A 57,671-nucleotide genomic window follows, 5' to 3' on the forward strand; every position below is an offset into this window, starting at 1 on the left:
CTTCAGCTTTAGGAGCTTCGTCATGATCGTCGCCTTTAAATTTAAGGTTTTCGTATCCAGGAGCATCAAATTTAATTAATGTATCTCCAACTACTGCAACCGTACCTTCTTCTACAAGTACTTCAAGTACTTTACCTTTAACAGGAGAAGGAATTTCTACTACTGCTTTATCATTTTGTACTTCAAGAAGTACGTCGTCTTCGTTTACTTCGTCGCCTGGTTTAATAAACCATTTTACGATTTCACCTTCGTGGATACCTTCACCGATATCTGGTAGTTTAAATTCAAATGCCACGGAATTCAGCCCCCTGATTCATTTCTTTATTATGGAATATGGCAAAAGAAATCAGCATGTGCTGATTTCTTTTGCACATGAATAAGTAAAAATTAGAAGTTCATTACTTTGTTAACAGCTTCAACAATATCTTTGTGGTTTGGTAACCATACGCTCTCAGCTTGAGAGAATGGGAATACTGTATCAGCAGCTGCAACACGTACAACTGGAGCTTCTAAGTTTAAGATTGCACGGTCGTTAATTTCCGCTACAACGTTAGCTGCAATACCAGCTTGTTTTTGAGCTTCTTGAACTACAACTACGCGGCCTGTTTTTTCAACAGAAGCGATGATTGTTTCGATATCTAATGGTTGAACTGTACGTAAGTCAACAACCTCTAAAGAGATACCTTCTTTTTCAAGTTCTTCAGCAGCTTTTAATGCAGCGTGAACCATAGCCCCGTAAGCGATAACAGATACATCTGTACCTTCACGTTTGATATCAGCTTTGCCTAAATCAATTGTGTATTCGCCTTCTGGTACATCTTGACGGAATGAACGGTACAATTTCATATGCTCTAAGTAGATAACTGGATCGTTGTCACGAATCGCAGAGATTAAAAGACCTTTTGCATCGTATGGAGTAGATGGAATAACAACTTTTAGACCAGGTTGTTGAGCCACTAAACCTTCTAAGCTATCAGCATGTAGTTCAGGAGTATGAACACCACCACCGAATGGAGAACGAACTGTTACTGGAGCAGTCCAACGTCCACCAGAACGGTAACGCATACGAGCTAATTGACCAGAAATTGAATCCATTACTTCATAAACGAAACCGAAGAATTGGATTTCTGGAACTGGACGGAATCCTTCAAGTGCAAGTCCAACTGCAAGTCCACCAATACCAGACTCTGCAAGTGGAGTATCCATTACACGGTCTTCACCGAATTCAGCTTGTAAACCTTCAGTAGCACGGAATACACCGCCGTTTACACCAACGTCTTCACCAAACACAAGTACGTTAGGGTCATTTTTCATTTCAACGCGTAAAGCATCAGTGATTGCTTGAATCATTGTCATTTGAGCCATGGCTTACTTCGACTCCTTTTCTTTGTAAATTTCATATTGTTCAGCTAAGTTGTAAGGCATTTTTTCGTACATGATTTCCATTAAATCAGTAACTTTTTGTTTTGGAGCTTGGTCAGCCTTAGCAATTGCTTGTTTAATATCTTCTTTTGCTTCTTCGATTACTTTCTCTTCAACTTCTTGAGACCATAGGCCTTTGTTTTCTAAGAATGCACGGAAGCGTACGATTGGATCTTTTTGTTCCCATTCGTTCTCGATATCTTTTGTACGGTAACGAGTTGGGTCATCACCAGCCATTGTATGTGGACCGTAACGGAATGTTAAAGTCTCGATTAAAGTAGGACCTTCGCCATTTACTGCACGCTCACGAGCGAAAGCAGTTGCTGCGTATACAGCTAATGGATCCATACCGTCTACTTGGATTCCGTAAATACCTGCTGCTACTGCTTTTTGTGCTACAGTTTTAGCCGCAGATTGCTTTTCTACTGGAGTAGAGATTGCATAACGGTTGTTTTGTACAACGAAGATTGCTGGAGCTTTGAATGCACCCGCAAAGTTCATACCTTCGTAGAAGTCACCTTGTGAAGCACCACCGTCACCAGTGTAAGTAATTGCAACAGATTTTTTACCACGTAATTTCATACCTAACGCAACACCAGCAGTTTGGATGATTTGCGCACCGATGATGATTTGTGGAGCAAGTGCATTTACGTTCTCAGGCATTTGGTTACCCATGAAATGTCCACGAGAGAATAAGAATGCTTGGTATAATGGTAAACCGTGCCATACTAATTGTGGCACATCACGATATCCTGGTAAGATGAAATCTTCTGCTTCAAGTGCGAAATGACTTGCTAATTGAGAAGCCTCTTGTCCAGCTGTTGGTGCGTAGAAACCTAAACGTCCTTGACGGTTTAAAGAAATAGAACGTTGATCTAGTACGCGAGTATACACCATACGGCGCATTAATTCTTTTAATTGATCATCAGATAATTCAGGCATAGCTGCTTCATTCACAACTTCGCCTTTTTCATTTAAAATTTGTAATGTTTCAAATTGAGCTGCGATAGCTTTCATTTGCTCATCAACATTAAATAGGGTCTTTTTTGTTTTAGTACCCATTCCGTTCACCTCTTCCTCTCTTGAACCATATTCTGAAACGCTTTCACTATCTATTCGCTAGATGGAAACCGCAACAATGTAAACCAACAAATTTATTTGTCGGTTGAGAATAATTTTGTGTACCTAACAATCTGTACTAATGTTTTTTCAGAAACATATTAATACAATCTTGATCACGTTTTTTAGTTTACAACTATTCTAATTACGATGTCAATTACTTTGAATACGTTTTTTTATAAATAATCTGCAGGTTTCTCCTACACAAACGTGTTTTTATTTTTCACATCTGTATTAGTAAGCATTAACCTACTGTTATATTATTCCCTTTTTAACTTGTTTTTTCTCTTAGAATAATATGTAAACGATTTAATTCCCTTTAGTTTTTCTCTCTTCTTAGCAAAAATATACAAACTCTTCTTCCTTTTATAGGTAATTACCCATACATTTCTACTCTTCCCTCCATACATTATAGTAACCGCAGTATTAGCGGGAAATGATAAAGGAGGTCATCTCATGTACGGATATTCATATTGCTATCCAACTTGTTCATATCCTTCCTACGGTTATGGCGGTTCTTGTGGTGGGTCTGGACGCGGCTTCGCCTTAATCGTTGTGTTGTTTATTCTTTTAATTATCGTTGGTGCTGCTTGCATTCGCTAATGTAAAATGAAACAACTATGGAAAGAAAGAGACGGCTCTGCCGTCTCTTTCTTTTTATTCCTACATAACCGATCTATCCTCCCCTTACTTGCCGATGACTTTTTCCATCTCCTTTGGTAGACTAAAGGGGAAAGGAGAGATTACATATGCTTACAATGAAAGATGTAATTCGCGAAGGAGATCCTATTTTGCGAAACGTTGCAGAAGAGGTAGTACTACCAGCAAGCGAAGAAGATACAAATACTCTTAAAGAAATGATTGAATTTGTAATAAATAGCCAAGATCCTGAAATGGCTGAAAAATATAGTTTACGCCCTGGAATCGGATTAGCGGCTCCGCAAATCGGTATTTCAAAGAAAATGATTGCGGTTCATGTAACAGATACGGACGGTACGTTATATAGTCATGCATTATTCAATCCAAAAATCATTAGCCATTCTGTTGAACGTACATATTTACAAAGTGGTGAAGGCTGTCTATCAGTAGACCGTGAAGTACCTGGTTATGTTCCTCGTTATACAAGAATTACAGTGAAAGCAACTTCTATCAACGGCGAAGAAGTAAAATTACGTTTAAAAGGGTTACCAGCAATTGTATTTCAACATGAAATTGACCATTTAAATGGTGTTATGTTCTATGACCACATTAATAAAGAAAATCCATTTGCCGCTCCTGACGATTCAAAACCTCTGGAGCGATAGTAAAAAAGGCGGAAGATACTCTTCCGCCTTTTTACTATATGAAATAGATTCCATATTCACTTATAGCAATCCAGCCCATTTTAAACCGTGATATATACCGTCTTCGCTAACATCCTTTGTCACATGATTTGCAAGTTTTTTCAAGTCTTCATGACCATTCCCCATCACAATACCTGTCCCAACCGCTTCAATCATTTCTAAATCATTTAAACCATCCCCAAATGCATACACTTGTTCACGGTTAAATCCTAATTTTTCAATGAATTTCTCAATCCCTTTTGCCTTAGAACCACCATTTGGAATAATATCCATTGAATACGCATGCCAGCGAATAAAATGAAAGTCTGGGTACTGATTTATAAACTTTTCTTCTTCATTTACTTCACAGAAAAGAAGTGTTTGATAAATATTACGCTTCTCATAAAAATCAGGTTCATATGCCGGATGCTCAAAATGTAAACTTCCAAACCCTTCTTTCACATAATCATGATATTCCACTGATGCTCTCATTTCTTGATGATCAAGATATACGAGCGGATATCCTTCTTGTTTTGCAAACTGAGTAAACTTATGTAGAGCAGCTGGATGTAATGGGTTATTAAATACTACCTCATCTTCAAATACAACGTACTGTCCATTAAAGCTAACATAATTGTGGATATTCAGTTCCTTACGAATATCTTCAAACATAAATGGTGCACGTCCTGTCGCAATTGCTACATGCACGCCTTTTTCTTGTAACTGTCTTACTGCATCTCGTGTAGATTGCGGAATCTTCTTATCATGATCTAATAATGTTCCATCAATATCAAAAAAGACAATTTTATCATTCATTTGTCAAAATCCTTTCTGTTACTCTATATTCCTATTTTGATTATCGCTTTTCAAATGCTAAAAAAAAGTATAACATATTAAACATCTGTGAAGAAAGCGTTCACTTTCTGACCTTATTTATGAAACCTGCATATATATATTAGTAAAAAATGTGGATACTTGTTCGTATGAATTTTCTTTTCTATTCTTTCTCATACTATATCTATAACTAACGGCTACTAATCGTTACTATAGAATAACTTTCTCTGTATGAGAAAAGACAAGATTCAACATTCACTTTTGTCCTCTTTCTTATATCAGAGACGGCGTTTTCACTAGTAATATGCATGTTTAAAATAAGGAAAGGAAGGAGTAATCATGCTGAAGAAGCTGAAGAAAAAGCTGAAGCGTTATTTAAAAGATCTAGTCCGTAAAAAGACGATCGCTTAAATTTTGCCCATTTCGGGCTTTTTCTTCATTCTCATTCGAAAAAACATGAAAATCGTGACTGTTTGCTTTATAATAAGTAACAGATAATGCAAAACATAGACAAGGAGAGGTTTTCCAAATGATTTTTAAAGTATTTTATCAAGAAAAAATGACTGAGGTTCCAGTACGTGAAAATACAAAAGTTTTATATTTAGAGGCTACGTCTGAGAAGGATGTTCGTACAAAATTAAATAAGTTCGCATATAATATCGAATTCGTTCAGTCTGTGACTGGCAATCATCTTGAATATGAAAAAGAAAACGCTGATTTAACATTAGCGGAAATCGTATAGTCATATGAAATTTCTAAAGAATGATCAAGCAGCCGTTTTTGCTTTAGGTGGACTTGGTGAAATCGGTAAAAATACATATGCTGTTCAATTTCAAGATGAAATTATTATAATTGACGCTGGAATTAAGTTTCCAGAAGACGAACTCCTCGGAATCGATTATGTAATACCAGATTACACTTATTTTGTGCGAAACGAAGATAAAATTAAAGGATTATTCATTACACATGGTCACGAAGATCATATCGGTGGAATTCCTTACTTATTACGTCAAGTGAACATTCCGATTTATGGCGGAAAATTAGCAATTGCACTAATCAAAAACAAATTAGAAGAGCACGGATTACTTCGTAAAGCAAAGCTTTATGAAATTCAAGAAGATGATGTTATTAAATTTAAAAAGACATCTGTTTCCTTCTTCCGTACAACTCACAGTATCCCAGATTCATACGGAGTTGTTGTGAAAACACCTCAAGGACAAGTGGTTCATACTGGAGATTTCAAATTTGACTTCACACCGGTTGGTGAACCAGCGGACTTAACAAAAATGGCTGAAATCGGAAAAGACGGTGTACTTTGTCTCTTATCTGACAGTACAAACAGTGAAGTTCCAAACTTTACAATGTCTGAGCGCCGTGTTGGTGATAGTATTCAAGATATTTTCCGCAAAGTAGAAGGTCGTATTATCTTCGCAACCTTTGCATCAAATATCCATCGCTTGCAACAAGTCGTTGAAGCGGCTGTTGAAAACAATCGTAAAGTGGCTGTATTTGGCCGAAGTATGGAAGCAGCGATTGAAATCGGACAAAACCTCGGTTATATTCGCTGTCCGAAAGATACATTTATAGATGCATCTCAATTAAATCGTCTACCGGCTAATAAAGTTGTTATTTTATGTACAGGTAGTCAAGGGGAGCCAATGGCAGCACTATCACGTATTGCTAATGGTACCCATCGTCAAATTCAAATTATTCCTGGCGACACAGTTGTTTTCTCTTCTTCACCAATCCCTGGTAATACAATTAGTGTAAGCCGTACAATTAATATGTTGTACCGTGCTGGTGCTGATGTAATCCACGGAAAACTGTCAAACATTCATACGAGTGGACACGGTGGACAAGAAGAACAAAAACTAATGCTTCGTCTAATTAAACCGAAGTATTTCATGCCAATTCATGGTGAATATCGTATGCAACGTATGCATATGAAATTAGCAAATGATTGTGGTATTCCAGAAGAAAACTGTTTCATTATGGATAATGGTGATGTTCTTGCCTTACGTTCAGATGAAGCAAGTGTAGCTGGTAAAATACCATCTGGATCTGTTTATATTGACGGAAATGGTATTGGAGATATCGGTAATATCGTATTACGCGATCGTCGTATCCTTTCTGAAGAAGGACTTGTTATTGTCGTTGTAAGCATTGATATGAAAGAATTTAAAGTTGCAGCAGGGCCTGATATTATCTCACGTGGTTTCGTTTATATGCGCGAAAGTAGTGATTTAATTAATGATGCTCAAACATTAATTACAACTCATTTAGAAAAAGTAATGGAACGTAAAACAACGCAATGGTCTGAAATTAAAAATGAAATTACAGATACATTAGCACCATTCCTATATGAGAAAACGAAACGTCGCCCAATGATTTTACCAATCATTATGGAGATATAAGAAAAAGGACAATACCTTTATGGTATTGTCCTTTTCTCTTATCTTAAAAAGTGCTTGAAACGATCTACTTCATCGTCATGACCAATTACAATTAATATATCTCCCGCTTGAATGTTTTCCGTAGCTCGAGGGGATACAATAACTTCTTTACCACGTTTAATCGCTACAATATTCAATCCAAACTTCGCACGAATATCTAATTCGATTAAAGAATGACCATCAATTTTTTTATTTGCAATAATCTCTACAATGCTATGCTCATCTGAAAGCTCAAGATAGTCTAACACATTACTTGATGCAATATTATTAGCAATCCTTTTTCCCATATCACGCTCTGGGTGCACAATGTGATCTGCTCCTATTTTACTTAATACTTTTTCATGGTAATCATTTTGAGCTTTTACAGTAATATTTTTTACACCTAACTCTTTCAGAATTAACGTTGTTAAAATACTTGAATTTAAATTGTCTCCAATCGCAACGACTACATGATCAAAATTACGAATACCAAGACTTTTTAATACCATCTCATCTGTTGAATCTGCAATTACAGCATGTGAAGCTATATTTGCAAACTCATTAATTTTATCCTCATCTGAGTCAATTGCCATTACTTCCATACCTAATTGAGCAAGTTCCCGGCAAATACTTCCACCAAAACGCCCAAGCCCAATGACAGCAAATTCTTTCTCTTTTTCACCCACAGAAATTCCTCCAATAACATTGAATACTATGTATTTTTATTGTAACATACTTTAGATTTGCTACAAAAACCTGTATATCATTCTTTATTTTTGTTTTTGCATATAAAAATACTGTTGTAAATAAAATGCGATACTGAAAATTAACATACCAAATACAAATATGTTTCCGAATGAACTAAACGTTTCAAAAACGAATAATAACGTTTCTTGTCCGAAGAAAGCAAATAATAGTTGTGTAAATGCGAATAGCAATGCCAATATGTAATGGTGTTGATGGAATAAGTAATGCGTTGCACCTAAAAAAGCGATAAAAGAAAGAATGAAAATCCACCAATTTTCTAAAAACAGTTGCCAATTCGCAAATTGATACCCATTTACTAATATCGCAATAATTGCTATAACCGCCATCGTTGGCACACTCCATAACAATGCACGCCCTCTAAAAAAATGCGTACCTTTTACATCTCCCTTTTCATTTGCAATGTATGTTAGCACGACAGTACTTATATACAAAACAGAGAGAATTGTTAAAACAATTATGAGCCAAAAATGCAACTGATAATATTCATGTTCTATATTCGTCACGATAGCAGCTAGCATACACGGTATTAGCATTCCCGTCCAACCATCTACTTTTCTCTCATTCCAAAATACCGTATTACCAATACGAATTCCTAATAGCATAAAAATAATGATACCTAGTACAAATAATGTAGTCTTATTTCCTACTAAGCTCGTTGAAAAAGCAATTAATCCAATAAATAAAAAAAGAACAAACCCATTCATAATTTCTAGTACAGGTGATAAATACCTTTTCACCCAGTTGTATGTCTCTTCATATTCATTATTATTCGCTAAACGGTAGGCATAAAAACTTATCCCAAAATAAACCGCCGCAATAATAACATATGTATATAAAACAAAACATAAAATCGCACTGCTAATCTGCACGTAATTCCCCACCCTTTTTTCTACGTTTCACCTTGATTTTACACACTTTCCACACGAATTGTAAACATATATAAGCTAGTTAACTAATCATCTTTCTCAATAAGCGATAATGAATAATGAGCAGCGGCTCAAAACCACTGCTCATTATTTTATCTATTTGTATGCCGATGTGTATCCAAAACAAATATAAAGTGAAACTTCAATCAGCCCTCACCAATCGGACTTTTATGGGCAGCCCGACCCCCACCTAACTTCTTTGCTTTCGCTGAATTTTGAGGTGGGGTCTTACTGCCCATTAAAGCGGGATAAAAGATGTTTTCACCTTGGAACTAACGAATACCCACTTTAAATTGTTACCAAGTTGGCGAGCAAATTTACTTTCTAGTTCCCTTCCACTTTACATATTGATCTAAAAATACGATAGCTTTCTCAATAGCCTCTTCATCTGGCTTTAATTTTGCATGATGTAAACCATATTCTGAATTTACCCCAAGCCAAAACATAAATCCAGGAATCTCTTGAAGCATATAACCAAAATCTTCACCTGTCATTGCCTCAGTACATGTAATTACTTTCATATCAGTTTGTTCACTTACAAATTGCATAAACTCTCTCGTTAATGCTTCATGGTTGTATACTTGGTGATACATCGCTCCGTAGTCAATAGCCGCTTCACATTGGAAGGAAGCTTCTATACCTGCAACAATTGCCTCAATCCTACTTTTAACACGACTCATTGATTCCACTGATAACGTTCGAATCGTTCCTTCTAACCGAGACTTTTCTGCTATGATATTTTGAACTGTACCGCCTGTTATTTTTCCGATTGTAATTACTGCACTATCAAGTGGGTTTACATTACGACTAATAACGGACTGAAGCTGTGTAACAAGGTGACTAGCTGCGACAATCATATCATTTGCAGTATGAGGATAAGCTGCATGTCCACCTTTCCCCTTTAAATCAACATATAACTCTGATGTATTTGCAAATAATAGCCCCTCTTTTGTAGCAATTGTTCCTACAGGGTATTCAGGTGCAATATGAAGGCCGAGAATAATATTTGGCTTCCACTCTTTTAACTCTTCACTCTCTAACATAGGAAGAGCCCCTCCAGGCCCTTCTTCAGCTGGTTGGAATAGAAATACAAGGTCATCATCTATTCTTTCTGTTACAGCTGCTGTTAGGAGGCCTAAACCGATTGTCGTATGTAAGTCATGTCCACATGCATGCATCATTCCTTCATGAACAGAAGCGAACTCATATCCAGTTTCCTCTGTAATTGGTAAACCGTCTATATCTGCGCGATAACCTATAACTTTTTCTGGATTTCTTCCCTTTACTTTAACAATGACACCTGTTCTCCATACTTTCACTTCCACATGTTCATTCGAAAGCGTTCCTATGTAATCTAAAATATACTGTTGTGTTTTCCACTCTTTAAATCCAATTTCCGGTATTTTGTGTAAGTCTCTACGAATTTGAACGAATTTGCTTACTACCATTTTTGCACCTCTATCTATAAAAAGCGTAAGAGCCTGTTTATGCTCTTACGCTTTTTTGTTTTTATTTCTCTGGGTTTAATTGACGAAGCTCTTGTTTAATTTCAGTTTTTGCTTTTGTCTTCTCATCAATCTCTTTAATTACACGTGCTGGAGTACCTGCTACAACTGTATATGGAGGTACATCTTCTGTTACAACAGCTCCTGCTGCTACAACTGCACCTTTACCTACTGTAACTCCCTCTAACACAACTACGTTAGCACCAATAACAACATCGTCTTCAACGATAACTGGTTTTGCTGAAGGTGGCTCAATAACACCTGCAAGTACTGCGCCTGCACCTACGTGACAGTTCTTACCAACAGTTGCACGTCCACCAAGTACCGCGTTCATGTCGATCATAGACCCTTCACCAATTACAGCACCGATATTAATTGTTGCATTCATCATAATAACAGCGTTGTCGCCGATTTCAACGTGGTCACGAATAATCGCACCTGGCTCAATACGAGCTTTAATACCTTTTAAATCAAGCATTGGAATTGCAGAATTACGACGGTCATTTTCAACAACGTAATCCACAATGTACTTGCTATTTTCATCTAGAATTGTCTTAATTTCAGACCATTCTCCAAATAATACACCAGACTTTTTATTTACAAATGCTTGTACCGTTTCAGGGAATGTTACTTCTTTTAAATCCCCTTTTATGTATACCTTTACAGGAGTTTTCTTTTCACTTTTTTGAATAAACGAAATAATTTCGTTAGCGTCCATCATTTTCATTCTTGTTGCCTCCTAAATCCATTTATAATGTTACTCTACCAAACGATAGAGCGAGTAGCAAGATAATAATCCTATTTTTCCATTTGAATTTCTTCTATAATTTCTAAAAATGCTTGTACTTGCTTCAATTGTCTAGCTGATTCACTCGTCAATAACCATGTTTCTCTCGTTAATTGGACAGGTGTTTTATACATATTTTCCTGTACTTCTTTTAAAACAGTAGAAGGTAAAAGAGCATAACCTATACCATTTAAAACGAGTTGTTTGCAAGTCTCAATTTGATCAACGACAATTGTTCTCTTAGGTGGATTAGAAAATAAACCATACCACCAATTTTGTATTTGTCCATAATAAGTCGAATCACTTTTAAATTGAATAAATGGTCTATTTGTTTCTTTTAACATCGAAATATCTTTTATTTCTTTATCCACTAAATAAAGTTCATCTTCAAATAATTGTTGCTTCTGGCCTTTATATTCTTGTGTTCCTCTCAATATAGCAACATGAACGTCTCCTTCATAAAATTGCTTTTGCACTTCACTACTCCAGCCAGTAAACAGCGATATTTTCACAGAAGGATATTTATGTACAAACTTCTTCAAAACAGGAGGAAGCCAATATTGACCAATAACTGATGCGACAGCTATTTTTAACGTCCCATGAGTTTCTGTTCTAAAAACAGCTAGCTCACTTTTAATATCCTCTTCCCTTTGTAGCATTTCTTTTGCGTAATTTGCGACTTTTTCCCCTTCAGGTGTAATTGTCAATCCTTTTTGCGAGCGAATAAAAAACTTCATTCCCCATTGTTTCTCCATAGATTGTAATCGTTGACTAAGCGCAGGTTGTGAAACAAATAAACGTTCCGCCGCTTTTCTCATATTTGATTCCTGTGCTAACACAACCATCATTTGAAAATCATCAATTTGCAACTTTCTCCCTCTTTCCTTAGCTTCCATACACCTTATCTCAATAAGCTTTTCATCCTTAATTTAACTACATACGCTTATATTTTTTATCTTTTTAAATATAATACATACACAACTGATATGCACGAAAAAAAAGTGACTTCTTCGGTTCTATGAAGTCACTTTTCTCACATTATCGATTATGTTGCCTTACTTTTTTATTCAACAATTTTAAAATGGCTCGACGTGTTAAAATCCCCTCAAAATACCCATCTTCATTGACAGCGCAAATAAATGGATGATCAATAGTCATTTCTAATGCTTTTGCAAATGAATCTTCTAACTTAAGAACCGGAATATCTTTCTTCATTACTTGCTCTACTTTCATTTCGTCAAGTCTTTCAAACTCAATGCGTTCTAGCCCTAACATACCGTCTAAAATCATAGCAGTACTAATTAACCCATGCAATTTGTACATCGGGTCCAAAACAGGTATCGCCGAATATCCAGATTTCACAAGTACGAGTAAAGCATGCTCTAAACCATTCCCTATTTGGACGTGTGCTACTTTTTCTGATGAAATCATTAAATCTTTTACAAAAATTTGTTGAAACTCGTCTTTTGGAATACTAATCATATTACATCCCCCATTTTCCCTTTTTCCTGCTTATAATTACCGGCTCTATTCACATTTTATGACAGCGTTTTCGCATTATTATTTTGTCCTTACATTCTTTCAGTAAAAACAAAATTACACAGCTATTTTAGCATATAACACAAAAAAAAGACTACCATTCCGGTAGCGCTTAATACCCTTTATTTTTTAATCTGTAAAATAACCTTGTGATTTTTTTATATTGCATCACGTCTGTCTTTTTTAAACCATTCTCGATATCTGTAAGTTCCACAGCTAAAATTTCACTCGCATAATTTTGCTGAAATAAAATATCTAATAACAAACTTTCCTCTTCTTCCGTTAAAACAAATTCCCTTTTCATATACCCCTCTCCTTATACTCGCATCGTTACCATTATTATATAAAATTTTCAGCCTATTTAATAGATGTAATATTCAGTTTTTAGTGGAAGAAATATATAAATTGTTTTTATTTCGTATATCGATTTGCATAACTAAACGCCGCATAAGCATCTGGCTTAATTTTTGCAGTTAATCCCATCGCTTGAATTTTCGCTGTCATATCTAGAATAAATTCTTTTGTTAAACCATCATTTCCAATATCTAAATGAATCTCCATTATAAAACCAGCCCCATCTTGAGCATATGGATGCAATAAATCCCATATTGTTTGTATATGATTTGGAGTAAATAGGCATGCAATTTCTTGACTAAACTGCGTCTCTAAATATATTTTCTCACGTAAAGTTGCTGGCTTATCTTTTACTGATTGATGGTGTAAACACCCCCAGGCTCCTTTTCCAACGCGATGAATATGAATTGCCGTAATAAACCTCGTATCCTTTTGATGTGCTTGTGAGTCTGTCCCAATGGATAAACGATATAAATTTCGCGGATCCTTTTCAATGAAATTACAAATACGGGTAAAGACCATATCAAAATTTAAATGTCTCTCTGAAACATTATAAAATTTATGTTCACCGGCCACATAGTCACGTCCTTTCAATTAGACAGACTTTTCGTATTCTCATTGTATGGGACAAAAACCAAAATTATAACTCCCTACCCTTTATTCGTTTCAATATTCCGAATTACATATTGGCAAACTTGGCACGTATAAATTACGTTTTGATTCGATTGAGCCGTTAGTACATGAATAATCTCAGCAGCATTGTGACAATTAGGACAAATCACAACTGGTAAACGTTCCATATAACACACCTCCTCACTATTTTCATCCCGCTATTTACAATTGGTGATGGATAATAAACAGTATAGGCCGAAGAAACCCTACTAATTACACTTTCACTTTATTACCATTGTAGGAAAAATGAAAAATCCTTATACATATATACTAAAAGTAATAGAACTAAAAAAGGTGTTGCCCTATGGCAACACCTTTTTTATATGTATCAAGAAATGATATCGTAAATCTCAATTGCAACCATGTCGATATTATCGAATTGATACACTTGAGGTTTTTCACCTTGTTGATACACTTCTAACTCATACATTTCACTTTTATCGAAAAATTTCACGCTACATTTGCGCTCACCGTTCACTTCAAAATAGCGTTGTGCTACTTCACCGCTTTCAGCTTGTTCTTGTAGACTAACAAGTCGAGTTAAAATTCCTTGGAGTAGAGACATGAAATCTCTCCTTTCTCTGATCTTCCTACCAATAGGTTTTACAGCTATACTCATTCTATCCGTCATAACAGAAAAAATGTTCCACACTCTAGGATAAAGGTTATTGGCCAGAAACTCAACTAAAAATTTGTCGAAATACGAAGGAAAAAACAGAAAGAACATCTTTTCCCTTCTTTATTGCGATTTTTATACTGGAAGAATATAATAAAAAACAGTAAAAAGGAGGAATTGCAATGAAAAAAATTGAGGTTTACACACAACCTGATTGTCCGCCATGTGTTATTGTGAAAGAATTTTTAAAGCATAATAACGTTGTATACGAAGAATTTGACGTAAAAAAAGACGCCGCTGCTCGCAATCGTCTTTTATATGACTATGATTCTTATTCAACTCCAACGGTTGTAATTGACGGAGAAGTCGTTGCTGGTTTTCAAATTGAAAAATTACAACAACTACTTAATATAGAATAGGAATAGGTAAAGACCTATTCCTATTCTTATCCCGCTATATTTTGGAAGTATACATCCGATTGTGGCGGGTTAATATTCAACGGGGTATGCCCCCTATTGATTAAAGTTTCACTTTATAATTGTTGTAACCTTTTTATTTCAGTTAAAAGTTCTTGGCTTTCATGATATCCGGCCAATTTCCATTTCCCTTGATCTCTTTGCAATGTTACAATTTGATATTGTCCACTTTTCGCCCGCTCATAAACATATAAAATTTTATGCTCTTCATCATATGACATTTTCGTTTCTGAATTAAAAGAAAATGGCGCTTCTTTTGCTGGAAGTAAATATTCACCACTTTGTTTATCACTTCTACTATTTTCATCTGTAAATACTTGAAGGAAATTCTCTGTAAAATATGGTGATAACGTTTCTATCATCTTATTCATCGGCAAATGCTTCCCACGAATTGAAAATTGGCTTTCATAGCCTTTTTGTATCGTTTCAAACACTTCTTTCCGATCGACTTTCACTTCCTCTTTTCCTAAAACAGTTGTAACACTATAACCAACTAGAAAGGCAACGCATACAAATAGAACTAACCATATTCCATATTTCCTCATTTTTTCACCTTCCTTTTAAGAAAACTTGTCTTTGTAGTATTCATTGTAACAATGATTATGCAAAGAAAGGGCTGGTTTCGTTCGTAAAATCTTTACAACGATAGACAGCATTTTCAGCACCATTTTCACTATTACCAATTTATGATAAAAACAAACAAAAAATGCACGAATCTCTTCGTGCATTAAAATAAAACATCTTCTTCATATAAATATTCATACGATAAATCTATAAATAAAAAGTTTTCATCATCAATCGGGAAAGAAAATGTTCGTACCATCTCACCGGTTTCAATATCAGCATATAAATCTGAAAGTCTTGCTTTATTCTCAAAACGCATTTTCATAATATTCTCTAGAAAATACGGGCGCCAACTCCAGTTCTTCATGTAATACTCAGGCATCACAATCCATTCCCCATCTTTTTTCATAACGTTTCCTGATTGTTGGAAACCATCTTCGTTACAAATAAATATACGAAAACTACATTGTGATACACTTTGGCTAAATTGTAATAACCAATCATTTATATCTTCATTCTTTTTCTGTTTCGCTAAAACATCGCCAATTCGATCGCGTAACATTTCTGTTAAATTATAAATCTTTTGTAGTTTTTTCTTCTCATGTTGAATAAATTGATGACACTCATTACCAAGTCGTTCTTTCAAAACGTTCGTTTCAATAAAATCAGGTAAGCATTCTTTCAAATAATTCCCTTGATAGTACCTACCACCGTTTTTCCATGCATATTGTAATTGATAAAAAGCATCTATTTCTTCATATAACAATGTCGCACCAATTCTTCTAGCAAGTAATGATAAAGAATATAAAATATCTTGATAAGATTGTAAAAGTGCAGTTTGCCTTAAATTTGTTAAATCTACTTTTAAAATATCAGGTGCTAACACGCTAATACGTTCTAAATTACTTGTACCTGTTCCGACTTTATTAATCGAAATTTGAATACCATATGTACGATAATACATAAGCAAATGATTAAATTGCTCTATATCTTCTTTACATTCATGTTCTGTAATCTCTAAAACAATGTTTTTCAAATTTAAACCTTGTTTTTCATACATCAATAAAAGTTGAAGCAAACTTTCATCATCATCGTTCATTAATACGTTAGCATTCCGATGTATAAATAATAATAGTTTTTGATCACTTTCTAAATAACGATTTAAAGCTTTTTCTACTATAATGTTATCCGCTTCTAGTTGAAACTCACTTGGAATAGAGTCATCATGAAAGAAAGAAGCTAAACTTTGTATGCCCTCTTCTGTTTGAATACGCCCTACTACTTCATATCCAATTACAGTATGTTCATCAGCACTAAAAATTGCTTGATAATAAGGAAGGACTTTATCCAAGTTACTCATTACATCTAATGCATCTATCAACGTGCTTCCCTCCCTTTACTTTTCAAAAATTATAACATGATATTTACGGAAAAATAATAAAAAATCCCTTCAGTTTTCCTGAAGGGATTAGAGGGGTAAAATGCTAAGGGGAATTAGCAATTCTACTATGAAGAAAAAAGAGGTCTTAAATATAACGTATATATGACCTCTTGTAAACACTTTTCTTTCATATGTCACAATTCCGTCACATTTTTCTTATCCCTTTTAAAATGGATATTGATGTAAATGTTGTCCTCCATCCATTGTCATACAAGTTCCATTTATGTACGCAGCTTCATCTGAACATAAATAATAAGCTAGACTTGCAATTTCTTCTGGCGTACCAAGTCTTCCAAGCGGAACACTTTGTATCGTACGCTTAGCCATTTCTTCTGAAATCCATAATTTATCAGCACCGCCCGTACGTTCAATTGGTCCTGGCGCAATAGCGTTAACTCGGATTCCATATTTACGTCCCCACTCAACAGCGAGTGTCTTCGTCATTGCTAATACTCCAGCCTTCGCTGCAGCCGAATGAATAACTCCCGGACCTGCATCCCACGCATATGTTGCTACCATGTTAATGATATTTCCTTTTATACCTTTTTCAATCCAATATTTTCCGACAGCCTGGCTACAGTAAAATGTACCGTTTAACACAATATTAATAACCGAATTCCAGCCGTTCACGGATAAATCTTCTGCTGGACAAATAAAGTTTCCAGCTGCATTATTGATTAAAATATCAATTCGTCCAAACTTCTCATCAATCTGTTCAATCATTTTCTGAATATCATCCGTATTTCTTACATCCATTTGTACCGGTAATATTTGTCCTGGAAATTGTTCAATTTCCAATTTTGTTTCCTCTAGTTTTTCCTTTGTACGTCCTGTAATAACAACTCGTGCCCCTTCTTTTGCAAAGCGAGTCGCCATTCCTTTTCCCATTCCGCTCGATCCACCTGTTATAATAACTACTTTTTCTTTCATATATATCCCCTCCCAAAAATGAATACACATTCATTTTATCATTTTATTTAATAGAAATCTTTATATTTTTAAACTTTTCTGATATATTAACGTAAAGAGGTTTCTTTTTATTCGTTTTTTCGTTATCTATACTACTTTTACATGATTTAAAATATATTAAAAAAACGAAAGGAGATTTGAGTAACCTGTAAATGTAACGAACACATATAATATAAACCAATTAGGTATACTCATATTTTTATGAAGAAAATTACGAGAAGAGATTTTCTAAAAACTGGAATGCGTACGTGTCTATATTCAATTATAACGACTAGCGTCGGATACTATTACGCTAAATATATTGAGCCTCATCTACTCTCTTTTACAGAGCATACATTGAAATCACAACTCATACCAAAAAGTTTTCATGGTATGAAGATTCTTCAATTTAGTGATTTACATCTCGGATACTATTTCTCTCTCCAACATTTATCTCAAATCGTTTCTAAAATTAATGCTGTAAAACCCGACATTGTTCTCTTTACTGGTGATCTCATTGATAATTATCAAACATATACTGACACTCCTTTCGTTGCATCCATCTTAAAAAATATACAAGCACCCTTCGGTAAATTTTCTATTTATGGTAACCATGATCACGGCGGATATGGAACGGAATACTACGAACACATCATGCGTGAATCTGGATTTGAACTATTACTAAACAGTGAAAAGAGAATCCGTCTACTGGATAATAGTGAAATTTCAATTTTCGGTCTTGATGATATACTATTAGGCAAACCAAAAATAAAGGAAACACTACAGCGCGCTCGGAAAAATATTTATAACATTGTTCTTGTTCACGAACCAGATATTGCACCGCAAATTGCTACATATCCAGTTAACTTACAACTTTCTGGTCATAGCCATGGCGGACAAGTACAAATTCCTTTTTTAGGCGCTATTATTACCCCAGCACTTGCTAAAAACTATGTAGAAGGTTTCTATACGATCCAAGATTTAGCTCTCTATGTCAATCGAGGCCTTGGCAGAACACGTGTCCCATTCCGATTTATGGCAAAACCTGAAATAACAATTTTTACGCTCCAGCATTCGTAATCATTCGCCTATTTTCTTACATATCCTTTCTTGTACGCGCTCATCCATGTTTCATTTACCATATGATAAAAGTGAGTCCAATAAAGGAGGTTTGTTCATGTATCCATATTATCAACCAATCCCAGTCCGTTCAGCACCTATTGGTCCAGTAGGCGACTCACGCTTCTTTCCGTTTTTTGGCGTCCCATTTCTAGCTGGTATTGCTGGTGGACTGCTTGGCGGAGCATTAGCTTTCGGTCCTAGACCGTATTACCCACCATATCCACCACCTTTCCCACCGCCGACACCTTATCCTTGTTATGGTGGACCTTGTCAACAACCATTCTATTATTAATGTACCACAACAATTCTACTAATGTTATTTCCTTTCTTAACCGATTGATGATCCATTAACATGCTTATAATAAAAAGTATTCTCTCTACGCATCCTTTATAATAAGTAGAGAACAAAGTAAAAAACCTCTTAAAAAAGAGGTTTTTTACTTTGTTCTCATTATTCAGCATCTGTATTTTGATACGCCATCTTAAATAACTTCACTTGGCTATCAATTTCTTCTGTACTACTATTAATAACATAGTAATAGTCACCAGATTTATTCTGTTCACGTGTTTTCACATTATCAGCTAAAGTAAGCTGTAAAATCGCCTTAATTCGTGCCTTCATTTCAATATCTAATATCGGGAAAGAGATTTCTACACGTTTCTCCATATTTCGTGTCATCCAGTCAGCTGAAGATAAATATATTTTCTCTTCTCCATTATGATGGAAATAATAAATACGGCTATGTTCTAAATATCTCCCGACAACACTAACTACCCGAATATTTTCACTTACATTTGGAATGCCAGGTCGTAGGCAGCATGTTCCTCGAACGATGAGTTCTACCTTTACTCCAGCTTGTGATGCTTCATATATTTTTTTAATAAGTGGTTTATCAGTTAATGAATTCATTTTAGCAATGATATATCCATTTCCATATTGCCTATGATAACGAATTTCTTCATCTATTAAATCCATAAATTGCTCTCTTATATCAAATGGTGCAACCGATAAATGATGAAAATGTGGCTTTGTTGTATAACCACTCAAATAATTAAAGAAATTTGTTGCATCGACCCCAAAGTCTTTCCGTGATGTAATATAGCCAAAATCAGTATATAGCTTTGCCGTTGCATCATTGTAATTTCCGGTTCCAAGATGTACGAACCTTTCAATTTTTCCGTTTTTTCTTCTTACAACTAGCGTAATTTTACTATGTGTTTTCAAATGACTTACACCGTAAATAACATGACAACCCGCCTGTTCTAATTCTTTAGCCCAATGCACATTATTTTCTTCATCAAACCTTGCCTTTAATTCAACCAACACAGTCACTTGTTTCCCTTTTTCAGCCGCTACCTTTAGCGCCTGAATAATTGGAGAATCACCACTTACTCGATATAATGTTTGTTTGATCGCAAGTACATTTGGGTCGTCTGCCGCATCACGAACAAAATCAACTACTGGCTGAAACGATTCAAAAGGATGATGTAATAAAATATCATGTTCGATCGCCTTTTCAAATACATCTTCCTCATCACCTAAGTCTTGAGGAGGTTGCGGAATAAGAGCCGGATATACAAGATGTTCATATAAAGGCGCTAGTTTTTTATATAAAGAAAATAGACATGTTAAATCTAACGGTCCATCCATTATATACACATCTTCATCTTTTACTTCCAACACCTCATATAATAACGCTAATACTCTTTCATCAATGTGTTCTTTGCCAACTTCTAAACGTACAGCAGCTCCCCACTTACGCTTTTTTAATTCTTTTTCAATTACTTTTAATAAATCTCTCGCACCTTCTTCATGAATCGTTAAATCCGCATTGCGTGTAATACGGAAACGAGTAACAGATGATACTTTATATCCAGTGAATAATTTATGAGTAAAACCACTAATTACATCTTCTAATAAAATAAATTTATGCTTTTGCCCTTCACTCGGTAAAAATATGAAACGTTCAAGTAATGAAGGAACTTGTACAATTCCTAACTTCGTGCGGTTTTCTTCCTCCACTTGTTTCTCATCATATAAAAGAGTAGCTAAATTCAAACTTTTATTTAATAACATAGGAAATGGACGATACGCATCGATAGCTACAGGTGTTAAGACTGGGAAAATTTGCTCATCAAAATACTCTTCTATAAATTCTCTTTGTTCTTTCGTCAAATCATGGAATGTTAAACGCTCAATCCCCTCTAGCTCCAACGCTGGCAACACATAATTTTTAAACGTATCATATTGTACAGTCATTAATTCATGGGCCTTTATCGCAATTTTATTTAATTGCTTTTTTGGTGTTAAGCCAGCCTTATTTTCTGGTTGGTTAAACCCAGCGCTCACTTGATCCTTCAATCCTGCTACACGTACCATAAAGAATTCATCTAAATTGGAGCTAAAAATGCTAATAAACTTTAATCTTTCTAAAAGCGGATTCATTTCATCCTGTGCTTCTTGTAGTACACGTTCATTAAATGCTAACCAACTTAGTTCTCTATTGTTGTAATAAGCTGTATCATTTAAATTGACTATATTCCCCTTCAACATTTCCATCCTCTTCACACTTCCCTTGAAACTTTTTCACTATAATTTAGTTACTTTCATTTTAACAAATTACAATATTCCAAAGTGTTAATTTTTTGTAAAGACATCCGTACAACTTATTGTTTTGATTCGAAGAATAAGTTAATATTCGTTTTCAATACTCTTTCCAGCTGCTTTTTTTGCTTTTCAGCTTGCACTTTTTCCGCTAATGCCGATTGCTCACATACAATTTTAAATGTTAATCCTTCTTTGCTTTCTGTTATAGATATCGATTCAACAAGCGATCTTTGTCTTATATTTAGAGCTGCTGAAAATTGTAAAACAGCCCCTAATAGGCGTATTTTTTTTTGTTCGTTTTTATCAAACCATCCTTCAAACGGAGACAGATGTTGTTTGAATAACATTTTTGATTTATAAGACGCAATAAGCGCTAATCTAACTCGCTCTTTATGCATCATACCATCAATTGTTTTATTTGCTAATAAATAAAACGTATGTAAGCGGCTCGCTTCTTCGTCTATATATTTGCCTATATTAAATACTTTCGCTGCTTGATGGAATACTTCCCAGTCTTTTATTGACATAGAAATCAGCCCTGTTTCTTCAAGCTGTTGACAAATTAATCTTCCATGTTTAATAAGCTGCATTACAAATTCCATGTCCATTTCATATTCATGTGATAATAAATACAAACTTTCTTCGACCACGTTCGGATAATATGAAATCCCCAAATCTTTTGTCAACTCTTCATAGAAAACACCTTCTCTTAATCCTTTTCTACTTAATACAAATGCTGGCGCCTCTATAACATTAACAAGCGTATGAAATACTTCGGCTGCTGGAACAATTGTATCCGCTCGATCTTTTGCCAATCCTTCCATTTTTTGAAGTTCTATGAACGACAGTCCTTCCAATTCTTCTTTCACATTTTTAATATCTTCTTTTTTCATCTTGTATAAATGTACTCCTGCTATAGGATAACAAATTAAATTTTGATGAATTTTCACTAAGTTCCTCGCACTACCACCAATTGCAATAAGGGGCAATTTCTTATCAATTAACCATGGTAATGTTCGAAATTGATATTCTAGATACGTTTGAAGCTTGTCCAACTCTTCTTCAGTAGGTATATCCTCTTTAATAAATTGTTGCTTTAAAGAAAGTGCCCCAAAAGGAAAGCTATGATACTCTAAAATCTCTCTATTTCGAAAGTATGTAACTTCCGTACTTCCTCCACCAATATCTACTGTAATCCCTTCCGAGAACGAAGTTGAATTCATAACCGCTAAATAGCCGTAACGTGCTTCTTCATATTCTGATAATACTCTAAGAGTAAAGTCTGTTTGTCCTTCAACAAGTTTTTTAATTTCCTCTTGATTCTCAGCCTGCCTAATTGTTGCTGTTGCAACACAAAGTACATGGCGCAACTGATGGAATCGTGTACTTTCTTGAAATTGAAATAATGTTTGTAACAATATCTCTATTCCTTCTTCAATCAACACACCATCGACTAAGTAATTCCTTAACCTTGCAACCACTTTCGTATTTTCAATCTCTTTATAAAAACCTCCGTTTTGCTTTTCATAAATAACTAAACGCATTGTATTAGATCCAATATCTATAATGGCATATTGCTGTTTTAATATTTCTTTCAAACTTCTCACTCTTTCATTATCAAATTTCTAAAACACATTCTATTACTATTATACAAAATAGTTGTTTTTTGTAACAATATTGCTTTAATATTGAAAATATATACAATCACTTTTTGCATATAATAAAAATCGCTTTTACTTATGGTATAATAATGAAAAATTGAAAGGAGATTTAATATGAAACCTTCACAACCACAATCTCAATTACAAAACCAACATTCTATTAATCGACTAGCTCAATCTATTTTCGTTGTGAATCGTCATGCTAAAGCTGCAACTAATCCGAAGTATTTATACTGGTTAAAAAAGACAGCTTTAGAACGCTTAATTACTGAAAAAAAAGCTATTAAAGAAGGATTACATTTCTCTAGAAATCCACGTTTTAGCCAACAACAATCTGATGTTCTTATACGTTTAGGTGATTACTTTTTCCATATTCCTCCTACAAAAGAAGATTTTCGAATCCTACCACATCTCGGTCATCTTGAATCCTCCTATCGAAATCCGAAAACAACCTTATCTTTAACAGTAGCAAAAAAAACACTTCAAGATTATATTGGTCCTGAAGCGCTAAAACAAGAAAAAAAATTAAGTGAACCTGTCCCATGGTATAGTCGTACCTATACAAAAAAATAAAACAGTTTGGCCAATTGTAGGCCAAACTGTTTTATTTTTTCTCTTCTTTAATTTTAATATTTGCTTGTTTATAAAAAGCTATTTTTTCTGTATTATAAGATTTCGTAAATTCATTAAACTTGTCTTTTTCTGATTCAATATCTTTATAAGACTGATTTACTACTTTTACTTTTTCACTAATATCTTTTAATTTTGTACCTTTATCTTGTAGCATTGTATATAATTCTTTTTCTTGTTTTAACGATTTATTATAGCTATCATACATTTTGTTAAATGAATCATGTCGTTTCTCATATGTGCTTTTCACTTTATCCGCTTGATCTTTCAATTTCTTATCTTCAATTTTCTTCACATATTTATCTGCCGATTTCACTTCTTCTTGTGCCTTAGTTAAAGATTCTTTTTCTTGTTTAAGCACTTTTTCTCGTTCATCTGTATTTTTCACTGCTTGGTTTAGTTTTTCCTTAACAGTTTGATTATTATCTTTTCCTTCTTGAACAATCTGGTTATATAATTCTTGTCCCTCTTTCTCTAAAGTTTCAAGTTTTTTTGCATCTTCAAACATTGTTTTTTCTTGCTTTGCAGCATTTTCAAATGCAACATATAATTCCTCTTCTGGTTTCGGCCCGAAACAACCCGCTAGTAAAGTCATTGATAATGCAGTTACAATTGCTAATTTACTATATTTCAACATCTTTTTCCTCCTACTTATATACGATCATCGTGTATAAAGCTATGAAATTATATAGTCTTTTATAAACTCCACACTCGCACCTTTTTCACGAAAATCATTCATATTGTTTATAATGCTTGTACAAATTGTATTACTTAAAATTACATTTTCCGTTTTTGGACTAAATAGCAGTTCCATATCCATCTTTTACTTGGCACTTTTTAAAACCTATTGATATTATGTATTACACAAAAGTACAACGGAATTCATCACAACCATAATAATTTGAAGAACAACAGTAATCATTCACCTGATAAAAGATGTTCGTTGTTCTCTCACGTCTATCATTCCCTTTCCCGCTTTCTATCAAATAATCTCTTTGTTCATTTTACACAGTATAAATGCGATCTTGCAACTATTCCCTAAAAAGGAAAAGTGTAGAGTATGCTTTCCTCTACACTTTTAAAGTGAAACACATTGTGCAAAATGCATTGACACATCCATCATAATTATATGCCTATTTCATATATTTTTAAAGACTTTTATTACAAAAAAAGTTCTTTTTGTAATAAAAGTCAAAAAAATGTTACAATCAAAACTTCTTCATATCATATTTCTTCACATCAAAGTTTTACTTATTTTTTTACGAATTTCTATGCTGGTACAATTGATTTTGTGCCTTTCTTAACAATTCTTCAAACGTTTTTCCTTCTATTGGATAACTAGCAGCCCCAAATAATAGAGTCATACTTAACAAGCCATTTTCTATTTCACTTTCAATATTTTTCATTAATCGGTTTGTTATTGTCGATTTTTCATGTCCGTTATCGATCGCCACAATAACATACTTATTTTCATCCCACTTCGTAACGACATCGCCTTTACGAATTGTCTTTACAATCGTACTCTCCAACTTTTGTACTAACACCTCCATTTTTTTTTCTTGCACTGTTTCTTTTAGTCCTTTCCATTCTTTCACAGAAAGAATGTACACTGTAATATTATGAGAATCTCGTTCTGATAAAGCAGCTACTTTCTCAAAAAAATCAACTACAAAATCATTACTTGCCATTCCTCCTACTTCCGTATCCATACGCCCACTCGCTCTTTTATCATACCAATGTCCAAAATAATAGCTGAGTATCATTTGCAATATATAAATAATAAAGACGGTATAAAATGATCGCGAATCCAGTTTTGTAATTACATCCTGAAGCGCAATCCATTCTGTAACTGCCACTGTATTCCCAAGTAATAATCCACTAATTTTCCCTTTATGTTTCATGCTTCGCCTCCCTTCTATACCAATATATGTTTCTATAACAATTATGTTTTTCTACAAAATAAAAAATGTACATATTGAGTGTACATTTCCGCTTAAGCTTGTCTACCATTTCTATTCTATTTCATATATACCATACATCATTTTAGAAATATGGTGACCTACATGCTACAAAAGAAAAATCTATCAGATATTATACGTTTACTATCGGGGTTTCTGTTGTCGCTAAAATTACTATTTAATTCTTTCGGAGTAAACTTCATTACATATAATCAAATTGACGCTATTGTAAATATTGATTGAACAAAAAAGGGACTAAAAAAGGAACCTTTCATACAGGTTCCTTTTTATCATTGTCGCACCACAACTTCATTTGTTTGCAGCGGACCATATGATACTCCGTTATATTGAAATGTATATGTAGCTTGAAATAGTGTGTTTTTGAGTTCTTTATCTTTATTTGCTTTTATTTTGCAAATTAATTCTACCTTCTCATTTGGTAATAAATTATCGATTCTCCACCTTACAAGCTGGAACAGAAACTCGCTCATTCCCTTATCAGCCTTTAATGAATTTGGAATATATGCAAAATAATCTCGAATCATATGGCTTACTACAACTCGTGAAATCATTTTCATTCCTTTATTTTCAACTTTAATTCGAATAATAAGTATGTCGTTTACATCACAGGTCAGTTCATATGAAAATTTTTCTTTATACATACTACGGATTTGTAATGTAACTGCTACGTTAGGACATTCGTTTTCCTTTTTTGAGCCATCAATCCATAATACCGGTTGTAGCGGTATTGAACGCCTTCCTTGATCCGGAATTCGTTTCCATATTTTCATAATAATATTCACCCCATTTCAGATGCATCATATCCATACGACCTTATTCTGCCTCTCTACACAATATTAATAAAGCTCGTTACAAACGATATATAGTTATTACTCTTCCTTTTATCCTATTCGACAAAGTAAAGAAAAAACCATTTTTCATCTGTTAACAGCAGGTATTCTTACTGAAATATTTTTTTACAATTTCCTTCATTGACTTTTTACCAATACTAAGTATTACTCACTCTTTTGCTGTCCATACAACAGAATATTTTGACGGAAGAAAAAGTTTGCCTTTTAGTCAAATTTGACTATAATATTCTTTATGGCTTTGTCAGTGCACTTGTGTAAATTGATTTTAAAAAATATATTTATAATTTTTATGCGCTGCACTCAAAACTTAATATAGTTTACTTATTATTAAAGGAGGGTTATCTTTGGAATCTCAATTATCAAAAAAAGACTCCAGCAAGACAAAATTTGTTGTTGCGGGTTTACTACTTGGTATTTTAATGGCTGCAATGGATAATACAATCGTTGCAACAGCAATGGCAACAATCGTTGGAGACCTAGGAGGATTTGACAAGTTCGTTTGGGTCACGTCTGCATATATGGTAGCAACAATGGCAGGGATGCCTATCTTCGGAAAACTTTCTGATATGTATGGACGGAAACGCTTTTATATTGGTGGCCTTATTCTTTTCTTGTTCGGTTCTGCACTTTGCGGAACAGCATCTAGTATTGAGCAACTAAGTATTTATAGAGCAATTCAAGGAATTGGTGGCGGCGCTCTTATGCCTATCGCCTTCACTATTATGTACGACATATTCCCACCAGAAAAGCGCGGAAAAATGACAGGGCTATTCGGTGCTGTTTTCGGAACATCTAGTGTATTCGGCCCTTTATTAGGTGCTTATATTACAGACTATATAAGTTGGCACTGGGTCTTCTATATTAATATTCCATTAGGACTTATTTCCTTCTTCTTCATTACGAAATATTACAGTGAATCTCTAGAATTTAGAAAACAAAAAATTGATTGGGCTGGCGCTATTACACTTGTTATTAGTATCGTTTGCTTAATGTTCGCCTTAGAACTTGGTGGTAAAGAATACGCATGGAATTCCACTGTGATTATCGGCTTATTTACAACAGTTGTTATTATGCTTATTATTTTCTTCTTCGTAGAACGAAAAGCAACCGAGCCTATCATTTCTTTCCATCTATTTAAAAAACCTTTATTCGCAGCTAGCCAAGGTGTTGCCTTTTTCTATGGTGCCGCTTTTATCATCTGTACAGTTTATATCCCAATCTTCGTTCAAGGTGTTCTCGGTGGTTCAGCCTCAAATGCTGGATTAATTTTAACACCTATGATGATTGGCTCTGTAATTGGAAGTCAAACAGGTGGACAGTTAGCTTCTCGAACAAGTTATCGTAACATTATGATGGCATCTGGAGTTTTCTTCGTTCTTGGCATTTATTTACTAAGCACTTTAACAATGGATACACCTCGCCTACTCGTAACACTATTTATGGTTCTCACTGGACTTGGTGTTGGTTTCTCATTCTCAGTTTTAAGTATGTCTTCGATTCACAAATTAGAAATGAGAGATCGTGGTTCTGCTACATCAACAAACTCATTTTTCCGTTCACTCGGTATGACTCTTGGTGTAACAATTTTCGGTACAATTCAAAATCATATTTTTACAGATAAACTAAACACTCTCTTCCCGCCTGAACTAGCAAAATTAGCTCCAAAGGGTGGAGACACAAGTTTCTTATTATCACCAGGTGCTACCGATAAAATACCACCTGAAATATTAACTGGTATTAAAGAAGCTCTAGCTACATCTATTGCCAGTACATTCTTCTGGGCACTGATCCCGGCTGTACTAAGTATTATTTGCATTTTACTTATGGGAAATGAGCGTCTTTTTACAGGACCAAAAACGAAACAAAAACAAAAGCAAGTAAGTTAGTATAGAAAAAAGAAGCGGCATACCCTTTATGAAAAAGGGTATGCCGCTTATAATATATAAAGTAAATCTTTGATCAGTAAGGAACTATTCCCACTGGTTATTATCCCTCACCAATCGGGATAAAGTTTCTATATACAGGAGAAAGAAGCAGTAAACAAAAACATAGACAAAAGTGTGCATATATAGCAAAAAAGTAATTATGAAACAATATAAACCAAAAGAATTTTCAGCAATGCTTAATGTCTCTGTTAAGACATTACAAAGGTGGGACAATCAAGGTGTTTTAACTGCTTACCGAAACCAAAAAGGAAGAAGATATTCTACAGAAGAACAGTATAAGGAATATATGGGTATTCAAGAAGAACTTGTTCAGGATTTAATATCTATCATTCATGTATTTAGCTGTAGAATATATGGGTTGAGAAAATACAAAAAGAAAATGTCGGAGGATGAAGACTTATGAAAAGAGCATATTTAATAGAAATCAAACCGACAACTGAACAAGTTAGTAAAATCCGTCAAACTATTGGGGTGTGTCAATATGTATATAACCTGTATATCTCTAAAAATAAAGAGGCATATGAGTCGGAGGGGAAATTTCTTAGTGGCTATGACTTTTCCAAATGGCTGAACAATATTCATACAAAAGAGTGTGACCAGTGGATTAAAGAAGTGTCGAGCAAAGCGGTAAAACAAGCGATTATGAATGGAGATAAAGCTTTTAAGCGGTTTTTTAAAGGTTTATCTAAGTTTCCACGATATAAAAAAAAGAGAAAGCAAGATGTGAAGTGCTACTTTCCGAAAAACAACAAAACAGATTGGACAGTAGAAAGACATAGAGTCAAAGTTCCTACAATTGGTTGGGTAAGGTTAAAAGAATATGGATATATCCCTAAAAATGCAACTGTAAAAAGTGGCACAGTATATCAAAGAGCAGGAAGATATTTTGTATCTGTACTTTGCGAATTGGAAGAAATGGCAACAAAGTTGGCACTCAATAAAATAGGTCTAGGGATTGATTTAGGAGTGAAGGATTTTGCTACACGTAGCGATGGTATCGTTCATGAAAACATCAACAAAACAATAAAAGTAAAAAAGATAGAAAAACGGTTAAAACGTGAACAACGCTCTTTAGCACGTAAATTTGAAAATCTAAAAAAAAGAGGTGAAAAATCTGTTACTAATAAAAGAGTGAATATAGATAAAAATGTTCTTAGAGTGCAAAAGTTGCATGCTCGATTAGCGAATATTCGAATAGAGTATGTAAAGTCTATTGTAACGAATGTGGTGAAAACCAAGCCAACGTTTATTACAGTGGAAGATTTGAATGTGAAAGGTATGATGAAGAATAAACATTTATCTAAAACAATTGCCAAGCAGTCTTTTTTTGCTTTTAAAACGTGGCTTTTGACGAAATGTGAGGAATATGGAATTGAATTACGTCAAGTAGACCGGTTTTATCCATCGTCAAAGTTATGCTCATGTTGCAGTCAAAAGAAAGCGGATTTAAAGCTATCTGACCGAGTATATACATGTGAATGTGGCAATGTAATGGATAGAGATTTGAACGCAGCGATCAACCTTTTACAAGCAAAAGAATATACAATACTAACGTAAATAGATTGTATATATGTACGGTGGGCTACATCGGAATTTACGCCTGTGGAGTGTCACAGCAAACTGTAGTAGCAAGTGATTAGCGAGGCAGGGCACGTAGAAGCAGGAATACTCTAAGAATATACATTTGTCTATATTTTTAGTAGCAGTTGAGACAGCATGAGCATGAAATTAGTCATTCTCGGTTTGCTACTCGAAGGGGATAAACATCCATATGAAGTGCAACACATAATGAAAGAACGACAAATGGACTGTTATATTAAATATGCAAAAGGATCACTTTACTATGCCTTTGAGCAATTAGAAAAACAAGGGGCAATTCGTGTTACAACTATTGTTCGAGATACAAATAGACCAGATAAAACAATCTTTCATATAACAAAAGAAGGTAAACAATTATTTCACACGTTGCTATTAAAACAATTCGAGGCAAAAAATCAAATATATAAACCAATTTATTCGGCACTCTCTTTCGCTCATTTTGGTGATGATCAAGAGTTAATTCCTATTTTAGAAAAAAAGAAAAATGATACCGTTCAATATTTACATAACATGCAAACTATTTATGACTGTAGCAAAGGAAAAATCCCACGCGCACAACTATATATTTTGCAAAGCGTTATTGAACATATTACAGTTGAATTGCAATGGTTAAACACCCTTCTTGCAGATGCTGTTGCCGGGCGACTTTCAGAAATTGATATAGATGCGGATTAAACTTTCAAAATAGAAACTGTAAAATGACAATATAGTTATTTTATTTCAAAGTCTAAAACAAATATAACCCCATTCTAATTTAGGTTGGGGTTATGCTTGTTTAATTTTCGATATAAGATAAACCAATTATTTAATAACATAACTGGCATCTTATCTATGTATAGGTACCCATTTCTTTATAAATTTAATCGCACTTTATTTCAATTCTCCTCATGTTTCTCCACTCTAAAAAAATCAGAAAAATACAAATAATTAAAATAAAAAACTTTAGAATTTTCTTATTTCAAAACAGTAGACAAAATTCCAAAAATTGTGTTAGAATTTGTTTCAATATCATATCGCTTGTTAAATTCCTTTCAAAAGGAAAATGGGTACACGAACAGTTTGTTTCGTGTTTAAAAGGGAAGCTTGGTGAAACTCCAACACGGTCCCGCCACTGTAAATGCTGAGATTTCTTTTTAATGCCACTGTGAAAACGGGAAGGTGAAAGAAATCATATGAAGCATAAGTCAGGAGACCTGCCTGTTTTAACAACACTGATAGATTCACGGATGATGATGAGGTGTTAAAACAAAAAGGAAGGCTTATTTTCTATGTCTTTATGCTTTTTGTTATAGGTATTTCCTAGTAAACGGAAATGCTTACTTTCAATTGGGGAGGAATTTGAAATGGCAATTCAAACAAGTAACTTAGGTTATCCACGTATCGGACTACAACGAGAGTGGAAAAAAACATTGGAAGCTTTTTGGTCTAATAAAATTGATGAAGAACAATTTTTAACAACAATGAAAGAAATTCGTCTTCAACACGTTAAAGCACAGCAAGAAAAAGGGATTGAACTTATTCCAATTGGCGACTTTACATATTACGATCACGTTTTGGATACTGCTTATATGCTAGGATTTATCCCATCACGTTTTTCTGAGTTTACATCTTACCTTGATGTATATTTCGCAATGGCGCGTGGCTCTAAAGATCACGTAGCTTCCGAAATGACAAAATGGTTTAACACAAACTATCATTATATCGTTCCAGAATATGAAGAGGGATTACAAATCTCTTTAAAAGATAATCGTCCACTTCGCTTATACGAAGAGGCAAAACAAGAATTAGGAGTAGATGGAAAACCTGTTATTTTAGGACCATATACTTTCTTGAAATTAGCTAAAGGCTATACACAAGAACAATTTGCTACTATTTTAAAACAGTTAGTTGCACCCTACGTACAACTGCTTTCAGAACTACATGCAGCTGGTGCACAAATCATTCAAGTTGATGAACCGATTTTCGCTTCTTTAACGAAAGAAGAAGTTCAACAAGCAAAAGAAATTTATGAAGCTATTCGTAAAGAAGTTCCAAATGCGAATCTTCTTTTACAAACATATTTTGATAGTGTAGAAGAAAACTATGAAGAAATTATTACATTCCCAGTATCAAGTATTGGATTAGATTTCGTTCATGGTAAAGAAGGTAATCTACATGCTATTTCAAAATATGGATTCCCAGCTGATAAAACTTTAGCTGTTGGTTGTATAGATGGCCGTAACATTTGGAGAGCCGATCTTGATGAAGTTCTTACGTTATTTACAACGTTACAAAAACAAGTCCAAACGAAAGATTTCATCGTTCAGCCTTCTTGTAGCTTATTGCATACGCCAATCGATAAAACAGAAGAAACTCACTTATCGACTGAGCTATTTGATGCGTTGGCATTTGCAAATCAAAAATTAGAAGAGTTAGTTCTTATTCATTCCGCTCTAACTCAAGGTACAGAAAGCATTCATAATGAGCTAGAAACATATCGAAATGTACATCATACAATTCGTTCATCTGCTGCACGTAACCGAGAAGATGTCAAAGCAGCACGAACAGCACTAAAAGAAGAAGATTTTTCACGTCCTCTTCCATTTGAAAAACGATATGAATTACAACAAGTTGCCCTGAAGTTACCGTTGTTACCAACAACAACTATCGGTAGCTTCCCGCAAACAACTGAAGTTCGCCAAACGCGAAAAGAATGGCGTAACGGTGTTATTTCAAATGAACAATATGAACAATTTATTGAAAAAGAGACAGAAAAATGGATTCGTTACCAAGAAGAAATTGGTCTTGATGTTCTTGTACATGGTGAATTTGAAAGAACTGACATGGTCGAATATTTTGGTGAACGCCTTGCTGGTTTCTCATTCACTAAAAACGGTTGGGTGCAATCATACGGTTCCCGCTGCGTAAAACCACCTGTTATTTATGGTGATGTAGCCTTTATTAACGGAATGACTATTAAGGAAACTGTTTATGCACAAAGCTTAACAGAGAAAGTTGTAAAAGGAATGTTAACTGGACCGGTTACGATTTTAAATTGGTCCTTCGTTCGAAATGACATTCCAAGAAAAGAAGTTTCATATCAAATTGCATTAGCTCTTCGTCATGAAATTGAACTACTTGAATCTTCCGGAATTCGAGTAATTCAAGTCGATGAGCCAGCACTTCGTGAAGGAATGCCACTAAAAGAAAAAGATTGGGACGCTTATATTACATGGGCAGTACAATCCTTCCTTTTAGCAACTTCTTCTGTAGCAAATGAAACACAAATTCATACTCATATGTGTTACAGTAACTTCGAAGATATCGTTGATGCGATTCGCGCATTAGATGCAGATGTGATTTCTATCGAAACATCAAGAAGTCACGGTGAATTTATTGATACATTAAAACATACAACATATGAAAAAGGCATCGGTCTAGGTGTATATGATATTCATAGCCCACGTGTACCAAGTAAAGATGAAATGTATAAAATCGTAGAACAATCTTTAAAAGTATGCGATCCTAAATATTTCTGGATTAATCCTGATTGTGGTTTAAAAACGAGAAGAACAGAAGAAGTTATTCCAGCTTTAGAGCACATGGTGCAAGCGGCAAAAGACGCTCGTTCCTTGCTAAAAACAAACGCATAATAAAAATGGGGTATCCTTTTTGAGGATACCCCATTTTTTATTCTTTACTTTCAAAAAAGAATTCATATTGTATTTTATATAATTCATCATCCGTTGGTTCTTCAAGAGGTGTTGCTTGTAATACAACCGTATACTCACCATTTGGAATAGAGATTTGAAATTTATTTGAAAGAATACTTGTTACAACGATACATTCATTTTCAACTGTAAAAGGAACTGTAACCGTTCTAATCACTTCTTCTTTCTCAATATGTTTCCCTGGGGTCACTTTTACTTCACAAGTATAATCAGAGAGTGCTTCAAAAATAACTGTTCCATCCGCCTTCGCATAACCTCTTTCAAAATCCTCATCCGTCCAGTCAACGTAAGGCTGATCACCGTCATAGTTCATCAACATTAATTGCGAATACGAAATTGTTAACTCCATCGTTCCCTTCTCCTTCATTATGAAATATGCAACTACTACTTTACGTCAAATTTCACACGCGTACCATCTGGGTATTTATCTAACTTATTTCCTACCCAAGAGCCTGCTCCGCGGTTATCGGCTGGACTTATATATTCAATATGTGCTCCTTTTCCGCCTTCTTTACACATCGCCATTGGCCATTCATCACGATCATACCCTTTTTTTGATGGGTATGGAGCTAACGATAATTTTCTTCTATCCGCAGCACCACCACGGTCGATTGTACAAACTTCTGAATGTCCTTCTTTTATAGCATCCGTAATATGTTTCCCTGTCTCTGGATATCGATCTTTCGGAAATTCTAGAACTTGATCATATGCATTTGTTTTTTTAATACTTGTTTCCTCTGGAACAAGCACTTCATACACCGCTACTACAATAGAAAGAATTGCAATAATTGAAATGATAATACCTTTTAATTGTTTCATGTATACCTCCGTGATTCTACCTGTTTCTTTTCCTCAGTTATCACGCATTAACGAGCAGTAAGACCCCCACCTCAAAATTCAGGGAAAGCAAAGAAGTTAGGTGGGGGATTAACTGTCCGTAAAAGCCCGATTGGTGAGGGCTGATGATCAGTGGTGGATGAACAAAACCCCCACTGATTAAAGTTTCACTTTATTATAACAAACTTATCCTGTATATGTTTTCAGACATTATTTTAGCTCTTCTTCGCCATTCCGCCAAAAACTCTCATTTTTCTTCATCTTTTCACTAATGCTGTAGAAAACTAATAACCTTCCGACATTCTTTTTCAAAGGAAGTCCTCATAAAAGATTGAAATGATATATACGATACTTTTTGGGGAGGAAATATCATGGAAGCTACCTATAAAACGAAAGATGTGACGAATAAAACAGGCATCCCAAAACATATAGTCCGCAAATATAGTCAACTGTTAGAGGAACATGGTTATATAATTTCCAAAACAGCTGATGCTCGTATTTATAAACTTGATGATTTAAAACTATTGAAATCTATACATGAAAGAGCTGCTACATTGCAGGAAGATATTTCAGAAACGATACCAATTATTTTAAAAGAAAAAGAGGCCCCACCTGTACCAGTTATACAAGATACGCAAGAAATACAACCGAAAGAAAAAGAAGATGGGCGTAACTTCGAGGAGTTCATGTTAAAACTTGAAATGCTCGCTCAACTAAATGAAGCCATTATTCATCAAAATTCTACCCTTATTACCCAAAATCGTTTAAAAGATGAAAAGCTAGATGAGTTGATGCAACAAGTTTATGTAAAAGAAGGATCTCAGGAAAAAATGCTACAAGAGTTAGTGGATCATGCCGCTCAAACAGATGCTCTGCAAAAAGAAAAGATGGACTTATTAATGAATCATATGTATAAACGAGAATCTAAACAAGAAGAAAAAATGAATAAACTCGTAAATCAAATTTATAATAAAGATAGCAACCGTGATGCACAACTTATGCAAGTAATTCGCGAAATTCAAGAAACAAAAAGATTAGTCGCCGCCTCAAAAGAACAAAGCTTTTTCCAATCATTTAGAAGTTTATTTAGCCGAACAAAACAAGAAAAAACAACTGAATAGCATAATATATTTTTTCTAATATAAAATAAAAAGTTACCTTCTATCGGTAACTTTTATTCCTTATTTCTTACAGCTGGCAATATAATAATCGCTTCAGTTCCTTTCCCACTTTCGCTTTTATATTCCAGCGTACCATTATGCGCTTGTAAAATACTAAATGTTACCATTAGTCCTAATCCTGTCCCTTTTTCTTTTAAAGAATAATACGGTTGTCCGAGCCTTGCTAATTGTTCTTTCGTCATCCCAACACCACTATCTTTAACTCTTATTACAATCGTTTCATCTTTTTGCATCGCCGTTACTTTTAAATATCCTTTATTTCCTTGAATTGCTTCAATACCATTTTTAACAACATTCATAATAGCTTGCTTCAATTTCGTTTTATCACCGATCGTATAAAGACTTTCAGAAATCTCAACTTGCAAATATACACCCTGCATCGCTGCAAATGATGACATAAGAGTTGTCATTTCTATTAATTGAGCGGATAAGCAAATATGTTCTTTTTTCTCAATTTGTGGTCTTGCTAAATTTAAATAATCTGAAATAATTTGTTCTGCCCGGTCCAATTCAGCTAATACGAGACGCATATAATCCTTATTCTTCACATCTTCCGTACTTTCTAGCAATTGAATAAAACCACGAACAACAGTGAGTGGATTTCGAACCTCATGTGCAACACTTGCTGCTAACTCACTTACAATATTAAGTTTCTCTGACTTTTGCATCTCTGTACGTAGTATTGCATTTTCATTTAAATATTCTGTTAAGTACACCTGAAATACCATTGTCATAACCATAATAAGCGAAGCAAATATATATCCGCTATATAAGTGCGAAACATATGGTGTAAATCCCTTTTCTAACAGAACGTTAATCATACCAATCACTAAAGAAACAAGTACGTACAATGATGAAATCATAAATGCTAAAATTAGCTTCTTATCCCTTGAAAATAGAGACCATTTCTTTGATAAAAATAATGGAACTATCAATAGAAATATTACTTCTATGACTGGAAGAAGGTTTATGCCCTTTAGCGCCCATTCATAGATAACAAAAATAACGGCCGGGATTAAACCAACAATCCCACCATATAAAAAACCACTAACAATTGGGATTGGGTGAAAGTTATACCCGCAAACGTCCCCAAAACAAATAGAGTATGTCATAGAGAGAACGAGTGTAATGCTAGATAAAAACATAATAAAGTAGCGGTTCGGCTTCGGAGGCATTTCTTGATAACGATTTAAACGAATCGCTTCGTATAAAAATAGTGGCAAAATAATGATGGCAATTTGGATCATTAAATCACGGATAAGCTCCATAGCCTCTCATCCCCTATATGTATTTTGATATGATTATATCATTTTACAGGTTTGTTTGTTTTAAAATTTTGATTTTTCTTAACATATTTGTTAATTCTTTGTTAACAACACATAATAATTGTTACAGATTTTCGAAATGAATGTAAACCCTGTACCAAATTTCTGCCCGGCAGTATACAATGAATACGGATTACAAAGAAAATAAAAAATACTTCATAAGACGGACAACTATAGCAAAATACAGCATATAATCCATACTATCTATGTTTACAAATAAGTGATCATTATTTTAGTAGGAGGAAGATAAATATGGCGGGTACTACGCTTGTTTTAAAAGAAGAAAATTTGGTCGTTCTAGAAAACGTTGAAAAATCAGTGTACGAAGAGTTACAGCATAAAACAGGAGAAGAAAATTGCACATGTGCTGTGAATGAATCAGTTGTTCACCTTGGCAAAGTATCCTCTGTACTTTGGAATGAAGATGAAATAGATTGGGAATACGGATATTAAAAAGTCGCTTACAGCGGCTTTTTTTCTATTATCCTTCTCTTTCTACATACCATATACGCAAGCGAAATCATAGAAAATATGTTAAAATGAATTTAGTTTTCAAACGGAAGAAAGGGAGATACAATGGAACAATTCATTAACCCTAGAGTGAAGGACATCCAAATTTCTGGAATCCGTCAATTCTCTAATATGATTCAAAACTATGATAATCTTATCTCTTTAACAATTGGACAACCTGATTTTCCTACACCTTCTCTCGTAAAAGAAGCGGCAAAACGGGCTATTACAGAAAATTATACAAGCTATACACATAACGCTGGTTTACTAGAATTACGCAAGGCAGCTTGTAACTTTGTAAAAGATAACTACGATTTACATTATTCACCTGAAAACGAAACCATCGTTACAATCGGTGCTAGTGAAGCAATTGATGTTGCATTTCGAACGATTTTAGAGCCAGGAACAGAAGTCATTTTACCTGCCCCTATTTATCCAGGGTACGAGCCGATTATTCGATTATGCGGTGCAACCCCTGTATTTATAGATGTTCGTGAAACTGGCTTCCGTTTAACAGCCGATGCACTAAAAAATGCCATTACAGAAAAAACAAGATGCGTCGTACTGCCGTATCCTTCTAACCCAACTGGTGTAACTTTATCAAAAGAAGAACTACAGGATATTGTAAATGTTTTAAAAGATAAAAAGATTTTCGTCCTTTCTGATGAAATTTATAGCGAACTTGTATATGAACAAACACATACATCGATTGCTCATTTCCCAGAAATGCGCGAAAAGACTATCGTCATTAACGGTTTATCAAAATCGCATTCGATGACTGGCTGGCGTATCGGTCTATTATTCGCACCAAACTATTTAGCTGGGCATATATTAAAAGTTCATCAATACAACGTAACGTGCGCTACTTCAATCGCTCAATATGCTGCAATTGAAGCATTAACAGCTGCTAAAGATGCACCAAAAATGATGCGTCATCAATACAAAAAACGCCGTGATTACGTATATAATAGACTCATTCAAATGGGCTTAACAGTTGAAAAGCCAACAGGTGCATTTTACTTATTCCCATATGTTGGCCATTTAACATCTTCATCATTTGATTTTGCACTTGATCTTGTGAAAGAAGCTGGACTTGCCGTCGTTCCCGGAACAGCATTCTCTGAATATGGGGAAGGCTACCTTCGCTTGTCCTATGCGTATAGTATTGAAACTTTAAAAGAAGGCTGTGACCGTTTAGAAGCCTTTCTACAAAAAAAAGCTAAGAGTTAAACTCTTAGCTTTTTTTATGCATAATGATCACAAGTTTGACGCTTCAATAATTTATGCGGAATAATGATACACTTTGCAGTAGACTCTGCATTCTCTACTTTATCAACTAAAGCTTTTGCAGCTTCATATCCTAGCTGATATATATTCACATCAACTGTTGAAAGTGGCGGACTCGAAATTTCTGATAATAAAGCATTATTAAAACTTACAATTGAAACATCCTTCGGTACAACGAACCCTTTTTTAGAAAGTGCACTTAGCACACCAAGTCCAATTAGATCATCCGTTGCCATAATTGCTGTTGGTGGTTGCTTCAATCCCATTAATTCCTCCACGGCTTGTTGACCACTTTCTCTTGAGAAATCAAAATGTAAAATATACTCTTTTGGTAATACAATGTCTGCTAATTTTAAAGCATCACTCATACCAGCCAAACGATCTCTCGTTACAAGTAAATCTGATCCACCGCCGATGAACGCGATTTGTTTATGACCTAATGAAATCAAATATTCTGCTACTTCTCTTGCAGCTGTATAATTGTCATTATCTACATATGTAATTTCTTCTTTACGATCATATGGTTTCCCGATTAATACGAACGGGAAATTTTGTTTATGTAAATATTGAATAATCCGATCATTCTCTCTTGAATATAAAAGAATAATGCCACCAATTTGGCGCCCCTGCACCATCTTTACAACACCATTAAAAATTTCATCTTCCGTTTCACCTGTCGACATATAAAGTGCATACCCTTCCACATGTGCAAACGAACTAATCCCTCTTATAACTTCTGGGAAAAACGGATTTTGAAAAGCTTTACTTGCAGAACTTGGCATAACAAGGCCAAGTGTTTTTGTTGTTTGGTTAGCTAGGTTTCTTGCGTTTAAATTAGGATGATACCCTAGTTCACTCATTACTTTCCGAACACGACGCTTTGTTTTTTCACTTATACTTGGATTATCAGCAATTACACGAGAAACGGTAGATGGTGCTACATTCGCCTTCTTCGCCACATCTTTAATTGTAACTGTCATAAAAATCCCCCTCCTTTCACTTCTCTGCCATTTTATATATTTTCATCTTGCACCCGTTGCAAGTAATAGGAGAAGTCATAAACTTTCATTGATTCTATCTTGTAAAACCTATCATATTCTCCCTCTCCATGTATTGTAAGGGATAGAGCTCTTTTTTCCTATACTATAATATACTATTTATTTCACTTCTTTTCATATGGGATGTCAAATCTCTTTTCATCTCCCTATAAACTTATTTATAGGGAGATGAAAAGAAAAATGGGACGTAATGTCCCATTTTTCATCCTTTTGTACCTCCGGCTGTTAAACCGGAAACAAAATATTTTTGTAGTGATAGGAATAAAATTGAAATTGGGATTGCAATCAATACTGAACCCGCTGCAAACGTTGTAAATTCATTACCAAATTTCTTCGCTACCATTTCATATAACCCAACTGCTAACGTATAATTTTCTGGTGTGCGCAAAATAATACTCGCTAAAATGAAATCTGTAAATGGACCGATGAAAGTAAATAACGCTACAACCGCTACGATTGGCTTTGCAAGTGGCATAATGATTTGCCAGAAAATACGGAAATGTCCTGCTCCATCCATTCGAGCTGATTCATCCAACTCTTTCGGAATCGTATCAAAATACCCTTTCATAAGCCATGTATTCATCGGAATGGCTCCGCCTACATAAATTAAAATTAATGCAAGATGTGTATCAAGTAACCCTGTTAACTGAGCTAATATATATAGTGCGATTAACGCTGCAAAGTTTGGGATCATTTGCAAAATTAAAAATGTTAATAAACCATTCTTTCTTCCAACAAAACGATATCTTGAAAATGCATAAGCAGTAAAACTAATGGCTAGTACAGAGAAAATCATCGTCATTACGCTAACTTTCAAAGTATTTTTATACCAAAGTAAGTAATTACTTGAATCGAGATCAAGTAGCTTGCGATAATGATCTAATGTGGCATTTTTCGGAATAATACTTGACCCAGATAAACTATCCCCTGGATTAAACGATGAGCCAATTATCCATAGTAATGGATAGAAAATAATCGCACACATTATGAAGATAACTAAATAACTTAATGAAAGACGTAGCATCTTTTGTCGTTTAATATTCATTTACATCATATCCTCTTCTTGGAATGATTTTGTTCTCTTAAATTGCCATAACGCAACTGTAATAACGATTAACGATAAAATCATTGTAAGAGCTGCTGCTTTTCCGTACTGCGCGGAAGTCATCGTTAACTTATAAATCCATGAAATTAAAATATCTGTTCCACCTGCATTTTGTCCAGACACAGCAGGCCCTCCGTTATTAAATAGATAAATAATACTAAAATTATTAAAATTAAACGTATATTGCGTAATTAATATTGGCGCTGTTGCGTATAACACAAGTGGCAATGTAATTTTGCGGAACTGTTGCCAAGCAGTTGCTCCATCTACTGTAGCCGCTTCATATAATTCTCCTGGAATCGATTGCAGTATACCTGTTGTCATTGCAAAGACGAACGGGAAACCAAGCCACGTTTGAATCATAATTAAAGCAATCTTTGACCAAAACGGGTCTGTCATCCAAGCAATCTTTTCAATCCCGAATAAAGCTAATACTTGGTTATTAATTGCTCCAAATGTTTCATTAAACATACCAGCAAATACAAGAATAGATACGAATGCTGGAACAGCCCACGGTAAAATAAAGATTGTTCGAATAATTGCCTTGCCTTTAATACCAGGCTGATTTACGATAATCGCTAAAAAAATACCAAGTGCAACTTGTAATGTTGTTGCAACGAATGTCCAAATGACAGTCCAAGAAAATACACTTAAAAATGTATCTCTCCACATCGGTAATGTAAAGATATCAATAAAGTTTTTAAAGCCCACCCAATCTACTAATTTAGCTGGAGGAGAATGATATAAATCATAGTTCGTAAATCCAATTAAAATTACGAAGATGATTGGGAATACGACAACAAAGATAAGTAGTAGAAAACCTGGTGAAACCATTAAATAAGGAAAGCCTTGATCTAACAAATTACGGTATTGCTCTTTTACAGAATTTAACGGTGTTCCAATATCACGTTTCTTCCCATTTTGATATGCATCATATAAGTTAAATGCATATATTCCGAGTCCAAACACGATGACAATGAGTGCCAAGATTCCTTCTACTAATAGAAAGACAGAATGATCACGTGGAACTTCTGTACCAAGCGTTACAATGCCCCATAATCCCATATTTAATAAATCAGCAAAGGCTACAATAAATGAACCTGTTAATACTAGAAAAATAAGACCTTTTACAAATTGTTTATTATACATTTGACCCACGCCTGGAATGATTGATAACATGGTTGCCATTTTCCTATGCTTTGAATGGTTTAACCCCTTTGCAGGTTCCATAGATGTTTGCATGTTCCTTCCCCCTTTTTTCTTCCCACATGGAAGGGAGAGAATTCGTGCCCCTCATATTAGAGGCACGAATTTCACCTTATTTTTTCTTACTATGATTTGCCTCAATATTACCTTTAATTTGTTTCACTGCACTATCAAGTGCGGATTTTGGTGCTTCTTTATCTGATACAACTAATTGAAGCGCATCTCCAGCTGGTTTCCAAACTTCTTGCATTTCCGGAATGTTTGGCATTGGAATTCCATTTTCAGATTGCGTTGCAACTGCTTTTGCAGCTTCGTTATCTTTAATAATTGGATCTTCCATTACTGATTTTACTGGAGGAATTTCTTTTGTTTTCTCAAATCGAATTTTTGCGTTTTCTTCATTCGTTACCCACTCAGTGAACTTTGTAGCTAAATCATTTTGTTTAGAGAAACTTGTTACATGCCATCCTTTAACTCCAACAAACGTTTTCATTGGTTGACCATTTGGTAATTTCGGCATTGGAGCAACGCCATAATCTATTCCAGCCTTTTCCATCGCTTGGAATGCCCATGGACCATTCATAATAGATGCTGCTTTTCCTTCATTAAATAATCCATCTGCAGCTGAACCACCAGATTCACCGATAATACCTTTCGGGAATAACTTTTCTTTGTACCATTTTTGAATGTATTCAGCACCTTGTACTGCACCGCTATTATTTAATCCAATATCATTTGCATTTGGCTTTCCATCTTTTTCACCAAATACATAACCACCCATACCTGCCATAAATGCATTAGCGAAGTAGAAATTATCTCCTAGTGCTAAAAATCCGTATTTTCCATCTTTCGTAAAGTCTTTTGAGAAGTTAAACAGTTCATCCATCGTTTCAGGTGCTTTTTGCATCAATTTTTTATTATAAATAAAGATTGGTGTTTCAATCGCTTTTGGTAAACCGTATATTTTTCCGTTATATGTTTGTGCTTCTATTGATAAATCTGTAAATTTACTTTTTACTGTATCATCTACTTTCACTTCTGAAAGTAGTCCTTCTGTTACCGCATTACCAATATGATCATGTGGTAATGTTACAACATCTGGTCCTGTGCCAGCTGGACCATCGAGACGAAGTTTTTCTATTTGTTTCGTCATCTGAACCTCTTCAACTTTTACTTTCACATTATATTTCTTTTCAAAACTTTTCACCGCTTGCTCTAGACCAACACCTTTTTTCTCATCTTCCCAAACGAGAAGATCGTAATCTTTCTTCGCTTTACTTTCTTCTTTTTTCCCTGAATCTTTCGGTCCACATGCAGATAACATACCAATTGATAATGCTGAAACCGTTAATAATGATAATGCTTTCTTCATCCCAAAAACCTCCCTGAATTGTATATGTACCCTACTATTTGAAAACGTTTGCATTGAATAGTTTAATAGAAGCGCAAACAATATCTCAATCTATGAAAACGTTTGCGCTATTTGTCTATCATTATACATTCTTTTATTCATTTTGCAAATATTAATTTTAAAAATATTATTACTATACTCTTTGTACATTGACTTTATACGAAATGAATACTACTCTTATAAGCAATATTAAAGCTATGCAAAAGGCAATCGTTTGCAACATATGCTTTATTATTATACTTAAGGGAACAATATGCATAGAGATAGTAAAGGGGGATTTTTTATATGCTTAAAGACGCCATCTATCATAGGCCAAAAGATAATTACGCATACGCTTACGATGAAAAAACGATTCATATCCGAATACGTACGAAAAGAGACGATGTTCAAAGCACCAATCTTATTTATGGTGATCCTTATGAATGGACAGACGGGAAGTGGATTTCTTCAAGTGCACCGATGAAAAAAACTGGTTCTACTGCATTGTTTGATTATTGGTCCATTTCCATCGAGCCAAAATTTAAGCGCTTACGTTATGGATTTGAATTAAAAGCAGAGACAGAAACGCTTATTTATGCAGAACGCGGATTTTTTTCCAGCATTCCAAATGATGACGTTGGTAAATTTTTCTGTTTTCCATTTATTCATGCAAATGATGTATTCAAAGCACCTTCCTGGATTAAAGATACTGTTTGGTATCAAATTTTCCCAGAACGGTTCGCTAATGGAGATCATACGTTGAATCCAGAAAACACCCTTCCTTGGGGAAGCGCTGAACCAACTCCAACTAATTTTTTCGGCGGAGATTTTGCTGGTATTATGCAAAACCTCGATTACCTTGTTAAACTTGGAATTTCGGGAATATATTTCACACCTATTTTCAAAGCACATTCAAACCATAAATATGACACAATTGACTACATGGAAATCGATCCGCAATTTGGCACAAAAGAAACATTCAAAGAACTCGTTCAAGCATGTCATACACATGGTATAAAAGTAATGCTCGATGCCGTATTCAATCACAGTGGATACTTTTTCGATAAATTTCAAGACGTACTAGAAAATGGTGAACAGTCAGCATATAAAGAATGGTTTCATATTCATGAGTTCCCTATTAGAACTGAGCCACTTCCGAATTATGATACTTTCGCGTTTACACCGTATATGCCAAAATTAAACACTGCACACCCGGATGTAAAAGAATACTTACTTGAAGTAGGGCGTTATTGGGTAAAAGAATTCAATATAGACGGGTGGCGCCTTGATGTAGCAAATGAAGTCGACCATAACTTTTGGAGAGAATTCCGAAATGAGATAAAAGCATTAAATTCTGAAGTATATATTTTAGGAGAAATTTGGCACGATGCACTTCCATGGTTACAAGGAGATCAATTTGATGCTGTAATGAGCTATCCTGTTACAAACGCTCTACTGTCTTACTTTGCTAACAATTCCATTAAGGCAAATGAATTTATGAAACAAATTATAGAATCTCTACATTCCTACTCTATGAATGTAAATGAAGCAGCATTTCATTTATTAGACAGCCATGATACACCAAGAATATTGACAACATGTAACGGAGATAAAAATAAGTTAAAGTTACTTTATGTATTCCACCTTTCTTTCATCGGCTCTCCTTGTATTTATTATGGAGACGAAATTGGTATGGATGGCGGTATGGACCCTGATTGTCGCAAATGTATGGTTTGGGATACGAAAGAACAAGATCATCTATTATTTACACATGTACAAACATTAATTTCGTTACGAAAGCAATATAAAGCATTTGGAGGACATGGTACTTTCCAATTCATTGAAGCAAATGATGAACATAATTATATTTCTTATACAAAAACATATAAAGATGAAACTATCTTTTTCGTTTTAAATCCGACTAATAGTGATATTACAGCTTCACTGCCTCTCCATGTTACTGGAAAGAAAATCATTAATATTTATACAAACGAAGAATTTTCAGCGGAAGCAAGTGTATTACAAGTCACACTTCCTCCATATGGATTCTCCATATTAAAATGGTAATCAAAAAAATCCTTATACCAAAGTGGTATAAGGATTTTTCTTATTTCAATTTGAACACCATTGCTTCATACGGACGTAATGGTATGTTTTCTATCGGTCCATTCTCTACTTCGTAATTGTGTATGAATAACTCTGCTTCACTATAACTAATGTCCTCAGGCAATTCAAATACACATTCTTCTGCAGTAAAGTTTGCAATAACAAGAAGTTTTTCTTCCCCATATGTTCTTACGTATGCAAAAATAGATGGATTATTCTCCAATATTAAATCATATGATCCATACACAACTATTTCATTATTTTTGCGTAACTCAATTAATTTTTTATAATAATAAAAAATTGAATCTTTATTTTGGATCGCTTGTTTCACATTAATTTCTTTGTAATTAGGGTTTACCGTAATCCAAGGTTCACCTGTTGTAAATCCAGCGTGATTCTGATCATCCCACTGCATCGGAGTTCTAGCATTATCACGACCCTTTATATAAATAGATTCCATTACTTTTTCTATATCTTCACCACGGTCTATCACTTTTTCTTTATACATATTTAACGTTTCAATATCTCGATATTCATCAATCGACTCAAATCGGACGTTTGTCATTCCAATTTCTTCTCCTTGATAAATATACGGCGTTCCTTTCATCATATGAAGCACCGTCGCTAACATTTTCGCAGATTCAATGCGATACATTCCATCATTACCAAAACGAGATACAACGCGAGGCTGATCATGGTTATTCCAATACAGACTATTCCAGCCTGTATGTTCTAATGCTTTTTGCCACTTCGTTAAATTCTCTTTTAAAGTAAGGAGTGAACATGGTTTTACATCCCATTTTCCGCCTTCTCCTGAGTCTAAATCCATATGTTCAAATTGGAATACCATCTGCAGTTCTTTTCGTTCTTCCCCGGTATACAATTTCGCTTCTTCTGTCGTTACACCAGGCATTTCACCAACCGTCATAATATCATAATGAGACAATACTTCTTCATTCATTTCATGTAAATATTTATGAATGTTTGGACCGTTCATAAAATGCTTATGACCTGAAACATACCCCTCTTCTTCTGTTTCAACAGCTGGTAATCCCTCTTCTTTAGAAATAAAATTAATAACATCCATACGGAAGCCATCAATTCCTTTTTCTAACCAAAACTTCATCATTTCATAAACATCTTGCCTTACCTTTTCATTATCCCAATTTAAATCTGGCTGTTTTTTAGAAAACAAATGTAAATAATATTCATCTGTCATTTCATCATACTGCCATGCTGATCCACTAAACGCTGCTCCCCAGTTATTCGGCTCTTTTCCTTCTTTTCCAGGGCGCCATATATAGTAATCTCTATATTTATTATCTTTTGATTTACGTGATTCAATAAACCAATTATGTTCATCAGAAGTATGATTAACAACTAAGTCCATCATAAGTTTCATATTACGTTCATGCATTTCATGTAATAGCTCATCCCAATCTTCCATTGTTCCGAACTCATTCATAATTTTACAATAATCACTTATATCATAACCATTATCATCATTTGGAGATTCATAGACTGGTGATAACCAAATTACATCAATCCCTAATTCTTTTAAGTAATCTAACTTTGAAATAATACCGCGAAGATCCCCGATACCATCACCGTTGCTATCCATAAAGCTACGAGGATAAATTTGATATACTACACTTTCTTTCCACCACTGTTTTTCCATTATGCTACCCCATTTCATTCATAATTCGATTTTCTCTTTTTAAGGCGCAAACGTTTTCATTAATGAATGATAACAGATTCTATCTTAATTTAAAATAGCGCTTACAACTTTTATTCTTATTTTTCTAAGAAAACATACGAAATTTACTAATATCCTTCCAATTTATGAAAACGTTTTATTTTTTTGTTTATTTTTTGAATCTATTCGTTTATAATGAACTCAAAGAAAACGTTTGCATAATTATTTCTAGGGGGAAATACCATGGCAGAACTGAAATTAGAAAACATTTATAAAATATATGATAATAACGTAACAGCTGTAACAGACTTCAATTTACACATTCAAGATAAAGAATTTATCGTATTTGTCGGTCCTTCTGGATGCGGAAAATCTACAACATTACGAATGGTGGCTGGACTTGAAGACATTTCAAAAGGAGAGTTTTCAATTGATGGTAAGCTAATGAATGATGTCCCTCCAAAAGATCGCGATATCGCAATGGTCTTCCAAAACTATGCTCTATATCCACATATGAGTGTATATGATAATATGGCATTTGGATTAAAACTTAGAAAAATACCAAAAGATGAAATTGATCGTCGTGTGAAAGATGCAGCAAAAATTTTAGGACTGGAACAATATTTAGATAGAAAACCGAAAGCATTATCTGGTGGACAACGTCAACGTGTTGCGTTAGGGAGAGCAATCGTTCGAGACGCGAAAGTGTTCTTAATGGATGAGCCATTATCTAACTTAGACGCTAAATTACGTGTTGCAATGCGCTCAGAAATTTCTAAGTTACACCACCGCCTTGGAACGACAACAATTTATGTAACGCATGATCAAACTGAAGCGATGACAATGGCTTCTCGTCTTGTTGTTATGAAAGACGGAAAAATTCAACAAATCGGTACTCCAAAAGAAGTATACGAAACACCTGAAAACATTTTTGTTGGTGGATTTATCGGCTCTCCAGCGATGAATTTCTTCCGTGGTAAATTAACTGAAACCGATTTCGTTATAGACAATGCTGCAAAAATTAAAGTAACTGAAGGAAAAATGAAGATATTACGTGAACAAGGCTATGTAAATAAAGACATTGTTTTAGGTATTCGTCCTGAGGACATTCATGATGAACTATTATTTTTAGAAGCTTCACAATCTACTGCCTTCACAACAAAAATTGAAGTTGCTGAGTTATTAGGTGCTGAATCTATTTTATATACGAAACTTGGAAATCAAGATTTTGCAGCACGTGTTGATGCAAGACATACATTTTCACCTGGTGACCAAATTAAACTAGCATTTGATATGAATAAAGCGCATTTCTTTGATAGTCAAAACGAACAACGCATTCGTTAAAAAATAATTTTCATACAAAAAAACCGTCCACATATATTGAGGGCGGTTTTCACTATTATACGAGGGCTTCTACTGTATGAAATGATTGTCCTTTCGTGCTAATAATACCGAAAATCGGTAAGTCACTTAGCACCACTTCTTCTTGCTGTTTCATAAAAGATGACGTTAATTGTTTTATCTCTATCCATACGTCATTAATACAAAGTACATTGGAATCGTTCTCTTGTTGGCGTGAAAATATAGAATCTATTTTATATAAACCAGCATTTTGAAAAAGCATATCAATGCGACTGAATGCATTCAAAGTAATGCTGATTACGCGTTGCCAATCTCCTTGTTTTTCCATATCATAGGATACAAAAAGTGCTTCTCCGCCTAGATTCGTAATTTCCTCCACTGTTGCTTGTCCACTTTCTTGATCGATGTCCGTCACAATTACTTTTGCGCCTTGTTTAGCCAACAAAAGAGCTGTATTACGTCCAATACCGATGCCACCGCCATTTACGATAGCAACTTTTCCTGCAAGCTTCATTTTCATTACCCCTTCTATAAGTCTTACCGTCATTCAGTATACTCCTTTATGAGATTAGTCTGCAAGCAAGAAAAGTTGCTTATTCATTTGTAAGCGGTTACTTTTTTACTCCTTCTTTTTTCTTACTATTACGCTGATCGAAAACTAAACCGATGAAAATTAAAATCCCCCAAAAGATTACGCTACCTCCAGTCATTTCAATTTCCCCCTTATTATATAAACATATTATTTTAATCATTATAACATTTTCTTAATTTTCAATCTATTTAATTCAAAAATGATATAGATTAACTTTTTCCCTATTATATATCCATTAAAATATATTTGTATAACAAAAAGAGACCTTTTTATATAAAAAGGTCTCTTTTTGTTATACAAGACTTATCACTTTCGTTTTTGTAATTAAATCCTGAAAACCACAATTATCTTTGCGGAATAACATCATATATACGTTACATAATATCGGAATTCCAAGCAGTAATATGTTCGGTAATAACAATACAAAAAATCGAATCGTTAATGTTTGTAATGTTAACTTTTCACTCTTCAATGAAATTAATTTTATTCTCGTTACCTTTTTACCAAGTGTTACACCGTTCCAAATAAAGGGTAGCAAAATAAAATATATCGCCATTAATATAAAAACTACTGCAAGATCATATCTATAATCGCCAAAACTAATATTAAAGCGATTAAAAATAGCACTATAATTTCCAGTCATAACAGCTACTACTGCACCATACATAACCGAGATTAAAAACATGTCAATTAGGGAGGCACCTATGCGATTCATTACAAGCGCTGGACGATGCATCTTTAACTTCATTTTTATGTCGACTCCTTCATATCCTTCTTTACCCGTCTCATCGTACCACTTCTAAAAAACATTGTAAACTAGCGTTTCTCTTACTTTTCTTGTACAATGTGTTACAACAGCATTGTAAAGGAGGTTCCCATATTGAAAAAATGGATAATCCTATTCGTCGCATTCCTATTAGCCGGTTGTGCTGGAAATACAAATCATATAACATATACGATTAACGATGAATACGAGCTCATACGTACTTCTGGAAATGCATTTGAACTTTTCCCCACGCAAGATGCTGTATATGCCACACAATACATTCCTGCAAAAATTACAGACATAGCCTGGGATGATAAATACATTATTGCAAAACAAACTGAGGAAAAGTCAGATCCGAATAATCCTGACGCAGCAATTGCAAATAAAAAAAGCGAGCATTATTGGATTATTGACGTAAAGCATAATAAACGTTTTGGCCCCTATAATGAAAAGCAATTTAATGAACAAAAAGATGCGTTTAAAATTAAGGTGCCTTTTCAAAGTGTAGATTCATACATAGAGGAACAGAAAAAACAGTCAGCATAATAGTTTGAGCGCTGACTGTTTTTTCTTGCATATATTTAAAAACAACTTACTCAGAAAGTGAGATGTTAAAAGTTTGTGGCTCTTTTACAACATCTTGCGTTTCTGTATCTGCTGCGATTACATTATCTGTTGTAAATTTAATATCCTTTACCTTTTCTTTTCCATCATCAAGTATTAGGCCGATAATACCATCTCTTGTTTCACCAGGCTTATAGTCTTCCCTTGATACATTTTTTGTACCAACGAGCGTATCTTCATCATATAAAAAGTTTTGCGTTGCTACTTTAAAATGTTGTTTATCATTAATCGCAACATCATTCATAGAGAAAAATTGTATATTTTTATTCCCGCTATTTTCCACCTTATATGTAATTTCAACGTAACGAATCGTATCACTAATCTCTGTACCACTTAGCGATGCATATAACTCCGCATCTTCTTGACTGACTTTATCTCCTAATCTACGCTTTACTTCTTCAGGAGTTAATGCCGTATATACTTTTAATGTATTTTTTGCATCTTTACTCATCTGCGATAAAGAGATTACTTTCACATCTTGTACGTGAATTTTCATTGGTGCTACTTCAAATGTTTGATTCACAGAATGAATTTGTTCTAATTTAAAAGTACCCCATCCTGTTTCTTTCACTTTTTGTCCTACTTTTTTCAGCTCACGCCCACCATATTCTTTTGTTTCAGGAATAGATTCTTTCTTCTTCGGTTCAGCTTTCTTTTCTTCTTGATGGAAGCAACCACTTAACATAAGAAGAAAACTACATAAAACAAAAATACTTTTCCATGCTTTCATCATATAATTTCTCCTAACACTATCATTCATTAATATTAATTAGTCCTTTGCTTTGTAAACTATAGAAACAATGAGAAGTCCACAAAACGAACTTGTCAGTCCAGATACTATTATACCCCCTATTTGGAAAATATGAAAATAGGGATCTACGAAAGCGTGAACGACAAATATAAGAACTGCCACAATGATTGCCGAAATCCAATACTTTCTTTTTTCTGAAGCTATCATCATATCTTTTCCTGTTTCATCTTTATACTTCCATAGTACGTACAATAGCAATAATAAACCGACACATGTACTCCCGTGTTGCATATATTTATACACTGGAATACTATGTAATTCTCTTTGCAATAATGGTATTTTCATAACAAAATAGCCTGTCTTATGAGTGAATGCATCCCAAACAATATGCGTTAACATACCGAATACTGCTGAATAGCAAAATACAAAAAGCTCCTCCCATGTATGAAGCCCCCACCTCTTGTCTACTGTATATGTATAATAGCCAGCAAATGGTTTAGGTAAATGCGTTATAAACGGCTTTTTTAAAATGTAGTGATACATATATGCGAGCAGAAATACAAGTGGTAAATTTAAATATAAGAACCCAAGCCATGTATGGCCAATAATACCATACGGTCTAAAGTGTAAAAAATATTCAAAATCAGGCGCCATACTCCCTAATATAAGAGCCGTTACTGAAATATGTTTAGAATGCTTTTTCACAAAAGGAAGAACTGCTGCTGGATGTGCAAATGTAAACGGCATGTTTTAGCTCCTTTTCAGAATTACAATAGATTACATACTATCATAACGACATGAATAATCTCCATGCAATATTTATTTTCACATTGGAATATGATAGTTTAAATGATATAATCCACATGAAATATTCAGAAAATAAGGAGGGATTCATGTGTCATTAACACTTGTCTTTTTTCTTGTTCTCTTTACCTTGTTTTTAAGTACATACATTGGATTTTTTCTATGGAATCATTTAAAAATTATAAAATACACGCCCGCTTTCGTTGGCTTTATGAGCGTTCTTTTCATTTTTATATGGAAGAGGATGACTTTCGGCTGGGAAGGGCTTGGCTTTGGCGCACTTCAATATACAATACTATTTGCAAGTTGTCTTACCCTTGTATTTGCTGCCTTTTTAGAATCAAAATCCGTTATGAATTGAGGTTTATATATTGATTGACGTACCTTTTTTAAAAAATGTCACATTAAAAAAAGAAAATATCCCTAGTTTCTCCGCATACCCTTACTGCTTACCCGCTATCCGAACATTACAATCACTAGCTTTCCATCCAAATGTAACATTCATTATTGGAGAAAACGGAACGGGTAAGTCAACATTACTCGAAGCGATTGCAATTGCTTTAGGATTTAATGCAGAAGGTGGAACGAAAAATTTCCGCTTTAGCACAAACGATTCCCATTCATCTTTACATGAATATCTTCGAATTTCCAAAAGTTTCAATACACCAAACGACGGTTTCTTTCTTCGTGCTGAATCGTTTTATAACGTTGCTTCTTATATTGATGAAATGGATACCGATTCATACGCACGTGGAAATCCAATTATTGACTCGTATGGTGGTACCTCACTACACGAACAATCACATGGTGAGTCATTCTTCTCCTTATTTATGAATCGTTTTTCAGGACAAGGTTTATACATTTTAGATGAGCCCGAGGCCGCCCTATCACCAATGAGACAACTTTCTATGCTCATTCGAATGCACGAACTAGCGGAACAAGGTTCACAATTTGTTATTGCGACGCATTCTCCTATTTTAATGGCTTATCCTGAATCCACTATATACTCTTTAACACAAGAAGGAATTCACGAATCCGCCTTAGAAGACACCGAGCATTACCAAACGACGAAGCTTTTCTTTGAAAATCGTGATCGATTATTTCATCATTTATTTAATTCTTAAAAAAAAGAAGCAGCGATTGCTGCTTCTTTTTATAGTGCTTCTATAAATAATGCTACCCCAATACCGCCGCCGACGCATAGAGAGGCAATTCCTTTTTCTAATCCGCGTCTCTTTAATTCATGAATTAAACTTACAGTAATACGAGCTCCTGTACAACCAATTGGATGTCCAAGTCCTACACCACTACCGTTTACATTCACTTTTTCACGATCTAAACCTAATTCTTTCTCTACAGCTAAGTATTGCGCAGCGAAAGCTTCATTAATTTCCAGTAAATCTGCATCTTCTAATGACCAATCTACTTTTTCTAATCCTTTACGAATTGCTGGTGCTGGTCCAATACCCATAATTTTCGGATCTACTCCAGCTACTGAATATCCAACAATTCTAGCTAACGGCTGTAAGCCTTTTTCTTTCGCTTTTTCTTCGCTCATTAATACTAAAACCGCGCTTCCGTCATTCAGGCCAGATGCATTCCCTGCAGTTACTGAACCGTCTTTACGGAAAGCTGGTTTTAATCCAGCTAATTTTTCTGCTGTAATATCAGCACGTGGATGTTCATCTTTTGAAAATACTACTTCTTTTCTACGTTCTTTTATCGTAATAGGAACAATTTGATCGTCAAAGTATCCAGACTCAATTGCCTTTAGCGCCAATGTATGACTGCGAAGCGCAACTTCATCTTGTTCCTCTCTTGTAATTTCATATTGTTCAACTAAATTTTCCGCTGTTTCCCCCATCATAATATGATGAATCGGATCTTCTAATACTTCCCACACCGTATCACGAATTTCTCCGTGTTGTAGACGTTGTCCCCAGCGGTGTTGTTTCAATGCATAAGGGCTTGAACTCATTGCTTCTACTCCACCTGCAACGACAACTTCACTTACACCTAATTGAATTTGCATTGCAGCCGACATAATTGCTTGCATACCTGAAGAACATTGGCGTTGGATTGTATAGCCCGTAACTGTGTCAGGAAATCCTGCCGCTAATGCAGCCGTTCTCGCCGTATTTGCTTCATCAGTTCTTTGAATACAATGACCTAAAATTACTTCATCAACTTCGTGTGGTTCTACCCCGCCTCGTTTTACAGCTTCCTGAAGTACAGGAACAGCTAATTCTACTGGCGTTACATTTTTTAGCGCTCCCCCAAAAGTTCCAATTGGCGAACGAACTGCAGCTGTAATAACAACATTATGCATTTTGCACTTGCCCCTCTCTTATGTACCCTAGTCAGTTTTTAGGTGAAATTCCATAAGATGTATGTCTACATCTATCATACTATAAACATACTAAAAAATCAAAATATTTAATATAATAAAAATAGAAGGGATTAACCTTCTATTCTGTTAATGCATATAGGAATTTTTGTAAAATCTTCTCTGTTGTTTTATTCAAATTCGGTAACTTATCTACCGGAAAATATTGAAGCTGTAATCCTTCATGGTCAAGCCTTAATTCTCCACTCACATGATGCCCCTGATACAGATGTATGACATTAAAAATTTCATCTCCATTTGGATATTGGAAGTACACTTCTTTTCCCGAAAGAACCCCGATAAATTGCATAATTTTCGCATTTAGTCCCGTCTCTTCAAACAGTTCTCTGCGAGCAGTTTCTTCTGTCGTTTCTCCTAGCTCCATCGCCCCGCCGGGTACACCCCAATCATATGTATCTGAACGATATTGAAGCAATACTTCTTGATTATCATTTAAGATAATAATTGCTGACCCTACTAGAATAAGCGGCCTTGTACCAACGACTTTGCGTAACTCTTCAATATACCCCAATATGTAAACTCTCCTTTCCTCACCCTTCCTTATCATAACAAAATTTTTCTCCTTTTGTTGATGTAATTTTAAAGAAAAAAAGGAAGCTTTCGCCTCCTTTTTTCACCTTTATCCCGCTTTAATGGGCAGTAAGACCCCCACCTCAAAATTCAGCGAAAGCAAAGAAGTTAGGTGGGGGGCGGGCGTTCAACTAATAATCAGCGGGAGATGAAGCCCCCCCACTGATTAAAGTTTCACTTTATTTCTTAAAACTTTCATATTTTACAGCTTCAAAAGCTTCTTCAATTTCATCATTACGATAATGGACATATGTAAAACGCCCTAATTCTACTAATCGTGCTATTTCTTGTAACGCTTTCTGTTGCTCATATGTTTCCTCAAGCTTAATATGTACATAAAATTTCATTAATGGATGTTCATATAAAGGTTCTCCCACCTCTACATATACATCTTCCACCCCTTGTACAACTCTTACATAACTTGCAAATTGATAAAGAGCTTCTCTGTCTGAAACGATTTTTAATGTATACATATATTCTCCCCCTTTTCTTTACTATATCAAAAAGATGATCACACTACGTTATAGAACTATGAAATTTTTTCGACTTGTAATAAACAAGGCGGTTATCCATACATAGAGTCTTTTCCCAACATATATTATAGGAAGAATTTTTCAGTTGAGGTGTTCCTTATGGATCCATACGTCAATATATGTATTTGCATTACGCCAGGCGCCGATATTTCTAATGATCGTATCGCAAAAGATTTAGCAGTTGCAGAGTCAATTTGGCACCCGATTACATTTCAAATTAAAGAAGTAATTATTTTAAATGAACTTTTTCGTTTTTCTGACCGCGAAATTAGTTATAAAAATTCTATTCAAAGTCAGGAAAAATTAGCATCCTTTTTCCAAACATGTGTAAATGAAGCTCCTGAATGCGACCTTTATATTTGTTATATTGGCAGTGATTATTTCAAAGAAACAGCAGTCATTGCCTGTGCTTACTCTTTAGCGAAACAACAGCAACTTACTGGCTATATCGTTTTAACAAATTCAGCTGCCCCCATGAAAAATATATATACGCTCGCTCACGAAATCGGTCATATTTTATTTACAAGACGTGTTCACGGAAAACTTACTCACGCTGATCCTCATTCCCCAACTGGCTCCGAGCACCATCCTTCTCCAACAAATCTTATGTACCCTATCGTACCTCGTCCTGAAAATGTCCATATTCAATCCCTATTAACGAACGAACAAAAAGCACTCTCTTTACAAAGTGCTTTATTGCAAAGAAAAAAACAGTAACGACTTTGTTACTGTTTAAAACAATATATTCCAATCAATAAACCAAATTCCGGCTGCAACGGATGCAAATATACAACTAAACATAAATACAATTACTCTAAAAATCTCTATATAATATTTCTTTGGAAATAATTTTTTGCATATCCAGAGCAGCCCTTTACCTATTAAGCCGAAGAACAAACATAACCCGATGTATCATCTAATAAAGTATCGAAATAATTATCGTGTACCTTTTTTGAAAAGGTAGTATATAGCCCCAAAATTGTTAAACCTAAAAATATAATAGACAATATACCTAGAAATATACTTTGCATGTTTGTTTTCCTCTTAATAAAAATTAGCATTCAACTAGTTTACACTTTTTCTCTCTTCAATTTTTAAAGACCATCTCATTAATCCATATAAACTTCCGTACAGAAGTAAAGGCTCTAACATTCCCAAATACGGGTTTTGCTTCCCTAATTCTTTAAATACAAACATAATTAATAGCGGGACAATAACAGCTAATATCCCAATCCAACCAAGTATGTACGCCTCCCCAATTAACAGTACTAATAAGATAACTCCAGCTAGTATATAACTTTGCATAGTCGTTAATTGCAATACTGGTGTTCCATACCATTTATTCATAAACAATAATAATACTAGTAATAAAATTGGTAACAAAGCTGCTACATAAATAATGCTAAATTCTTTTATTTTGCTCTTAAATGATGAAATCTTAAAAGCAAATATAATTCCTACAATCGTAATCATTAAAACAATTGGGTATCCAATCAATTGTACATTCGTTAATGTAAATTCATGATTCGGACTTTCAAATAAAATATTTGTAAGTAGCCAATATCCACCTATTCCAATTATCATCCCTAAAATAGTCTTTATACTCCCGCTTTTATCCTTCTCCATCTCTTTCGCCAATTCTTCCGCATACTCTTTTGGCGAATCACCAAATATATCGCTTACCGTCTTTCCCTTTTTCTCACCTTCTATTAAATGAAGTTCTGCATCTG

Annotated in this window: 60 protein-coding genes, 3 pseudogenes and 1 riboswitch (1 of these 64 running past the window's edge); of the genes and pseudogenes, 23 read left to right on the plus strand and 40 right to left on the minus strand. The window is 34.6% G+C overall.

The features are described 5' to 3' along the window. The 3 genes from MR079_RS11315 to pdhA all read right to left on the minus strand — a co-directional run. Positions 1 to 295, minus strand: a 295-nt coding sequence (locus tag MR079_RS11315) for a biotin/lipoyl-containing protein (protein ID WP_242293995.1), incomplete at its 3' end; no start/stop codon positions are given. A gap of 92 nt (positions 296 to 387) precedes the next feature. Continuing rightward, positions 388 to 1,365, minus strand: a complete 978-nt coding sequence (pdhB, locus tag MR079_RS11320; protein ID WP_000068166.1) for a pyruvate dehydrogenase complex E1 component subunit beta — start codon at positions 1,363 to 1,365, stop codon at positions 388 to 390. A gap of 3 nt (positions 1,366 to 1,368) precedes the next feature. Further along, on the minus strand, positions 1,369 to 2,484 hold the full coding sequence (gene pdhA, locus MR079_RS11325) for a pyruvate dehydrogenase E1 component subunit alpha (protein ID WP_000536893.1): 1,116 nt from the start codon (positions 2,482 to 2,484) through the stop codon (positions 1,369 to 1,371). Positions 2,485 to 2,997: 513 nt separating this feature from the next. Between pdhA and MR079_RS11330 the strand changes: the two genes are divergently transcribed. Then, positions 2,998 to 3,144 (plus strand): YjcZ family sporulation protein, encoded by a 147-nt coding sequence (locus tag MR079_RS11330; RefSeq protein ID WP_000274562.1) that lies wholly within the window; start codon positions 2,998 to 3,000, stop codon positions 3,142 to 3,144. Positions 3,145 to 3,290: 146 nt separating this feature from the next. Further along, positions 3,291 to 3,845 carry a peptide deformylase gene (gene def, locus MR079_RS11335; RefSeq protein ID WP_046197916.1) on the plus strand — a complete coding sequence of 185 codons (555 nt, stop codon included), beginning with the start codon at positions 3,291 to 3,293 and terminating at the stop codon, positions 3,843 to 3,845. 60 nt (positions 3,846 to 3,905) lie between these two features. On the opposite strand, the gene MR079_RS11340 is transcribed toward def, so the two are convergent. Beyond that, on the minus strand, positions 3,906 to 4,679 hold the full coding sequence (locus MR079_RS11340; protein WP_000998288.1) for a Cof-type HAD-IIB family hydrolase: 774 nt from the start codon (positions 4,677 to 4,679) through the stop codon (positions 3,906 to 3,908). 547 nt (positions 4,680 to 5,226) lie between these two features. On the opposite strand from MR079_RS11340, the gene MR079_RS11345 reads away from it, so the two are divergent. Further along, positions 5,227 to 5,439, plus strand: a complete 213-nt coding sequence (locus MR079_RS11345; RefSeq protein WP_000576444.1) for a DNA-dependent RNA polymerase subunit epsilon — start codon at positions 5,227 to 5,229, stop codon at positions 5,437 to 5,439. A gap of 4 nt (positions 5,440 to 5,443) precedes the next feature. Beyond that, positions 5,444 to 7,111, plus strand: a complete 1,668-nt coding sequence (rnjA, locus tag MR079_RS11350; protein WP_000670368.1) for a ribonuclease J1 — start codon at positions 5,444 to 5,446, stop codon at positions 7,109 to 7,111. 38 nt (positions 7,112 to 7,149) lie between these two features. Here rnjA and MR079_RS11355 read toward each other — a convergent pair whose 3' ends face one another. The 10 genes from MR079_RS11355 to MR079_RS11400 all read right to left on the minus strand — a co-directional run bounded on the left by MR079_RS11355 (position 7,150) and on the right by MR079_RS11400 (position 14,245). Beyond that, positions 7,150 to 7,815 carry a potassium channel family protein gene (locus MR079_RS11355; protein ID WP_000504032.1) on the minus strand — a complete coding sequence of 222 codons (666 nt, stop codon included), beginning with the start codon at positions 7,813 to 7,815 and terminating at the stop codon, positions 7,150 to 7,152. Positions 7,816 to 7,899: 84 nt separating this feature from the next. Next, positions 7,900 to 8,766 carry a cytochrome C oxidase assembly protein gene (locus tag MR079_RS11360; protein WP_139866879.1) on the minus strand — a complete coding sequence of 289 codons (867 nt, stop codon included), beginning with the start codon at positions 8,764 to 8,766 and terminating at the stop codon, positions 7,900 to 7,902. Between the two features lie 374 nt (positions 8,767 to 9,140). Then, positions 9,141 to 10,271 carry an N-acetyldiaminopimelate deacetylase gene (locus MR079_RS11365; protein ID WP_139866877.1) on the minus strand — a complete coding sequence of 377 codons (1,131 nt, stop codon included), beginning with the start codon at positions 10,269 to 10,271 and terminating at the stop codon, positions 9,141 to 9,143. Between the two features lie 61 nt (positions 10,272 to 10,332). Then, positions 10,333 to 11,055 (minus strand): 2,3,4,5-tetrahydropyridine-2,6-dicarboxylate N-acetyltransferase, encoded by a 723-nt coding sequence (dapD, locus tag MR079_RS11370; protein WP_000783248.1) that lies wholly within the window; start codon positions 11,053 to 11,055, stop codon positions 10,333 to 10,335. A 71-nt stretch (positions 11,056 to 11,126) separates the two neighbouring features. Continuing rightward, the gene (locus MR079_RS11375) at positions 11,127 to 12,011 is read right to left on the minus strand and encodes a LysR family transcriptional regulator (RefSeq protein ID WP_001984809.1); all 885 of its coding nucleotides are present in this window, start codon (positions 12,009 to 12,011) and stop codon (positions 11,127 to 11,129) included. A gap of 142 nt (positions 12,012 to 12,153) precedes the next feature. Then, a complete protein-coding gene (gene cbpB / locus MR079_RS11380; RefSeq protein WP_000623566.1) occupies positions 12,154 to 12,597 on the minus strand; it encodes a cyclic-di-AMP-binding protein CbpB in 444 nt (147 codons plus the stop codon). A 169-nt stretch (positions 12,598 to 12,766) separates the two neighbouring features. Beyond that, a complete protein-coding gene (gene abbA / locus MR079_RS11385; RefSeq protein ID WP_000817794.1) occupies positions 12,767 to 12,958 on the minus strand; it encodes an antirepressor AbbA in 192 nt (63 codons plus the stop codon). 107 nt (positions 12,959 to 13,065) lie between these two features. Then, entirely contained in the window at positions 13,066 to 13,584 is a 519-nt protein-coding gene (locus tag MR079_RS11390; RefSeq protein WP_000896650.1) for a ribonuclease H-like YkuK family protein, read from the minus strand. Between the two features lie 74 nt (positions 13,585 to 13,658). Next, positions 13,659 to 13,808, minus strand: coding sequence for a hypothetical protein (locus MR079_RS11395; RefSeq protein WP_048530729.1), 150 nt, complete (start codon positions 13,806 to 13,808; stop codon positions 13,659 to 13,661). Between the two features lie 200 nt (positions 13,809 to 14,008). Further along, on the minus strand, positions 14,009 to 14,245 hold the full coding sequence (locus tag MR079_RS11400) for a YkuJ family protein (RefSeq protein WP_000055151.1): 237 nt from the start codon (positions 14,243 to 14,245) through the stop codon (positions 14,009 to 14,011). Between the two features lie 233 nt (positions 14,246 to 14,478). On the opposite strand from MR079_RS11400, the gene MR079_RS11405 reads away from it, so the two are divergent. Continuing rightward, positions 14,479 to 14,715, plus strand: coding sequence for a glutaredoxin family protein (locus MR079_RS11405; RefSeq protein WP_000717880.1), 237 nt, complete (start codon positions 14,479 to 14,481; stop codon positions 14,713 to 14,715). A gap of 113 nt (positions 14,716 to 14,828) precedes the next feature. Here the strand turns inward: MR079_RS11405 and MR079_RS11410 are convergent, their stop codons facing one another. The 3 genes from MR079_RS11410 to fadH all read right to left on the minus strand — a co-directional run bounded on the left by MR079_RS11410 (position 14,829) and on the right by fadH (position 17,707). Further along, positions 14,829 to 15,317 carry a DUF3993 domain-containing protein gene (locus MR079_RS11410; protein ID WP_139866875.1) on the minus strand — a complete coding sequence of 163 codons (489 nt, stop codon included), beginning with the start codon at positions 15,315 to 15,317 and terminating at the stop codon, positions 14,829 to 14,831. 182 nt (positions 15,318 to 15,499) lie between these two features. Continuing rightward, positions 15,500 to 16,717, minus strand: coding sequence for an EAL domain-containing protein (locus MR079_RS11415; protein ID WP_000564304.1), 1,218 nt, complete (start codon positions 16,715 to 16,717; stop codon positions 15,500 to 15,502). A gap of 225 nt (positions 16,718 to 16,942) precedes the next feature. After that, a complete protein-coding gene (gene fadH / locus MR079_RS11420) occupies positions 16,943 to 17,707 on the minus strand; it encodes a 2,4-dienoyl-CoA reductase (protein ID WP_242293996.1) in 765 nt (254 codons plus the stop codon). A gap of 240 nt (positions 17,708 to 17,947) precedes the next feature. On the opposite strand from fadH, the gene MR079_RS11425 reads away from it, so the two are divergent. Together MR079_RS11425 and MR079_RS11430 are read left to right on the plus strand one after the other, a co-directional pair. Continuing rightward, entirely contained in the window at positions 17,948 to 18,805 is an 858-nt protein-coding gene (locus tag MR079_RS11425; RefSeq protein ID WP_087954440.1) for a metallophosphoesterase, read from the plus strand. Between the two features lie 97 nt (positions 18,806 to 18,902). Next, a complete protein-coding gene (locus tag MR079_RS11430; protein WP_000283744.1) occupies positions 18,903 to 19,139 on the plus strand; it encodes a hypothetical protein in 237 nt (78 codons plus the stop codon). Between the two features lie 159 nt (positions 19,140 to 19,298). Here the strand turns inward: MR079_RS11430 and MR079_RS11435 are convergent, their stop codons facing one another. Next, positions 19,299 to 21,407, minus strand: a complete 2,109-nt coding sequence (locus MR079_RS11435) for a polyphosphate kinase (RefSeq protein ID WP_139866872.1) — start codon at positions 21,405 to 21,407, stop codon at positions 19,299 to 19,301. Between the two features lie 107 nt (positions 21,408 to 21,514). Then, on the minus strand, positions 21,515 to 23,053 hold the full coding sequence (gene ppx / locus MR079_RS11440) for an exopolyphosphatase (RefSeq protein ID WP_139866870.1): 1,539 nt from the start codon (positions 23,051 to 23,053) through the stop codon (positions 21,515 to 21,517). 177 nt (positions 23,054 to 23,230) lie between these two features. Between ppx and MR079_RS11445 the strand changes: the two genes are divergently transcribed. After that, complete coding sequence (locus MR079_RS11445) at positions 23,231 to 23,689, plus strand: YkyB family protein (RefSeq protein ID WP_000804868.1); 459 nt, start codon at positions 23,231 to 23,233, stop codon at positions 23,687 to 23,689. Positions 23,690 to 23,720: 31 nt separating this feature from the next. On the opposite strand, the gene MR079_RS11450 is transcribed toward MR079_RS11445, so the two are convergent. From MR079_RS11450 to MR079_RS11460, 3 genes are all read right to left on the minus strand, one after another. Beyond that, complete coding sequence (locus tag MR079_RS11450; protein WP_139866868.1) at positions 23,721 to 24,383, minus strand: YkyA family protein; 663 nt, start codon at positions 24,381 to 24,383, stop codon at positions 23,721 to 23,723. Positions 24,384 to 25,005: 622 nt separating this feature from the next. Beyond that, the gene (locus MR079_RS11455) at positions 25,006 to 25,647 is read right to left on the minus strand and encodes a diguanylate cyclase domain-containing protein (RefSeq protein ID WP_242293997.1); all 642 of its coding nucleotides are present in this window, start codon (positions 25,645 to 25,647) and stop codon (positions 25,006 to 25,008) included. 347 nt (positions 25,648 to 25,994) lie between these two features. Beyond that, positions 25,995 to 26,495, minus strand: a complete 501-nt coding sequence (locus MR079_RS11460) for a hypothetical protein (RefSeq protein ID WP_139866866.1) — start codon at positions 26,493 to 26,495, stop codon at positions 25,995 to 25,997. Positions 26,496 to 26,920: 425 nt separating this feature from the next. Between MR079_RS11460 and MR079_RS11465 the strand changes: the two genes are divergently transcribed. The 6 genes and pseudogenes from MR079_RS11465 to metE all read left to right on the plus strand — a co-directional run bounded on the left by MR079_RS11465 (position 26,921) and on the right by metE (position 33,753). Next, positions 26,921 to 28,462 (plus strand): MDR family MFS transporter, encoded by a 1,542-nt coding sequence (locus MR079_RS11465; RefSeq protein ID WP_242293998.1) that lies wholly within the window; start codon positions 26,921 to 26,923, stop codon positions 28,460 to 28,462. A 199-nt stretch (positions 28,463 to 28,661) separates the two neighbouring features. Next, positions 28,662 to 28,787: pseudogene (locus MR079_RS29545) on the plus strand (MerR family DNA-binding transcriptional regulator); the annotation flags it as partial. Between the two features lie 15 nt (positions 28,788 to 28,802). Beyond that, a pseudogene (locus MR079_RS29550) lies at positions 28,803 to 28,925 on the plus strand (RNA-guided endonuclease TnpB family protein); the annotation flags it as partial. Next, positions 28,922 to 30,079 (plus strand): RNA-guided endonuclease InsQ/TnpB family protein, encoded by a 1,158-nt coding sequence (locus MR079_RS11475; RefSeq protein WP_242294000.1) that lies wholly within the window; start codon positions 28,922 to 28,924, stop codon positions 30,077 to 30,079. The pseudogene MR079_RS29550 and the gene MR079_RS11475, both read left to right, overlap by 4 nt. 159 nt (positions 30,080 to 30,238) lie before the next feature. Beyond that, complete coding sequence (locus tag MR079_RS11480) at positions 30,239 to 30,796, plus strand: PadR family transcriptional regulator (protein ID WP_139866858.1); 558 nt, start codon at positions 30,239 to 30,241, stop codon at positions 30,794 to 30,796. Between the two features lie 352 nt (positions 30,797 to 31,148). Beyond that, a riboswitch (cobalamin riboswitch) is annotated at positions 31,149 to 31,336 on the plus strand. Between the two features lie 128 nt (positions 31,337 to 31,464). Continuing rightward, positions 31,465 to 33,753, plus strand: coding sequence for a 5-methyltetrahydropteroyltriglutamate--homocysteine S-methyltransferase (gene metE, locus MR079_RS11485; RefSeq protein WP_139866856.1), 2,289 nt, complete (start codon positions 31,465 to 31,467; stop codon positions 33,751 to 33,753). 37 nt (positions 33,754 to 33,790) lie between these two features. Here the strand turns inward: metE and comJ are convergent, their stop codons facing one another. Then, complete coding sequence (gene comJ, locus MR079_RS11490; RefSeq protein ID WP_242294001.1) at positions 33,791 to 34,180, minus strand: competence protein ComJ; 390 nt, start codon at positions 34,178 to 34,180, stop codon at positions 33,791 to 33,793. 35 nt (positions 34,181 to 34,215) lie between these two features. After that, positions 34,216 to 34,650: a DNA-entry nuclease gene (gene nucA / locus MR079_RS11495; protein WP_000811499.1), complete on the minus strand. Its 435-nt coding sequence runs from the start codon at positions 34,648 to 34,650 to the stop codon at positions 34,216 to 34,218. Positions 34,651 to 35,039: 389 nt separating this feature from the next. Here nucA and MR079_RS11500 point away from each other — a divergent pair, with 389 nt between their 5' ends. Beyond that, on the plus strand, positions 35,040 to 35,789 hold the full coding sequence (locus tag MR079_RS11500) for a DUF3967 domain-containing protein (RefSeq protein ID WP_000388461.1): 750 nt from the start codon (positions 35,040 to 35,042) through the stop codon (positions 35,787 to 35,789). Positions 35,790 to 35,842: 53 nt separating this feature from the next. Here MR079_RS11500 and kinB read toward each other — a convergent pair whose 3' ends face one another. Continuing rightward, entirely contained in the window at positions 35,843 to 37,117 is a 1,275-nt protein-coding gene (gene kinB / locus MR079_RS11505) for a sporulation sensor histidine kinase KinB (RefSeq protein ID WP_139866854.1), read from the minus strand. A gap of 309 nt (positions 37,118 to 37,426) precedes the next feature. On the opposite strand from kinB, the gene MR079_RS11510 reads away from it, so the two are divergent. Together MR079_RS11510 and MR079_RS11515 are read left to right on the plus strand one after the other, a co-directional pair. Then, complete coding sequence (locus MR079_RS11510; protein WP_000929285.1) at positions 37,427 to 37,627, plus strand: hypothetical protein; 201 nt, start codon at positions 37,427 to 37,429, stop codon at positions 37,625 to 37,627. 123 nt (positions 37,628 to 37,750) lie between these two features. After that, positions 37,751 to 38,914: an aminotransferase A gene (locus tag MR079_RS11515; protein ID WP_062821082.1), complete on the plus strand. Its 1,164-nt coding sequence runs from the start codon at positions 37,751 to 37,753 to the stop codon at positions 38,912 to 38,914. Positions 38,915 to 38,928: 14 nt separating this feature from the next. On the opposite strand, the gene malR is transcribed toward MR079_RS11515, so the two are convergent. From malR to MR079_RS11535, 4 genes are all read right to left on the minus strand, one after another. Continuing rightward, entirely contained in the window at positions 38,929 to 39,951 is a 1,023-nt protein-coding gene (gene malR, locus MR079_RS11520) for a maltose operon transcriptional repressor MalR (RefSeq protein ID WP_048550592.1), read from the minus strand. A gap of 280 nt (positions 39,952 to 40,231) precedes the next feature. Continuing rightward, positions 40,232 to 41,074 carry a maltosaccharide ABC transporter permease MalD gene (gene malD / locus MR079_RS11525; RefSeq protein ID WP_001022600.1) on the minus strand — a complete coding sequence of 281 codons (843 nt, stop codon included), beginning with the start codon at positions 41,072 to 41,074 and terminating at the stop codon, positions 40,232 to 40,234. Next, positions 41,075 to 42,376, minus strand: a complete 1,302-nt coding sequence (malC, locus tag MR079_RS11530; RefSeq protein WP_062821085.1) for a maltosaccharide ABC transporter permease MalC — start codon at positions 42,374 to 42,376, stop codon at positions 41,075 to 41,077. Between the two features lie 76 nt (positions 42,377 to 42,452). After that, positions 42,453 to 43,712, minus strand: coding sequence for an extracellular solute-binding protein (locus MR079_RS11535; RefSeq protein ID WP_062821086.1), 1,260 nt, complete (start codon positions 43,710 to 43,712; stop codon positions 42,453 to 42,455). Between the two features lie 324 nt (positions 43,713 to 44,036). Between MR079_RS11535 and MR079_RS11540 the strand changes: the two genes are divergently transcribed. Beyond that, positions 44,037 to 45,797 carry an alpha-glycosidase gene (locus MR079_RS11540; protein WP_139866853.1) on the plus strand — a complete coding sequence of 587 codons (1,761 nt, stop codon included), beginning with the start codon at positions 44,037 to 44,039 and terminating at the stop codon, positions 45,795 to 45,797. A 40-nt stretch (positions 45,798 to 45,837) separates the two neighbouring features. Here the strand turns inward: MR079_RS11540 and malL are convergent, their stop codons facing one another. Further along, the gene (gene malL, locus MR079_RS11545; protein WP_139866851.1) at positions 45,838 to 47,514 is read right to left on the minus strand and encodes an oligo-1,6-glucosidase; all 1,677 of its coding nucleotides are present in this window, start codon (positions 47,512 to 47,514) and stop codon (positions 45,838 to 45,840) included. Positions 47,515 to 47,775: 261 nt separating this feature from the next. Here malL and MR079_RS11550 point away from each other — a divergent pair, with 261 nt between their 5' ends. Next, a complete protein-coding gene (locus MR079_RS11550; protein WP_139866849.1) occupies positions 47,776 to 48,876 on the plus strand; it encodes an ABC transporter ATP-binding protein in 1,101 nt (366 codons plus the stop codon). 55 nt (positions 48,877 to 48,931) lie between these two features. Here MR079_RS11550 and MR079_RS11555 read toward each other — a convergent pair whose 3' ends face one another. From MR079_RS11555 to MR079_RS11565, 3 genes are all read right to left on the minus strand, one after another. Continuing rightward, a complete protein-coding gene (locus MR079_RS11555) occupies positions 48,932 to 49,441 on the minus strand; it encodes an SDR family NAD(P)-dependent oxidoreductase (RefSeq protein WP_139866847.1) in 510 nt (169 codons plus the stop codon). Between the two features lie 64 nt (positions 49,442 to 49,505). Continuing rightward, positions 49,506 to 49,604 carry a hypothetical protein gene (locus MR079_RS11560; RefSeq protein ID WP_000145657.1) on the minus strand — a complete coding sequence of 33 codons (99 nt, stop codon included), beginning with the start codon at positions 49,602 to 49,604 and terminating at the stop codon, positions 49,506 to 49,508. 174 nt (positions 49,605 to 49,778) lie between these two features. Continuing rightward, positions 49,779 to 50,234, minus strand: coding sequence for an RDD family protein (locus MR079_RS11565; protein WP_000769088.1), 456 nt, complete (start codon positions 50,232 to 50,234; stop codon positions 49,779 to 49,781). Positions 50,235 to 50,366: 132 nt separating this feature from the next. Here MR079_RS11565 and MR079_RS11570 point away from each other — a divergent pair, with 132 nt between their 5' ends. After that, entirely contained in the window at positions 50,367 to 50,798 is a 432-nt protein-coding gene (locus tag MR079_RS11570) for a DUF3997 domain-containing protein (protein ID WP_139866845.1), read from the plus strand. A gap of 46 nt (positions 50,799 to 50,844) precedes the next feature. Here MR079_RS11570 and MR079_RS11575 read toward each other — a convergent pair whose 3' ends face one another. Both MR079_RS11575 and MR079_RS11580 read right to left on the minus strand, forming a co-directional pair. Further along, on the minus strand, positions 50,845 to 51,609 hold the full coding sequence (locus MR079_RS11575; RefSeq protein ID WP_000973891.1) for a hypothetical protein: 765 nt from the start codon (positions 51,607 to 51,609) through the stop codon (positions 50,845 to 50,847). Positions 51,610 to 51,645: 36 nt separating this feature from the next. Next, complete coding sequence (locus tag MR079_RS11580) at positions 51,646 to 52,374, minus strand: DUF4184 family protein (RefSeq protein ID WP_139866843.1); 729 nt, start codon at positions 52,372 to 52,374, stop codon at positions 51,646 to 51,648. A gap of 148 nt (positions 52,375 to 52,522) precedes the next feature. Here MR079_RS11580 and MR079_RS11585 point away from each other — a divergent pair, with 148 nt between their 5' ends. Continuing rightward, entirely contained in the window at positions 52,523 to 52,792 is a 270-nt protein-coding gene (locus MR079_RS11585) for a hypothetical protein (protein WP_139867109.1), read from the plus strand. Between the two features lie 10 nt (positions 52,793 to 52,802). After that, positions 52,803 to 53,555: an AAA family ATPase gene (locus MR079_RS11590; RefSeq protein WP_139866842.1), complete on the plus strand. Its 753-nt coding sequence runs from the start codon at positions 52,803 to 52,805 to the stop codon at positions 53,553 to 53,555. 29 nt (positions 53,556 to 53,584) lie between these two features. Here MR079_RS11590 and MR079_RS11595 read toward each other — a convergent pair whose 3' ends face one another. From MR079_RS11595 to MR079_RS11605, 3 genes are all read right to left on the minus strand, one after another. Beyond that, a complete protein-coding gene (locus tag MR079_RS11595) occupies positions 53,585 to 54,760 on the minus strand; it encodes an acetyl-CoA C-acetyltransferase (protein WP_000552083.1) in 1,176 nt (391 codons plus the stop codon). Between the two features lie 139 nt (positions 54,761 to 54,899). After that, a complete protein-coding gene (locus tag MR079_RS11600) occupies positions 54,900 to 55,349 on the minus strand; it encodes an NUDIX hydrolase (protein ID WP_000540524.1) in 450 nt (149 codons plus the stop codon). Between the two features lie 238 nt (positions 55,350 to 55,587). Next, complete coding sequence (locus MR079_RS11605) at positions 55,588 to 55,881, minus strand: DUF3928 family protein (RefSeq protein ID WP_000288328.1); 294 nt, start codon at positions 55,879 to 55,881, stop codon at positions 55,588 to 55,590. A 159-nt stretch (positions 55,882 to 56,040) separates the two neighbouring features. On the opposite strand from MR079_RS11605, the gene MR079_RS11610 reads away from it, so the two are divergent. Beyond that, on the plus strand, positions 56,041 to 56,658 hold the full coding sequence (locus tag MR079_RS11610) for an ImmA/IrrE family metallo-endopeptidase (RefSeq protein WP_000371624.1): 618 nt from the start codon (positions 56,041 to 56,043) through the stop codon (positions 56,656 to 56,658). A gap of 15 nt (positions 56,659 to 56,673) precedes the next feature. On the opposite strand, the pseudogene MR079_RS11615 reads toward MR079_RS11610, so the two are convergent. Together MR079_RS11615 and MR079_RS11620 are read right to left on the minus strand one after the other, a co-directional pair. After that, positions 56,674 to 56,972: pseudogene (locus tag MR079_RS11615) on the minus strand (DNA-binding protein). Positions 56,973 to 57,006: 34 nt separating this feature from the next. Beyond that, positions 57,007 to 57,671: the 3' portion of a DUF1129 domain-containing protein gene (locus tag MR079_RS11620; protein WP_242294002.1), read on the minus strand. 97 nt of this gene lie beyond the right edge of the window; only the last 665 of its 762 coding nucleotides appear in the window; its start codon lies off the right edge, out of view; the stop codon is at positions 57,007 to 57,009.

Source organism: Bacillus cereus group sp. BfR-BA-01381 (genome assembly GCF_022663555.1).
GTDB classification, from domain to species: domain Bacteria; phylum Bacillota; class Bacilli; order Bacillales; family Bacillaceae_G; genus Bacillus_A; species Bacillus_A pacificus.

What these genes read in the sequence shown, in the direction of transcription:
- MR079_RS11475 (WP_242294000.1), top strand. Translation starts at nt 28,922, where the DNA reads ATGAAAAGAGCATATTTAATAGAAATCAAACCGACAACTGAACAAGTT.
- dapD (WP_000783248.1), bottom strand. Translation starts at nt 11,055, where the DNA reads ATGAAAATGATGGACGCTAACGAAATTATTTCGTTTATTCAAAAAAGT.
- MR079_RS11375 (WP_001984809.1), bottom strand. Translation starts at nt 12,011, where the DNA reads ATGGAAGCTAAGGAAAGAGGGAGAAAGTTGCAAATTGATGATTTTCAA.
- MR079_RS11410 (WP_139866875.1), bottom strand. Translation starts at nt 15,317, where the DNA reads ATGAGGAAATATGGAATATGGTTAGTTCTATTTGTATGCGTTGCCTTT.
- MR079_RS11365 (WP_139866877.1), bottom strand. Translation starts at nt 10,271, where the DNA reads ATGGTAGTAAGCAAATTCGTTCAAATTCGTAGAGACTTACACAAAATA.
- malC (WP_062821085.1), bottom strand. Translation starts at nt 42,376, where the DNA reads ATGCAAACATCTATGGAACCTGCAAAGGGGTTAAACCATTCAAAGCAT.
- cbpB (WP_000623566.1), bottom strand. Translation starts at nt 12,597, where the DNA reads ATGATTAGTATTCCAAAAGACGAGTTTCAACAAATTTTTGTAAAAGAT.
- MR079_RS11565 (WP_000769088.1), bottom strand. Translation starts at nt 50,234, where the DNA reads ATGAAGTTAAAGATGCATCGTCCAGCGCTTGTAATGAATCGCATAGGT.
- def (WP_046197916.1), top strand. Translation starts at nt 3,291, where the DNA reads ATGCTTACAATGAAAGATGTAATTCGCGAAGGAGATCCTATTTTGCGA.
- rnjA (WP_000670368.1), top strand. Translation starts at nt 5,444, where the DNA reads ATGAAATTTCTAAAGAATGATCAAGCAGCCGTTTTTGCTTTAGGTGGA.
- MR079_RS11430 (WP_000283744.1), top strand. Translation starts at nt 18,903, where the DNA reads ATGTATCCATATTATCAACCAATCCCAGTCCGTTCAGCACCTATTGGT.
- MR079_RS11575 (WP_000973891.1), bottom strand. Translation starts at nt 51,609, where the DNA reads ATGATGAAAGCATGGAAAAGTATTTTTGTTTTATGTAGTTTTCTTCTT.
- fadH (WP_242293996.1), bottom strand. Translation starts at nt 17,707, where the DNA reads ATGAAAGAAAAAGTAGTTATTATAACAGGTGGATCGAGCGGAATGGGA.
- metE (WP_139866856.1), top strand. Translation starts at nt 31,465, where the DNA reads ATGGCAATTCAAACAAGTAACTTAGGTTATCCACGTATCGGACTACAA.
- MR079_RS11445 (WP_000804868.1), top strand. Translation starts at nt 23,231, where the DNA reads ATGAAACCTTCACAACCACAATCTCAATTACAAAACCAACATTCTATT.
- MR079_RS11340 (WP_000998288.1), bottom strand. Translation starts at nt 4,679, where the DNA reads ATGAATGATAAAATTGTCTTTTTTGATATTGATGGAACATTATTAGAT.
- MR079_RS11480 (WP_139866858.1), top strand. Translation starts at nt 30,239, where the DNA reads ATGAGCATGAAATTAGTCATTCTCGGTTTGCTACTCGAAGGGGATAAA.
- MR079_RS11460 (WP_139866866.1), bottom strand. Translation starts at nt 26,495, where the DNA reads ATGAAAATATGGAAACGAATTCCGGATCAAGGAAGGCGTTCAATACCG.
- malR (WP_048550592.1), bottom strand. Translation starts at nt 39,951, where the DNA reads ATGACAGTTACAATTAAAGATGTGGCGAAGAAGGCGAATGTAGCACCA.
- MR079_RS11395 (WP_048530729.1), bottom strand. Translation starts at nt 13,808, where the DNA reads ATGGAACGTTTACCAGTTGTGATTTGTCCTAATTGTCACAATGCTGCT.
- MR079_RS11560 (WP_000145657.1), bottom strand. Translation starts at nt 49,604, where the DNA reads ATGACTGGAGGTAGCGTAATCTTTTGGGGGATTTTAATTTTCATCGGT.
- MR079_RS11500 (WP_000388461.1), top strand. Translation starts at nt 35,040, where the DNA reads ATGGAAGCTACCTATAAAACGAAAGATGTGACGAATAAAACAGGCATC.
- MR079_RS11535 (WP_062821086.1), bottom strand. Translation starts at nt 43,712, where the DNA reads ATGAAGAAAGCATTATCATTATTAACGGTTTCAGCATTATCAATTGGT.
- MR079_RS11405 (WP_000717880.1), top strand. Translation starts at nt 14,479, where the DNA reads ATGAAAAAAATTGAGGTTTACACACAACCTGATTGTCCGCCATGTGTT.
- MR079_RS11515 (WP_062821082.1), top strand. Translation starts at nt 37,751, where the DNA reads ATGGAACAATTCATTAACCCTAGAGTGAAGGACATCCAAATTTCTGGA.
- abbA (WP_000817794.1), bottom strand. Translation starts at nt 12,958, where the DNA reads ATGAAAAGGGAATTTGTTTTAACGGAAGAAGAGGAAAGTTTGTTATTA.
- MR079_RS11540 (WP_139866853.1), top strand. Translation starts at nt 44,037, where the DNA reads ATGCTTAAAGACGCCATCTATCATAGGCCAAAAGATAATTACGCATAC.
- malD (WP_001022600.1), bottom strand. Translation starts at nt 41,074, where the DNA reads ATGAATATTAAACGACAAAAGATGCTACGTCTTTCATTAAGTTATTTA.
- MR079_RS11510 (WP_000929285.1), top strand. Translation starts at nt 37,427, where the DNA reads ATGGCGGGTACTACGCTTGTTTTAAAAGAAGAAAATTTGGTCGTTCTA.
- kinB (WP_139866854.1), bottom strand. Translation starts at nt 37,117, where the DNA reads ATGGAGCTTATCCGTGATTTAATGATCCAAATTGCCATCATTATTTTG.
- MR079_RS11580 (WP_139866843.1), bottom strand. Translation starts at nt 52,374, where the DNA reads ATGCCGTTTACATTTGCACATCCAGCAGCAGTTCTTCCTTTTGTGAAA.
- MR079_RS11400 (WP_000055151.1), bottom strand. Translation starts at nt 14,245, where the DNA reads ATGTCTCTACTCCAAGGAATTTTAACTCGACTTGTTAGTCTACAAGAA.
- malL (WP_139866851.1), bottom strand. Translation starts at nt 47,514, where the DNA reads ATGGAAAAACAGTGGTGGAAAGAAAGTGTAGTATATCAAATTTATCCT.
- pdhB (WP_000068166.1), bottom strand. Translation starts at nt 1,365, where the DNA reads ATGGCTCAAATGACAATGATTCAAGCAATCACTGATGCTTTACGCGTT.
- MR079_RS11610 (WP_000371624.1), top strand. Translation starts at nt 56,041, where the DNA reads ATGGATCCATACGTCAATATATGTATTTGCATTACGCCAGGCGCCGAT.
- MR079_RS11330 (WP_000274562.1), top strand. Translation starts at nt 2,998, where the DNA reads ATGTACGGATATTCATATTGCTATCCAACTTGTTCATATCCTTCCTAC.
- MR079_RS11450 (WP_139866868.1), bottom strand. Translation starts at nt 24,383, where the DNA reads ATGTTGAAATATAGTAAATTAGCAATTGTAACTGCATTATCAATGACT.
- MR079_RS11455 (WP_242293997.1), bottom strand. Translation starts at nt 25,647, where the DNA reads ATGAAACATAAAGGGAAAATTAGTGGATTATTACTTGGGAATACAGTG.
- MR079_RS11550 (WP_139866849.1), top strand. Translation starts at nt 47,776, where the DNA reads ATGGCAGAACTGAAATTAGAAAACATTTATAAAATATATGATAATAAC.
- pdhA (WP_000536893.1), bottom strand. Translation starts at nt 2,484, where the DNA reads ATGGGTACTAAAACAAAAAAGACCCTATTTAATGTTGATGAGCAAATG.
- nucA (WP_000811499.1), bottom strand. Translation starts at nt 34,650, where the DNA reads ATGAAACAATTAAAAGGTATTATCATTTCAATTATTGCAATTCTTTCT.
- comJ (WP_242294001.1), bottom strand. Translation starts at nt 34,180, where the DNA reads ATGGAGTTAACAATTTCGTATTCGCAATTAATGTTGATGAACTATGAC.
- MR079_RS11555 (WP_139866847.1), bottom strand. Translation starts at nt 49,441, where the DNA reads ATGACGGTAAGACTTATAGAAGGGGTAATGAAAATGAAGCTTGCAGGA.
- MR079_RS11345 (WP_000576444.1), top strand. Translation starts at nt 5,227, where the DNA reads ATGATTTTTAAAGTATTTTATCAAGAAAAAATGACTGAGGTTCCAGTA.
- MR079_RS11435 (WP_139866872.1), bottom strand. Translation starts at nt 21,407, where the DNA reads ATGGAAATGTTGAAGGGGAATATAGTCAATTTAAATGATACAGCTTAT.
- MR079_RS11605 (WP_000288328.1), bottom strand. Translation starts at nt 55,881, where the DNA reads ATGTATACATTAAAAATCGTTTCAGACAGAGAAGCTCTTTATCAATTT.
- MR079_RS11595 (WP_000552083.1), bottom strand. Translation starts at nt 54,760, where the DNA reads ATGCATAATGTTGTTATTACAGCTGCAGTTCGTTCGCCAATTGGAACT.
- MR079_RS11425 (WP_087954440.1), top strand. Translation starts at nt 17,948, where the DNA reads ATGAAGAAAATTACGAGAAGAGATTTTCTAAAAACTGGAATGCGTACG.